Here is a 57,671-nt window from a genome sequence, read left to right on the forward strand (position 1 = left end):
CGGCGATGCTGCTGTTCGGCTGGATCATCGCCCTGTTCGCCAGGACCCGGCTTTCCCCTTGATGGCTGCGGCCTCCCACGACGGTGGCCAGCGCACTTAGAGGACGGCTCTTGCGGAGTCGCCACGTCCCTCGTCTTCGGGCACACTTGCCGTTGACACCGGGGGGAGTCTTCATGCGCAAAACAGCCGTCTTCTGCACGCTGCTGGCCATCGCCAGTGGCGCCTCAGCATCCACCACCAGCAAGCCGCCGGCACCGCCCGTCAGCACCGCCCAGAGTACCGATGCCGCGAAGGAAAACCTGCGCGTCGCCATGATCTACATCGGCAGCAACAATCTGAAAGCCGCCACGCAGGCGGTCGACCAGGTACTGCAGCAAGAGGACTTCGAGCGATTGCCGGAAAAGATTCGCTATGCCGCCCAGCTGATGGCTGGCGCCATTGCCGAGGAGCAGGGCGAGCACAAGAAGGCCTATGGGTATCTGGTGCGCGCGACCGCCCTGCCTGAAGCCGACGGCGAGGCCTGGTTCACCCGACTGAGCAGTGCCTATGCACTCAAGGACTATGCCGATAGCGCCGTCTGCGTCACGACGATTGCGCAGCGATGGCCGGACAAACTCGGTGACATCAACGAGCGCGCCGTGATCACCATCGAACGTGAGTTGATGGATGGCAACCATGCTTCGCAGCGACTCGCTTATTTGCAGGCGCTATTCGATGCGCGATGGAAAGACTCGGACGGCGAGCCCAACGAGTTATGGCAGGACCTCGCCACGCTCCAGCTGGCCAATGGCCACACCAGGCAGGCGGCAGCAGCGGCCGCACGCATCGACTCGGCCCGCACCGTGCTGTCCATGCGCGTGGACAAACGCTTCGATGCGCTGACTCGCGCCGATCAGAAGCACTACGACGTCGATCGCATGCTGGCCCGTGAAATCGACAGCGCGCGGGCACAGCTGCAGTCCACTCCACACAAGCTTCGTCCGACGGTGCGCCTGCAATCGCTGCTGCTGAGCGCTCGGAGCTACGACGAAGTGTTGGCGCTCGCCGATGCGGTGATCGCCAAGACGCAGGATGGCAACGGCAGCGCGACCTACGAGGATTTCGACAAGCAGTACATCTGGCTGCTCGACGAACGCTCGCGTGCACTGGCCCGACTCGGGCGTTGGGACGAGGCGGTGGAACAGTGGCAGCGTGCCGCCCGCCGCCCCGAAGACGGCGGCATGAACGTGAGCCAGATCATCAACCTTGGCCAGTTGTATGCCGACCTGAAGCGTCCCGGCGAAGCACTCAGCACCGTGCAGGAGCTGGGCAGCATGAGCCCCTATGGGCGCATGCAATTGGAGATCGTGCGACTGGAAGCGGCCATCGTCCAACAGGACCAGGCGGCCATCAGCATGCATTTGACCTATATGCGCGAGCACCGCAAGGACGCCATCACCACCTGGCAGGCGGCATTGTTGCTGAGCAACCATCTGGACGAGGCGGCCGACCTGCTGATCGAACGCCTCAAGAACGAGGAATGGCGAAGCCAGGCGCTCGACGATATGCAGATATATGCCGACATCCGCACCACGCCCATGGACACCGAACGTCTGCGGCGATGGCGCGATGTGATTGCGCGTCCCCAGGTGCAGAACGTGCTTGCGGGCGTCGGCCGGGTGGAAACCTTCCATCTGGATCCCACCGAAACCTGATGGCCCTGCGTCGCCGGGGCTCGACCGCCCCGGCGCCATGCACGTAGGATGACGTGCCGGCGTTGCCCACGAATGCAGACCTCATGCCCCGCTCCACAGGCCCCTGGCTTCTCTACCTGATCGAATGCCGTGACGGCACCTACTACGCCGGCATCACCAACGATCTTGAGGCGCGCTACCAGGCGCACGTGAGCGGCAAGGGCGCGCGCTATACGCGTTCGCACCCTCCGCTGCGCTTGATCGGTTCCCGCGTCTTTGAAAATCGCGCGGCAGCGTCGCGCGCGGAATGGGAAATCAAGCAGCTGCCCAGGCACAAAAAGATCGGCTATCTGGACGGCGCAGCTGTCGCTCCATCCGTGTAGGAGCGCACCCTGTGCGCGACCGCCGCCTGGAGGGCGGCCGCTTTGCCGGGTGGTCGCGCACAAGTGCGCTCCTACAGGGGGTTACGACTTCTTCAGCATCGCGGTGATTTTGTCCAGCTGTTCGCGGTAGCCATCCAAAATCTTGGCGGTGGTCTGCGCGTACTGGTTGGCCTCCTCCCAGCGACGTCCCTCGATCGCCTCGCGCACGCCAGGTACCGTTTTCACGCCATAGCCGGTGAGCATGCCCGGCGCGTAGATCATGTGGCGGAACCAGGGACGCGCCGGCAGACCGGCAGCGCTGGTGAGCGACTGCTCCATCTTCCCCATCAACGCATTGAGCTGCTGCTGTTGAGCGGCGGGCAGGTTGAAGCCGGACGCTGCGCGCTGGCTGTAGGCGGCTTCGAAGGCCTGTGCGCTCTTTCTCAGCTTGCGCGTCGCATCGTCCAGCGGTGCGAGTTTGATCTCCGGCACATCGCTATCGCGCTCAGGCGCCAGCTGCGGCCGGGTGGGATCGGATACCAGTGCATAGGCATGCTTGTCCAGCAACTGATGTTGCTGCTCGGTGTCCTTGCGCGTATCGGCGACCAGTTGATGCAACTGCTCGACATAGCGATTGAGCGTGTCGCTGAAGTCCTCAAAGCGCATCGGCAGCACGGTGGCGTCCGCGGTGCGCAGCACGATATGACCTGCGACCTTGGACAGCGCCACGCCGTACTGGAAATCGGGATCGCCGAAGCGCACGTAGTGATCGAAGGAGTCGTACGCCGAGTGATAGACGCCCTCGTTGTCTTCCTCGCCGCTGAAGCCCAGGTCCAGCGATGCAATGCCCAGGTGTTCGAGGAAGGCGCTGTAATCGGAACCCGAACCAAGCGCACTGATCGGCACGTCGCCACCGGCCGCGGCGAGCTTGGCGGCCTCCTTGGTTTCGGGCTTGGCGTCTTTGGCGGCGCCGCTGACCATCATGTGCGCACGCATGCGTTCGAGCACGCTGCCCTTGGTCTCCGGATCGGTCACGCCTGCAGCCACCTGGTTCACCAGATGCTGGTAGGAATGGCTGCCGCCGGCATCGAGAAAACCGCGGCTGTTGGTATCGGAGTTGAGATAGAGCACGGCCTTGCGCTGCAACTCGTCGGCATGGGTTTCCGCCCATTCGGTGGAACCGAGCAGGCCGGCTTCTTCACCGTCCCAGCTTGCATAGACCAGGGTGCGCTGCGGCCGCCAGCCCTGCTTGTAGAGCGCGCCGATGGCCTTGGCTTCGGCCAGCAGGGCGACATTTCCTGCCAGCGGATCCCAGGCGCCGAACACCCAACCGTCGTGATGGTTGCCGCGCACGATCCAGCGATCGGGCTCGGTGGAACCCTTGATGGTGGCGATCACGTCGTATACCGGCTTCTGGCCCCAATCGGACTGCACCGTCAAATGCACCGGCGCCGTACTCGGCCCCATGTGATAGGTGATCGGCAGCGAACCGCGCCATCCGCCCGGCGCCACCGGTCCGCTGAGTGATTTCAGCAGCGGCGTGGCATCGGCATAGGAAATCGGCAGCACCGGAATCTTGAGGATGGTCTTCGCTTCGCTCAGCGACAGACGCTTGGCATCGTCGGTGGAACCGATGCCGGGGGTGAGAGGATCGCCCGGATACTGCTGCATGTCGGCCACCGAGCCGCGCTGCACGCCATCTTCCGGACGCCAGCCGCCCTGCGGATAGGTATCGCCGGCCGCATAGCCGTCCTCATGCGGATCGGAATAGATCAGGCAGCCCACGGCGCCGTGTTCCTGCGCCAGTTTGGGCTTGAGGCCGCGCCAACCCGCACCGTAGCGCGCAATGACGATCTTCCCGCGCACGTCGATGCCACGGCGGGCGAGGTCCTTGTAGTCGTCGGGCATGCCGTAGTTCACGTAGACCAGCGGCGCGCTCACATCGCCGTCGCCGCCATAGACGTTGTACGGCGGCAGCACGCCGTCCTTGATGCTGGAGGTGGCATCGCCTGCCACTGCCGGCTCGTGCAGCTTGGCGGTGAACGGGTGCGGGCCCTTCAGTTCCAGCGCCACTTTCCTGGGCGTGGGATAGAGCACGTTGAAGGTTTCGATATGGGCGTCCCAGCCCCACTCCTTGAACTTGGCCAGCATGAATTCCGCATTGGCCTTGTCGTGCGGCGATCCCACCTGGTTGGGAGCAGAGGACATCTGCTTGAGCCACTCGCGCTGGTCGGCCGGATCGAGCAAGGCATCGAAGCGTTGCTCCAGGCTCTTCTGGGCCGCCGCGCCGTCGCTGGTGAAGCCCAACAGGCCGGCGTCCTCATGGCCAGCGCCATCGGCACCCAGGGCGCTGCCCATGCAAGCCAGCAGGCAGGCCGTCAGCAACGGCCGTAGCGTCAAACGGGTCATGCGTTTCTCTCCCCAGCGGTGGCACAGTGAATACGCGGCGCTCTCTCGCCGCGTGGACGTTCAATGTTGTCGTGGCACTTATACCTTGAGGCCGTGGACAACCGTCTAGGACAAAGGTCATGGATCGGCCGTGCGCGTCTGGCCATGGCAATCGAAAAGGATCCGCCCCAAGCCTCCGGACCACTGAAGTTTGGCGCCCAGGCGCCGATAAACACCGTGTCACCCCGGCAACGGCGTGAAACCAACCCCTTTCTGGCGGGACACCCATGCTGCAGACCGCGCCCAACATCCCGTATCTCAAAGCCGCATGGGCAGCCTTCGCCGGCATCAGCGGCGCCAACGCCAAGCAGAGCTACGAGGCGGCGGGCCTGAGCTTCACCCGCATCAATCACTCCACCCTGGTGCGCAAGAACGAGGTGCAGGTCTCCACCATGCCCGTTCACTACACGCGGCATGAGCTGCGCGTGGGTTTCCTTGGCCGCATCGAGAATGAAGTGCGCAAGGCCGTCAACGAGATGGATGCCGTGTTCTACGGCGAGCTGTGCCTGCCCGATGGCCACCACCTGGTGATCGAGCTGGAGGAATGTCTGCGCTTGCTGCGCCGCCGTGGCAACCGCTCGCTGTCCATCCTGATCGAACCCGATGGCTCGGCGCCGCTGGCCGCGTGCATGCGGGTGGAGATGCGGGTGTTCCTCGATGCGCCGCGCGCCTGCCTGTTTGCCAACGCCGCGGGTCCCACCACCCAGGGCTGGGTCGACCTGCTCGAGGAAGCCCCCAAGCGCGCCCGCGCGCCGCGCGCCAACCACTACGCCGAGCTCGCTCACCTGATCAGCGTCACGCTCAACGACGCCTTCGCCTCGTTTCCGCGAACCCAGTTGGCCGCCTAAGCGTTTATTCCACCGGGATGTACAGATCGGTCTCGGACGTCGGATCGTCCGGCGAAACGAAGCGCTCGTCGTAGCGTTCGAATTCCACGCCGGCACGCGCCTTGAGGCCCAGCTTGGGCAGCAGGCGGGTATGGATGGTCTGGAAACTTTCGCCGATCCGCGTGGCCACGCCGCGATGGGTGAACACCCCGTACTTCTGCGCCGGCACCTGGACCTTCACCATGCCTTCGGGCACCGGCGCGTCATCGGCCACCGGCAGGCCCGCCACGTAACGCAGCATGCCATCGGGCAGTGGCGCGCAGACGCCGTAAGACACACCGGGCTGCGAGCGCAGGCCGATCTCGTGTTCCCGCGGCAGGAAGCGCTCCCACAAGGGCCCGATCCCGTTGGGGCTGCGGGCGATGTGCTCCAGTCCGACGACCGTGAAAGCAGGCAACGACACAATCCGATGATCCATGGCGCAGACGTCCTGGCAGCAGCGTTGAACGAGCCCCCAGCCTACGGCACTGGGCGTATGTGACAACAGGGTGAAAGTGGCCACTTGCATCGACCGGCCGTTTTTGTCTCCGCCGCGCGGGCGATGTCGATCTGGCCCGGGCCTGTTCGTCATGAAGTAAGACGCGACCTTCGCCCCAGCCCGCGAGGATGCGTTGCGCCCATCTTCCGCTGCCTGCCCCGAGGATATCCGCCATGACTTCAGCCGCCACCCTGGTCCCCGTTGCCGAACTGGTCAAGCGCAACGGCGTGACCTTTGCCCGCGAAAGCGCGGCCTACCGTCACGCCCGTGATGCCTTGCTCGCCGAAGAAATCCAATTGCGCCGCCATATCGAGCGCGTAGCCGAACAACGCCGCGCCCTGCCGCCCGGCCCCGAAGTGCAGGGAGACTACCGGTTTGTCGGCGAGCAAGGCCCGGTCGATTTCGCCGGCCTGTTCGGCGACAAGCAGACTCTGGTGACCTACAACTACATGTTCGGCCCGCAGCGCGAGCGCCCCTGCCCCATGTGCACTTCGCTGCTGGGCGCCTGGAACGGCGAAGCGCGCGACATCCAGCAACGCGTGGCGCTGGCCGTGATCGCCCGCTCGCCGATCGAACGCCTCCTCGCGTTCAAGCAGGAACGAGGCTGGCGCGATCTGCCGCTGTACTCGGACGCCAACGGCCATTTCAGTCGCGACTACGGCGCCATCGCCGACGACGGCAGCGATATCCCCGCGTTCTGCGTATTCACCCGCCGCGACGGCCACATCCGGCTGTTCTGGGCCGGCGAGATGGGCGAAGAAACCGCCGACCCCGGCCAGGACCCGCGCGGCGCCCCTGACCTCATGCCAATCTGGACCATCCTCGACTGCGTGCCTGAAGGGCGCGGCGGCAACTGGTATCCGAAGCTCGATTACGGCACTTGAGCGTATGCAGCGGCCGGGGCGTGAACCGCCCCGACCGCTGCCGAGACAGACAGGATCAATGCGTACCGGCGGGCGCCGACGTCCCGCCTTCAGCCGCCGAAACAAGTTCGCCCGGACGGTACACGTAGTTATGCATGACGGTGCCGCGCGCGATGCCCATGCTGTAGCCATAGTTGAGCGACACCCGCACGCTGTCCTCTCGCGAGAGATCGAGATGGCTGGCGGCGACGATGTCGGCAAAGCCGCGTGCCATATCGGCCCGCTCTACCAGTGGTTCGTCCAACTGGATCGAGGCCACGATGGAATGCACCGGCGCGTGCCCGTTGAAGCTCATGGCCATCTGACTCAAGGTCGCAGCGCGCACGTGGGGCTGGGCCAGCATGGTGTTCTGCACCGGTACCATGGCTTTCAGGTCGTCGGTCAGGAATCGAAGCCCGATAAACGGAGCAACCAGCACCAGTACCGCCAGGAGCCCGACGTACACCCAATGACCTTGCCACAGGGTCGCGAAGCGCGGCTGGCGATCCTCCCTGGTGGCGCGAACCACGTAGGTAGACACCACCAGATCGTGCAGCGACTGTCGCGTGCGACGGTTGAACACGAACAGGTAGATGATCGCCAATTCGCCGAAGCCAGCGATGGCGCCGATCGCATAGGTCAGCGGATGGAATGACGTCGCCGAAAACGGTATGCAACCCAGAAAATAAGGCATACCCAGCACGGCATATCGCATCACCGAACGCGGCAGCGCAAGCAAGCCACCATGCTTGTCCACGACACGCACGCCAGCGACCATCTTGCCCAGCGTCTGGCCGCCCATCACGCGGCTGTTGCCGATGCCGAAATACAGCAGGGCCATGGCGAAGCCGGGGATCAACGCATAGCCGCCGGCCCGCGCCAGCGGGTCGAACAACAACGCCCCGACCAGCATGCCGATCAGGCCAAGAACGATCACATCGAACAAAAAGGCGCCTGCGCGCCGCCAGAATCCAGCGATCATGAGATCGCCTGCCTCATTCCCCTGACTCACATCCAGCTCCCCTCGTGGCTGCTGGATCAGCATCTTGCCCCAAGTCGCCAACAACCACAGCAACCCGATCCCCTGCGTGTACAGGGGATCGCGGTAGCCGGTGGCATCACTCCCCTGGCGTCTTCAGGCAATTGACCATCCATGCCTTGCCAAAGCGATCGGTAAGCATGCCGAAGCGATGTGCCCAGAAGGTTTCGCCCATGGGCATGCCCACCTCACCGCCTTCGGACAAAGCCTTGAATACGCGCTCGGCTTCTGCCGGGTCGTCGACGCTGACATTGACGCATCCGGTCGAGCGGGTGGTGTGCGGCGGGCCATCCGCGCCCATCAGGATGCTGTGTGGCGTCTCCAGTTGCGAATGCATCACTCGGCCGTGGGTGTCCGGTGGCATCTGCGCGGCCATCGGCGATTCGCCGTAGGTCATGCGCATGGTGATCTTGCCGTTGAACGCCTTGGCGTAAAAATCGAACGCCTCGCGCGCCTGGCCGTCGAAATCGAGATAGGGAATGAACTGCATGTGGCTACTCCTGCTGCGTGGGGACCGGGAGCCTCTCTAAGCAACCGCCAAGAATGATGGCGATCGCCTTGGGAGATCCATGGACGCGCCCGAGATTGCTCTCAGGCACGTATTCCCAAGGATGACGAACGAGCGTCCCGGGGATCGACACGGCTTGAACACGACGACGGGCGTTATGTCCCGCCGGTTCCACCGACATCGAGATCAACCCATTGCGCACGCCATGCCGGTGCATCGAAAGGATCGGCGAAGTACTGAACCTCATGCGCCACCTTACCGTCGCGAAACTCCATGATGCTCACCGTGAAGGCCCGCTTGCCCTGGTAGTTGATCTCGTATTCGCTCACCCACAGATTGCCCTCGCCCACGATGCGCCGGACCTTGAACCCCGACGGCTTGCCCGGATGATGGCCGCGCAGTGCCTGCAAGTTGCGTCGACCGCGAATGACCTCGCCCGACTGCGGGTACTCGCACACGGCGTCGTCGTGATAGATGTCGTGCTCGGCGTCGAGATCGCCCGCTGCCGAGGCGGACCAGTGCCGGTCGATGGCCGTCCGAATGCTTTGCGTATCCATCATCGGCCTCCGGCGAATCCGCGCGATGGCGACTTCAGCGCCCGATGGCGCTGTGACGCCCGGGTGAAGAGAGGCATCAACGCATGCCTTTTGAAGCAACCTGCAGCGTGCACTCGCGCGGCGTGCCGCTCAAGTGCCTCCAGCGCGCACACACCGGCGGCGGAGTAAGCTCCGTCGGATTGAAATTCCGGTAGTGACGATGAGCCAGATCGGAAAGCCTCCCTGCGACGACGGGATCATCCTCAGCGGTGCGCCGGCAGTGCCTTGTTCGACACCGTCGCGACACTGGACGCTGGTGGCAGCGATACTCGGCTCCAGCCTCGCCTTCATCGACGGCACCGTGGTCAACGTCGCGCTGCCGGCCATCCAGCGGGACCTGGGCGCCACCACGGCTGACGCGCAGTGGGTGATGGAGTCTTACGCGCTGTTTCTCGCCGCGTTGCTGCTGGTGGGCGGCGTGTTGGGCGATCGCTTTGGGCGCAAGCGCATCTTCATGCTCGGCACGGCGCTGTTTACGTTGGCCTCGGTGGCCTGCTCAATGTCGACTGCGGTGGGCCCCCTGATCGCTGCTCGCGCCGTGCAGGGCATCGGAGCTGCCCTGCTGGTGCCCGGCAGCCTGGCCTTGATCAGCGCGAGCTTTCCACAAGCCGAACGTGGCGCCGCCATCGGCACGTGGTCGGCTTTCAGTGGCATCACGGCAGCGATCGGGCCGGTGATCGGCGGCTTTCTGGTCGATCACTATTCCTGGGTATGGGCTTTCCTGGTCAATGCGCCGCTGGGTGTCGTGCTGTTGGCGATCTGTGCAGCGAAGGTACCGGAGAGCAAGGGTGGCCTCGACGTAGGCCCTATCGATGTGCGTGGCGCCAGTCTGGTGACCATTGGCCTGGCGGGCCTGGTGTTCGCCCTTATCGAGGCACCGATGCGTGGCTGGACGGCGACGCCGATCTGGATGGCGCTCGTGATCGGTGTCGTCGCGCTGCTGCTCTTCAAGCGCGTGGAGGCTGGCCTGGCATCGCCCATGCTGCCGATGACGCTTTTTCGCGAGCGTGATTTTGCGGGCGCCAACCTGCTTACGCTGTTGTTGTATGCCTCGTTGGGCGGCAGCCTGTTCTTTCTGCCGCTAAACCTGATCCAGGTGCAGGGCTATAGCGCCACGGTGGCGGGTGCGGCCTTGCTGCCGTTTATCGCCATCATGTTTTTGTTGTCGCGCTGGGCGGGCACCCTGGTGGACCGGTTCGGCTCCAAGCTTCCGCTGGTGGTCGGGCCTTGCGTGGCTGCCGTTGGATTCGCCATGTTTGCCTTGCCATCTGTCCAGAGCGACTACTGGAGGAGTTTCTTCCCGGCCGTCTGCGTACTCGGACTGGGCATGAGCGTCACGGTGGCGCCGTTGACCACAACCGTGATGAACGCCGTGGGCAAGGATCGCGCGGGCACGGCATCGGGCATCAACAACGCGGTGTCGCGTACTGCCGCCCTGCTCGCGGTAGCGCTGTTCGGTTTCGTGCTGACCGTGGTTTTCAATGCGACCCTGGATGACCAACTGGCTGGGCTGCACGCGCCGTCTGAACTGGTGGCCGCCATCCTCGCGCAACGCCAGAAGCTGGCCGGCATCGTGATGCCTGACGGCTACCCGGCAGCGACCACCGCGGCCTTGAAGCGCGCCGTGGACGTGTCGTTTGTCGCCGGCTTCCGCTGGGTGATGCTGATTTCGGCAGGGCTGGCCTTGCTGAGTGCGATCAGCGCCTGGGCGTTGATCGAGGGCAAGCCAGCCACGCCAAAAGTGGCCGATCCAACATAGGCCCCATCGCTATCGGGGCGCGACGACAACACGCTCAGTCATGCACGCGCCGCCACACCACCTCGCCATGAGCACCCTCGGCGGCGCCGCTGGATGGCTTGGCCACGGTATAGGTCAGTTCGTCTCCGCTGATGGTGTACTTCGAGTCACCGCTCTTGCCGTCCCAGTTCGGGAACGTCGCATGCACGATCGCGCTGTGCATCGCGTTGGCGTCGGCGCTCACGTGGCCGTAGTGCGCATTGCTGTCCATCGACGCGGCGCGGTACTCATCCGGCGTGCCTTTGGATTTGTCGTTCGCCGCGAACGGCATGCGCCTGGCCCGTACGATCTGCATCATGTAGTCGCCCTGCGCATTGATCAGCCACATGCCCTCCGGATGCGGCCCGTACAGTTCCACGCGGTGGCCGTCCGGATAGACGTTGTCGCAACGCACCAGGGTCCAGGCGCCGACCAGCTGCCTGGGCACGGTCATGGCGGTGGCTTGCGGTTGGGTGGCCTCCTGGGCGGCAGCCGCGAACGGCGAGGCGGTCGCCAGGGCAAGACAGGCGATCAGTAGCGGGAATTTGGCGCGGGACATGGCGACACCTTGGGTGAGGGAGCGTAAGCGGCATCGTCCCCTGCCCGTCTGATTTTGATAATGGGTCCGGATCTTGATTGACCTTCAAAGAATGTTTGAAGATGATCCGTCATGCCCCTGCAGCAGGACCGGATCGAATGAACCGCCTGAGCGACATGCAACTGCTCGTCGACGCGGCGGACCTCCATAGTCTGTCCGCCGCCGGCCGCCGCGCGGGGCTTTCTCCAGCCGCCGCCTCCGCCTGCGTGCAACGGGTCGAGGCGATGCTGGGCGCGCGGCTGTTTGAGCGCACGACGCGGCAACTGCGCCTCACCGATGAAGGGCGCATCTATATCGCCTCCTGCCGCATGGCCATCGAGACCATGCAGGAAGCCGAACGCGCGGTGCGCAGCGGCACCGATCTTGTCAGCGGGACGCTGCGCGTATCGGCGCCTTCCGATCTGGGGCGCAACCTGCTGGTGGATATCCTTGATCGCTTCATGGGCCTGCATCCGGACGTGCGCATCGTGCTGACCCTGTCCGATTCGCTGTCGCGCTTCGTACCGGACGATATCGACGTCGCCATCCGCGTCGGCGCGCTGGAAAACAGCGACATGGTGGCCCGTCACCTGGCCGACAGCTGGCGCGTGGTGTGCGCCGCGCCAGCCTGTATCGAGCGCCATGGCATGCCTGCCCACCCGGACGATCTGGCCGAGCTGCCCACGCTGGTGCTTACCACCAAGGCCGGTCCGCGCCATGAGTGGCGCCTCGGCGAGCACCTCGTGCGCGTGCGCCGATACCACGAATGCACCGATAGCGAAGTCATCCGCCGCTGGGCCGTGCTTGGGCACGGTTTTGCCTATCGGCAACTATGGGCGGTGACTGCCGATGTACGCGCGGGCAGGCTGCAGTTGGTCCATGCCCCGGCGTGGTCTGCGCCGGCGCCCATCCATGCGATCTATCATCCCAATGTGTTTCAGCCGCCGCGGGTGCGGCGCTTCGTCGAATTCCTGCATGCGGAGATCGCCGAACGCCTTCCCGCCAACGCCGAAGAGGCGATGGCGTTTGCCTCACGCCCGATCAAGCGGTAATACCGAAACTTCAACGACAAGGAGCGAAGGGTGACTTCCATCGTGACGCAACCGGTTGCTGCGCGGCTCACGCATGCCGCCATTTTTCTCGTGGTGACGCTGCAGCCGGATGCGCGCAGCGGCGAGGCTGTGCGAGCGCTGTGCGGCGATATGGCATCGCTGTTGCGCGCCATTGGCTTTCGCAATCCGGACCGGCGCCTGTCCTGCGTGATGGGTTTTGGCTCCGATGCCTGGGACCGGTTATTCGGCCAGCCGCGACCCGCCAATCTCCATCCGTTCCAGGAGATCAAGGGCGTGCACCATGCGGTCTCCACGCCGGGCGACCTGCTGTTCCATATCCGCGCCACGCATATGGACTTGTGCTTTGAACTGGCCACGCAAATCATGTGCCGCATCGGCGACGTGGCGACGGTCGTGGACGAGGTGCACGGCTTCAAGTATTTCGACGAGCGGGATTTGCTCGGCTTCGTCGACGGCACTGAAAACCCCGTCGACCAGGGCGCACTCGATGCCACCATCATCGGCGACGAAGATCCCGCGTTCACCGGCGGCAGCTATGTGATCGTGCAGAAATACCTGCACGACATGAAGGCGTGGAACGCCCTGCCGGTCGAGCGCCAGGAAACCATCATCGGCCGCAAGAAGCTCTCGGATATCGAGCTGGACGATTCCGCCAAGGCGACCTATGCACACAACGTGCTCACCAGCATCGAAGAGAACGGCGAATCGCTGGAAATCGTGCGGGACAACATGCCCTTCGGCGAGGTCGGCAAAGGCGAATTCGGCACCTATTTCATCGGCTACGCCCGCTCCCCAGCGCGAATCGAACGGATGCTGACGAATATGTTCGTGGGCCAGCCACCGGGCAACTACGATCGCCTGCTCGATTTCAGCAAAGCGGTGACGGGCTCGTTGTTCTTCGTGCCGTCGGCAACGTTTCTCGACAACGTCCCCACGCCCGGGAGCGGCGCAGGCAGCTAGCTCAGACCCTGACCAGGCCGTCGCTTTCCGTATCGGTCATGACGCGATTGCGCCCCGTGCGCTTGGCGCGATACAGCGCCGCATCCGCCTCTTTGCGCAGGCGTTGCAGCTCATAGCCGCAGCTATCGGTCGCTGCCAGGCCGATGCTGGCGGAGAAGGCGACCAGTCCGCCATCGCTGGACACCGGCGTCGCCTCGATCGCCGTGCGGATGCGGTCGGCAATCGCCATGCCCTGCTCTTGCGAGCAGTCGGGCAGCAGGATGCCGAACTCTTCGCCACCCAGGCGGCCAAACAAATCGGTCGGCCGAAGCTGGCGTTTGCACAACGCAACCGTGTGCTTGAGCACCACATCGCCGGTCGCGTGGCCGTGCGTGTCATTGATCTGCTTGAAGTGATCCAGGTCGATCGAGATCAGGCAGGCGCCGCCATGGCGCTTCTCCAGCACACGCAGCACACGTTCGGCCTCGCTCACGAAATGCTGGTGATTGAAGATGCCGGTAAGGCCGTCGTGATAGGAAAGCATCTTGAAGCGCAGCTGCGAGCGCTTGATGCGCAGCAGCCAGAACACGATGGATACCAAAACCAGCAGCAGCAAGGTGATGTAGAGGCGGCTGGTCTCGACCGCCTTGGTGTCCAGCGCCTGCTGCAGGCGAAGAATGCTGTTCTGTTTGCTCAGCCCTTCCGTCTCCAGCTTCTGCGCCAGCATGTGTTGCTGCACGGCGGCGTAAGCCAGCGTCCTGGCGCTGATACTGTCGATATAGCCCTTGTCCTGGGCCACGTAGCGTTCGTAGTAGGAAAGCGTGGTCTGCGCATTGCCACGCTTCTTCTCAATCCGGTACAGCACGCCATAGGATTCGCGCATCCACTCGCTGACTTCGTCCGGGCTGCTCATGGCAAGCACGGCGAGCGCCGCTTTGCGGGCGCTGTTGTCGTCGTTCAACTTTTCATAGGCCACCGCCAGCTGTACCTGCACGGCGCGCATATGGGAGTAGTAACGGTTGGCGTTGATGCTGGGCAGCATCTGGGTCAGCAGCTCAACCGCCTTGGTCGGCTGCCCTTCGGTCAGGTATCGCTCGCCCTTGATCAGCCTCAAGGTGTTGGCGAATACCGGCTGTCCGGCGGCCACGCAGGTATCGATGCCCTCCTGCAACTTCGGGCTGTCGGAGGTTAGTCGATTGCTCTTGTCGAGCGCACCGATCTCCATGGATAGCGGATTGCACAAGGTTTCGCCGGGAGGCAGTGTCTCCTCCATCATGGTGGCGTATTTCACGGCCAGGTCGCTCTGACCGGCAAACACCATCAGCTGGGACAGGTTGGCAAGCACCGTGAATCGGGCCAGGTTGTCCGTGATGTTGGGCAAGTCCGTCGCCAATTGATTGGCTAGCGTAAACGCCTCTTCGTAATGACTGTTGATCCCCAGGTTGTGCATCAGCAAGGCCGACGCCTTGGCTTTGAGCACCGCATCGCCCGAGTGATCGATGACATCGCGCAGCATGTCATTGGCCTTGGCCGCATCACCCTCAAACGCCGTCTGCCACGCTTCGAGATAACGCAGATACCAATGCTGCTGTGGCGCCAGCGACGATGCCTCGCCGCGAATCTGCGCCAGCATCTGTAGAAACCGCGGATGGTCGCTGGTGCGCACCCGTTCGGTCTGTTGCAGGAACGCGGCGGGATCAGCGATCTGCGCCGACGCTTGTGCCACGTCGATCAGCACGCAGAAGGCCAGGCCCGCCAAAGCGAGCCATGGCCAACTGCGGTGCCACGAACGCGGCATGCTGCTCGCCTAGCCTTTGGGCGTCGCCGTACGTTCCGGCTGGGCCGGGTCGAGCGGCTCCCCTTCGTCCTCGCGTTCCGGCTCGTCGCCTTCGGGGAACGTCTGGGAACTCTGCGTCACATGCATGACCCGCTTCCCCAGCTCCTGCGACAGCCAGCCACTGTCGCCGGACGCCACCGCCGCCATGAGCGCTTCAGATGCTTCGGCCGCTTCCAGCGTGGCGTTCAATTCATCAGCCGAGGCGTGACGCAGCGTAGCGTCCTGGCCAATGGCCTCCAGCCAATCCATCGTGTCAGTCATACGTTTCCCCCGGTTTTCTTCCGATGATGGTCTTGCAACTGCCTGTCGGATTCTGCGTCCCACAGCACGCAGCACCCGCCAGCACCCTGTCATCGCACCCCGCGCCCTTCCCGCGTGGCATGCGACTACTGTATCCCGTCAGGCCGGTAAACCGGCCTTTTCCAATTCGTCCAGCGCCGCCAGGCGTGCCTGGATGGCCAGGTTTGGCTTGAGCTTTTCCGCGGGCGGCAGCACCACGGTTTCCTCGGCCGGCAATTCGATATGAGGCAGCTCCCGCAATGGGACGCGCCGTATGCGCGGTTGCTGGATCGGCAAGGTCGCTGCGCGATAAACGATCACCTCGTGGTCCAGCGGATAGTGCTCGCTGAGCAGTTCCACCAAGACCTGCCGATAGGCCGAACCGGTCTGGAAGCGCGCCAGCGAACGATCTCCCACCAGGCCCACCTGCCACAGCACCAGGTAGCAGGTCGGGTCGATGCGGCGTTCAAACAGCAGCAACTGGCTGGCCTCGTAATGCTGGCAGCCGAACCGGCCCGGGTCGATGCCGAGATCCGCATACAAGCAGTCCTCGGCAGAAATGCCCGGCTCCATATGGGCCGCATACCCTTCGGCACGCGCCGCTTCGATGGCCTTGTGCGGCGACCACGCGAAGATGCCGGGATGCCCATAGAACACGCCGCAGACGCGCTTGCCGGCACGCACTTCGGCCATCATCAGGTCGACCCATTGCCGGTACGTGGTCAGGCGCGACTTGCCTTCCTGGTAGTAGGACTGAAGGCTGCGTACGTCCGGATGCATGCGCTGCAGCCACATCTCCACGATGCCGTCGGAGACACCGGCAAACACCACGTCCGCCTGCGCGATATGACTGCGCGCCAGAGGCGTCAGGTGCGAACCCAGGGTCATGCCCAGGCCTACACAAGCCAGGCTGCCACGATGTCCTTCCATAGGGGGCTGAGTCGCAGGATTTGTCATCGCGTGATAGTAGGGCAATTCTGTGACGCTGCGCACGCCAAGAGGCATATGACAAACAGAAAAGCCCCTCTTCTGCGTACGTCATCGAACCAGGTCCTGGCGACGCCACGGTCTTCACCATACGCTGCTGCAAAACGGCTCCCCACGGCCGTTCGTGAGAACGGGCCGACAGCTGTCCGAAAGAAAAGCTGTCGCGTCTTCGTCGTCGGCAGCGTCCTTGCTGCGGCCTTCGCCAGATGGCCGAGGTCGCGGCGGCGGCCTCGCTGATCCGGCCTTCCGTACGGTAACCGGGCGGCGTGGCAGCACCATGGAGAGCGCACTATCGCGGAGGGATTTGGGGCGTTTTTGCCGCCGCGCCCCTATACATGCGCAGTCATGAAATCGTCGCTTGCAGTCCCGCCGGGCACCCGGCAAGCTTCCTCGTTTCCCCAAACCGGAAGTGTCATGTCCTCACAAGAAAACATCCTCCAGATCATGCCCGCCACGGGTTGGGTTGCCGTGTTCGACGAAGACGGCGACGAGAGCGCCGAGGCGCTGGTGTGTTTCGCGCTGGTGGAGTCGGTGCGCAACGGCAGCACGCAGCGTGACGTGCGCCCGATGCTGGCCAACGGCAAGCAGGTGAGCTTTGCCGATGCGGCGCCCAATTTCCTGCGCGTCGAAGAACTCGAAACCTTCGAGGACGAAGGCGAGGAAGAGGAAGACGAGGAAGACGGCGAGGAGTAATCCTCTTCGGTTCATCCTGGAACGGCCGGCACTCGCCGGCCGTTTTCGTTTCAGGGCGCGACGTCGATCACCACTTTGCCGCGTGCCTCGCGCCGCTCGATCAGGGCATGGGCGTCGGCGACCGTGTCGAGGTTGAAGTGCCGCGGATCAACGAACGGCACGATCTTTCCCGTCTCGGCAAGGCGAGTGATCTCGCGCAGGATCCCGCCGTGATGCTCGCGGCCTTCGCCGCTCAGCAGCGGCAACAGCGTGAACACGCCCGAGTACGTGCCGGCCCGAAACGACAACGGCGCCAGCGCGTGCGTGCCCCAACCGAGTGCGCTCATCACATGGCCAAAGCGTTTGACGGCCTTGAACGAGGCATCCAGCCCCTCGCCGCCCACGGTGTCGTAGACCAGGTCAAAACCGCGGCCCTGGGCATGCTCGGTCACGTAGCGCTCCACCGGCGTGCCGCGTTCGATGGGCGTCGCCCCCCAGACGCGGATCTGCGCGGCCTTCGACGCCGAGTCAACGGCGGCCACTGTCGCACCGAATGCGCGCGCCAGCTGGATGACGGCATGGCCCACGCCGCCAGCGCCCTGCACGAGCACATGCTGCCCTGCTTTCAGCTGGGCGCGATCGATCAGACCTTCCCATGCGGTGATGAAGGCCAACGGCAAGGACGCCGCCTCGCGCATGGTGAAGTGGGCCGGCTTAGGCGCCAGCAGGCGCGCATCCACCGCGGCGTACTCGGCCAGCGAACCCTGCACGCCGCCCACGCCTCCCGTCATGCCATAGACCTCATCGCCTGCGCGAAACGCGCTGACGCCCGGCCCGACACTCTCCACCACGCCCGCCATGTCGATTCCAAGGATCGCCGGCAGCGGGTGCCGCGCGTGCTCGGCCTTGCCGTCGCGGATCTTCAGGTCCAGCGGATTGACCGCACTGGCCAGGATACGCACCAACACCTGCCCCTCGCCGGGATTGGGCCGCGCGATGGCCGTGCGGCGGAAGGTGGGGCCGTGCTGCTCCAGCACAGCGGCCTGCATGGACGGGTTTGCATTCATGGCCAAGGCCTCGTCGTTCGGATGCGTCCAAGCTACGCCAGTCCAAATTGCATGAAAACCAAATAAATTGCATGCTATCCATGCAACTTTGCATGGCACACTCAACGGGCGGGGAGCACGACGATGGAGTGGAGCGACCTGCGCATTTTCCTCGCGATCGCCCGCGAGGGCACGTTGGGCGCCGCGGCACGCACGCTGGGACAAACCCAGCCCACCATGGGCCGGCGCTTGCGCGCCCTGGAAGCAGCGATCGGCCAGACCCTGTTCCAGCGGACCAGCGATGGTTTTGTACTCACCGAGGAAGGCCTGCTGGTATGCCGGCACGCCGAGCGCATGGAACAGGAAGTACTCAGTTTCCAGCGCGAACTGGCCGGCCAGCAGCAGGAGCTCGATGGACTGCTGCGCATCACGTCTTCCGATTGGTTCGGCGCCCAGGTGTTGGCGCCCGTACTCGCCGAGTTCGCGCAGCAACATCCGCGCGTCACGGTGGAACTGCTCACGGACACCCGCCTGCTCAGCCTGGCGCGCCGCGAAGCGGATCTCGCCTTTCGCATCAAGCCATTCGACGAGCCCGACGTGGTCTCGCGAAAACTGTTGCGCATGCACTATGGCGTCTATCTGCACAAAGGCGCGCGCAAACCGAAAGTCGGCGACGGCAAGGGCGCATCCCTGATCACCATGGACCAGGCGTTCGGCGAGCTGCCCGACGTGAGCTGGCTGCGCGCACAGTTTCCCAACGCCAGCGTCGCCTTCCGCAGCAACGCCCGCGACGTGCACGCACGCCTGTGTGCCAGCGGCGCCGGCCTGGCGGTGTTGCCGCGGCCGCTGGGCGATGCCACGCCAGGCATCGAACGCCTGCCGATGAAAGAAGAACCACCCAAGCGCGATACCTGGATCGGCTATCACCGCGATCTGCGGCGACTGGCACGATTGCGCGCCCTGCTCGATCTGGTCATCGATCGGCTGGCCAGCGATTAAGCCGGACACGCCTCACGGCGAGTCGGCGTGAACCTCTGCAGCAGCGCCTGCGTTGCCACCAGCGGCGCCCGTTCCCGATACGGCAATGATGGCCGGTTTCGCCGGCACGATGGATGCCATCGCGGGCAGCAACGCAGGCGCGTTGTGTTCGACGCCAGCGCTTTCCTGCGACAGCGAGGCGGCCTCCGCCTGCCGATTCATCACGATGATGCTGATGCGACGGTTGATCGGGTCGCCGGGGTTCACGCGATCGAACGGCACCGAGGCGGCCAGCCCGACCACGCGTGCGATTTTTTCTTCGCTGAGGCCGCCGGAGAGCAAGGCGCGCCGCGCCGCGTTGGCGCGATCGGCGGACAACTCCCAGTTGCTGTATTGATGATCGCTACTGTACGGCGCATCGTCGGTGTGACCGGACAGACTGATGCGATTGGGCACGCGATTGATGAAGCCGGCGAGCTCCTGCAGGATCGTCGTGGTGTAGGGCCGCAGTTGCGCGCTGCCCAGGTCGAACATCGGGCGATTCTGCTTGTCCACAATTTGCACGCGCAGACCTTCAGGCGTGATGTCGAGCAGCAACTGATCCTTGAACGGCGCCAGCGCCTGGCTCTTCTCGATCGCCGCCTCCAGCTGCTGCATCAACTCTTCCAGCCGCGCGCGTTCCTGCTTGCGCGCTTCCTTTTCGATTTCCTTGGGATCGACGCTCGCCGCCGCTGCGCCCTGGCGATCCTTGCCTGGCCCATGCGGCAAATCGAGCGCACCACCGGCCTTGATCATGCTGGTGCTGGCGCCGCCCGGCCCCATCTGGCCCGGCGGGGCCATGGTGGCCGTGCCCTGCAGCATGCTTGGGTTCTTGAAGTATTCGGAGATGGCCGCGCGCTGCTCGCGCGTGCCCGCGCCGATCAGCCACATGACCAGAAAGAACGCCATCATCGCGGTGACAAAGTCGGCATAGGCGACCTTCCAGGCGCCACCATGATGGCCATGCCCGTGCCGCTTTTTGCGGCGTATGACGATCAGCGGTGGTTCGCCCTGCTCGCTCACGTGGCCGCCTTGGCGCGCGGCGACTTGAGATGTTCCTCCAGGTCCTGGAAGCGCGGCCGGGTGTTGGTCGCCAGCGACTTGCGCGCAAACTCCACCGCCACCTTGGGGTTGTAGCCGCGCAGATTCGCCAGCAGTGCAATCTTCACGCACTCGAAGGCGCGGCCATCCTCCTGCACCCGGTTTTCCATCGCTGCGCCCAACGGGCCGATGAAGCCGTAGCAGAGCAGGATGCCAAGAAAGGTGCCGACCAGCGCGCCGGCGATATGCATGCCGATGCGCGAGGTGTCGCCATCGAGCTGTCCCATGGTGGTGACGATGCCCAGCACCGCCGCCACGATGCCAAAGCCGGGCAACGCATCGGCGAGCTTGGTCACCGCCAGCGCAGGCGCCATCGCTTCGTGATGATGGGTTTCCAGCTCCACTTCCAGCAATTGTTCGAGCTCATGCGGATTCATGCTGCCGCCCACCATCAGGCGCAGGCAATCGGTGGTGAACTCGATCAAGTGATGCTCGCGCTGCAGGCGCGGATAGGCGGAAAACAGCGGGCTCGCTTGCGGATCCTCGATGTGCTCCTCCACGCCGAGCAAGCCTTCCTTGCGGATCAGGCTGAACAGCTCGTAGAGCATCGACAGCAGATCCACATAGTCCTGCTTGTTGTACTTGGGCCCTTTCAGCAGGCCGCCCACATCACGCAGTGCTGCCTTGACCACCTTGGACGAATTGGCCGAAAGAAACGCACCCAGCGCGCCGCCGCCGATGATCAGCAGCTCATACGGTTGCCATAAGGCAAGGATCTGGCCGTGCGACAGCACAAAGCCACCGAGCACGCACGCGAGCACCACTACTGCACCGACCAGTACCAACATTTTCGCTCCGGGATACGGAGCCAATCACTCCGCGCTCACGTTTTATCGGCGCAGCTCCACGGAAGTTTAGAAAACGCTTTCATCTCATCGCCGCCCATGGGCGGTCTTCACGTCGACTTCCGCCTGCGCGCCCACCATGGCGAAACCTGGGCCACCGCGGATGGCCCTTGTGAAGTCGGCGTCGAGCAGACGCAGGGGCGTTTCGAAGATGAAACATGCTCAGGCCTCGATGCCAGGCATCGACACCTTCGTCTGATGGATTTACGCATCGCGATGATTTGTGATCCTGCCGATGAACTGACGTCCGCAGACCACGCGCGTCCACGACAACCATGCGAGGAGTAGCCATGAAGCGCACAAGCAAGCTCGCCATTGCGACCACCGCCGTCATGCTGGTGGTATTGGGTGGATCGGCCCTGTATGCGCAGGACAAGGCCAAAGCCGGCGTCAGCATCAAAGACAAGTACTCGCTCGTGTCGCCCAGCGGTGTCGCCTTCGCCGACTTCAAGGGCTATGAAGACTGGTCCGTGGTCTCCTCCGCACGTACCGACGAAGTGCTCAAGGTGATCGTCGCCAACCCGATCATGATCCAGGCCTACAAATCGGGCATCCCCGGCAATGGCAAACCCTTCCCCGAGGGTTCCAAGATCGCCAAGCTGCAGTGGAAGTTCAAGAAGAGCACCGAAGCCCCGTTTGCCGTGGACGTGCCAGACGTCTTCACCCAGGCTTTCGTCATCGAGAAAGACAGCAAGCGATTCCCCAAGAGCGCCGGCTGGGGCTATGCGCTGTTCGATTTCGACGCAACCACCAGCACCTTCACAGCCGACCCCACCGGTGTCTCCGATTGCGGCCACACCTGCCACGTAAAAGTGTCCGCCAAGGATCACATCTTCCATCCGTATCAGATGCGTTGAATCGCGTCGGGATCAATAGAACCATGCAGCGCGCGTTGATGCGCGCTGCTGGGGTCACGCCATCGATTCCCCGAGCCTTCCTCAAACGGAAAGCGCCGCTTACGCTCGAAACGACCCACGCAACGATTCGCGCATATATCGGACAAACGACGTTGTCTTGCGCAGCACGGCGCCTAGTGGATCATCAGACACGTAGGCTGTCCGAAAGAACTCCAGCAACGGGTCGCGCGAGATCACCAGCGCGACGATCAACTGCATTTCCAGCAGCGCGAGAAAAACGTCGATGCCAACGGAGTCGATACAGATCGCCGTGGGTACAGCTTCGGGGTGGCATAGGAGGGCCAACACCACGGCGGTAGTCGCCACGCCAATCAGCCATTTCCCTAGATCTTTGCGCCGCCACTCGGCGGCCAGCGCTTCCGGGGTAAACCACAGCGGATCCAGCCAGGCCATATCCCTTCCCTGTTGGCAGCTAAGCGTGAGGCAAACGGCCCCCTCCCAGCGCCAGCATGGAGGCACTCGGCCGGCTACAAAAGGGGGGCCGGGTCGTTTTGTATCCCAATGTATCGACAGGCTTGTCTGGTACACGAACTTTCAATTCCCCCGCGCCTCCACACAGAGCAGACACAGGGACATGGTCTTCTATGTGGGCACACCAACCCGCAGGGAGATGTTTCATGTCGGATCAGATCAACCAGCAGCGCCGGACCTTCCTGGGAGCAACGGCCATGGGACTTGCGATCGCCCCATTCGGCCTCGCGTCGCTCGCCAGTGCGCAGACGGCCAAACCGGCTGACACCACGGTCAAGCACAGCGTCACGGGCGGCCACACATCGTTCAAGCCGCTGAAGCGCGTGAAGGCCGGCGTACTGGATGTGGCCTATGCGGAAGACGGTCCGGCCAACGGCAAGCCCGTGCTGCTCCTGCATGGCTGGCCGTATGACATCTACAGCTTTGTCGATGTGGCGCCCATCCTGGCTGCCGCTGGTTATCGCGTGATCGTTCCCTACCTGCGCGGCTACGGCGACACGCATTTTCTCTCGGCGGACACCAAGCGCAATGGCCAGCAGGCCGCACTCGCCGTCGATGCCATCGCGCTGCTGGATGCGCTCAAGATCGACCAGGCCGTCGTCGCCGGTTTTGACTGGGGCGCCCGCACGGCGGACATCCTGGCTGCGCTGTGGCCGGCGCGCTGCAAGGCGCTGGTATCGGTCAGCGGTTATCTGATCGGCAGCCAGGAACTCAACCGCGCGCCGCTGCCGCCCAAGGCCGAGCTGCAGTGGTGGTATCAGTACTACTTCGCCACCGAGCGCGGCGAGGCCGGCTACGCCAAGTACACGCACGATTTCGCCCGCCTCATCTGGCAACAGGCATCGCCGCAATGGGCGTTCGACGATGCGACTTTCGCGCGCTCGGCCACGGCGTTCGACAATCCCGACCAGGTGGCCGTGGCCATCCACAACTACCGCTGGCGTCTGGGCCTGGCCGAAGGTGAGGCGCAGTATGACGCGGTGGAAAAGAAACTCGCCGCGCTGCCCACCATCGGCGTGCCGACGATCACGCTGGAAGGCGACGCCAACGGCGCACCGCACCCTGACCCGAGCGCGTACGCCAAGAAGTTCACAGGCAAGTACGAGCACCGCCTGGTCACCGGCGGTATCGGCCACAACCTGCCACAGGAAGCACCCGAAGCATTCGCCAAGGCCGTGATCGACGCCGATCATCTGTAAGCCATCGCCAAGGAGCGAGCCATGCCTGAGATCATCGCGTCCACCTTCGTGCTGGCCGTCAACGATCTGGAGATATCGCGACGTTTCTACATCGACAAGCTGGGCTTCGAAGAAAGCCTGCGCGTCGATGGCTGGTCCTTCCTGCAACGCGGCGCCTGCCGCCTGCGCATCGGCGATTGCCCGGACGCACAACCTATCTCGCAGTGCCAGGATCACTCCTGGTTTGCCTATCTGCACGTGAGCGATGCCACCGCCCTTTATCGGGAAGTGCTGTCGAAGCACGTGCCGATCTGGCATGCGCTGGACGACAAGCCATGGGGCATGCGCGAGTTCGCTATCGTGACGCCCGATGGTCACCGCATCGTATTCGGTGAACCAGTTCGCTGAGTGCTCGCACGCTAAGCGACAGCGCGGCGGCCGGCTGGATCGCATTCATCCCATGAGGATCTCGCCGCTCTGGTTGTCAGTCGGCTTACTGCGGAAACAGCAAGGTCACTACTGCGCGATAACCCCAGCCGTGCGGACTGGCGGCGCTGCTGGCCACCCAGTAGCGCACGCCGCCGGTAAAGCTCACCGGCAGCCTGCCCATCCTGGTCAGCTTGGCCACCGTGAAGTTCAGCGGCACCGCGGCTTGATGCGCGTGCCAGTCATAGGTGGACTCGGCATTTACGCCGTAGGTCCAGGCGGTAGGCGTGGTGTAGGACAGGAACGGCTGGAAGAACAGGCTGCTCAACGGAGCGCGGTCGCGATTGTTTTTCACACTGGCAATCGACCAGATCTGGTTGGTCAAAAAGCCGTATGTGAAACCTTTGGACTGCTTGAGCAGCACCAGCGTGGGTCCAAGTCCCCACTTCTTCGCACCCAGGAGATCATCCGTGGCCGTGGGCAACAGGAAGGCGGGACCGGCGCCCCAGATGATGCCGCCGGCGCCCGGTGCTTTAGGCGAAAAAAACAGACTCTGCGTGATATCGCCAATGCCCGACTGACTGCCGGCGCCAGGCGAGATGTCGGCCTGACTGGTCACCGGAAGTATCGTGCGGGAGATCATGTTCCAGTCGTTGCTGATGGAAATCGGCACCACCGGCTGGATGTTCATGGTCAGTCGGTGACCGCGTTCATCGGGCCCGATCTTGCTGTCGTAGTTGAACTGAAACGGCGCACTGATCAGCGACGCCACGGGGTTCGACAATTTCTTGGCCAGGTCGGCCGAGTCATTGCCCGCTGCCTCGTCCGAAGCAGACTGCGCGTGTGCGGCGAAGGAAAACAGCGCAAGCGCCAACGAGAGATGTCGATATCGCAAGGCGCTCTCCGTCTTTGGTCCCTGTAGCCGGTACTTTCCTTTGCAGCCAGCAAGAAGTACATGCGGGGAAATACGGGATGAAACTAGGTGTTTCTACCTAGTGCGCGATCAGGCTGATCCACACCTTGCGTACACTCAAGCGCCGCAGCAACTGTCAAGTTCGAGGAGACTTCGCATGTCCAACACGCCACCCGATGGTCTACCGCGCTACCGCCTGCTCACCGGCAAGGATGACGCCGCGTTCTGCCAGCGGGTCTCCGAGACGCTGGCGCTGGGCTACGAACTCTACGGGTCGCCCGCGGCCACCTTCAACGGCGAACATGTGGTGGTTGCCCAGGCCATACTCTGGCCCGGGCACGACTAGCGGCATGTCGCGCCTATGCGCCACAAAAAAAAGGGGCGGTCGCTTGGACCGCCCCTTCCATCACTCATTGATTACTGCGCACGCCGAGGCAGGGTCCACTCCGCTCGCGGGAAGTGGCAGGTGTAGCCGTTGGGAATGCGCTCCAGATAATCCTGGTGCTCCGGCTCGGCCTCCCAGAACGGACCGGCCGGCGTGACTTCGGTGACCACCTTGCCGGGCCACAGACCCGAGGCGTCGACATCGGCGATGGTGTCTTCCGCGACCTTCTTTTGCTCGTCGCTGAGATAGAAGATCGCCGAGCGGTAGCTCATGCCCACGTCATTGCCCTGGCGGTTCCTGGTGCTGGGGTCGTGGATCTGGAAGAAGAATTCCAGAATCTGGCGATAGCTGATCACGCCGGGATCAAACACGATCTCCAGCGCCTCGGCGTGCGTGCCGTGATTGCGGTAAGTAGCGTTGGGCACATCGCCACCGGAATAGCCCACGCGCGTGGACAACACGCCCGGGTAACGCCGCAGCAAATCCTGCATGCCCCAGAAGCAGCCGCCAGCCAGGATCGCCGTTTCGGTTTTCGTGCTCATGTGTTGGTCCTTCCCATAGGTGACAGTGGTGCGCGGCGGGGCTGGCATGCCGTCGACAGACCCAGGTGCTTAGTGCCAGAAACTCCCCAACGCAGCTGACCTCCAATGTGGTGTTTGCCGCCGACGTTCTCAAGCGAGACGGCCGCTGACCTACTCTCGGCGATGAGGTCCAAGGCGGCGATGGGCCTGGGCGCCACTCAGCCACCATGAGCCGCCGGTAGTCCCATCCCTACGACACCCGTCCTGTGCCACATGGGGAATGGCGCATTGCGCGTGATGGGCGCACTGTGCACCCCGCTTCAGCAGATGCTCGCTCAGGCCAAAGACCCGATGGTGTCGACGGTCAAGCCGATGAGCCCGTTCTACGTTCAGCACGCCGCAAGGCGCACTGACGCCCGGCCGCGACATCGCACATGCTTATAACCCGGGGGTTGGGCATGTGCGATCGCCGCGGCGCTGCCGGGATACCGCCCCATTGAGCCGCGCTCGCAGATGGCATGAGACGCACCATCTCGGCACGCCATCGCCAGACCTGAGATAATGGTTGATTGCCCCTAAGCGCGCGGCTTCTCTATGCACATCGGCATCGACTTCGGCACCAGCTATTCGGCGGCCGCCGCCATCATCGGCGGCGAACTCACGCTCGTGCGCTTCGGCGCCGCCGAGCAGTTCCGCACGGCCGTGTATTTCCCCGAACTGGTGCCTGACCCGAACGACTTCGAGCTCACGCCCGAGCTGGAAGCGCAGATGGAAGCCCATATGCGCTCGGCCCGACTCGATCTGCGCCGACTCGCTGCGGCAGGCAACGAGGCAGCCCGCTCGGACGCCGACCTGCGCCGCGATGCCTTGCGCGTGGTCCGCCGCCAATGGATGGAAGAACAGGCGCGCGCGGCCACCGCCTCGGTCGCCAGCTTCCAGCATGCGCTGTTCGGCGAAGACGCGGTGGAAGGCTATCTGGAAAGCGGCGGCGGCAACCTCATCGAATCGCCCAAGTCGATGTTCGGCTATCGACTGGACCCGCAGGTGCGCAAGGTGATCGTGCACATTGCCACGCATATCCTCGAACACATTCGTCTCACCGCCAGCCGCCAGTTCGGTGAAGCCGTGCGCGGCGCGGTGATTGGACGCCCGGTGGAATTTCGCAGCTCGATGGGCGCGGCAGGTTCCGAACAGGCCATGGAGATTCTGCGCGAAGCGGCGGCGGCGGCGGGTTTTGACGAGGTGAGTTTCCTGGAAGAACCCGCCGCGGCGGCCATGCATTACCACAAGAGCCTCAGCGACCGGCAGCACGCGCTGATCGTGGACATCGGCGGCGGCACCACCGACGTGACGCATGCGGAGCTGGGTGGCGACGCATCGCCGTTCATCGCGCGCAATTGGGGCCTGCCCAAGGGCGGCACCGATCTGGACGTGGGCGTGAGTCTGCACAGCTTCATGCCGCTGATGGGCAAGGACATCGTGCGCATTCCGCAGCACCAGTTCGTGGAAGCGGCCAGCGTGCACAACCTGCCCAAGCAGCGCGAGTTCCGCAAACAGAACTATCGCCTGGTCGCCGCGCCCTATGGCCCACGCCTGCGCGCCCTGCAGGAACTGGGCGCCACCACGCGGCTCAATCAGACGGCCGAACGCACCAAGATCATGCTGAGCAGCGACAGCACCCATCGTGCGCCGCTGGATTTCATCGAACACGGCCTCGCCGTGGACACCACGCGCAGCGATCTGGACACGGCCATCGAGCCCTTCCTCATCCAGCTGGAGCGCACACTCACCACCGTGCGCGACGACCTGGCCGCCCTGCCCGCCAGCGTCTTCCTTACCGGCGGCACCTCGCGCTCGCCCCAGGTCAAGGCACGCGTGCAGTCGTGTTTCCCCGAGGTTCCGCTGGTGCACGGCGATCCGTCGCTGGGCGTGGTGTCGGGACTGGCAGTGGCGGCGAGCGAAGTCACCGCCTGACCCGCTTCAGGGGACGCACTGTCGTTCGTCCCCATCCTTGACGACGTCGCAAGGTCTTGCCGGCCTTGCCAGCGTCATGCCGCTGTCACCCCGCATTGCTTGAATCCGCGGCGACCTTGTCCGGCGCGGGTGGTCCGCGCCTGGTTCACGCATCCGGGGGGATGACCCAATGAAGAAGGCCTTGTTGGCACTGGCTACGGCCGGCCTGCTGTTCGCTTCGGCTGCCCAGGCAGCCACGTCGCGTACCAGCTGGGTGGTATCGCAGATCTACAACACCAATCATCCGCTGGCCGCCACGGACAGCGCCGACCTCGCCACCAAGATGTCGACCATGGCGGCGAGCGCGTTCAACTTCTATCGCGGCACCGATCACATCTTCTACCAGGACATGACCACGCTCCCGGCGTCGGCGTATACAACGTCACAGACAGGTTTCACCTGGATCGGCGGCGATGCGCACATCGGCAATTTCGGTGCGTGGCAGGACAGCAGCGGCAACAACGTGTTCTCTGTCGACGATTTCGACGAGGGCTATCTCGGCCAGTACGTGTGGGACCTGCGCCGCCTCGCCACCAGCATGGTGCTGGCCGGCCGCGCCAACGGCATTGCCGACAGCGACATCACCACCGCGATCAATACGATGGTGTCGGCGTACATGAGCGAGATGAACGACTTCAAGGGCAGCAGCGACGAGCTGAGCTTCCAGCTGAAGAACGGCAATACCTCCGGCGCCGTGCAAGACACCATCAGCGATTCCAAGGGCGACTCGCGCGCCAGCCTGCTGAGCAAGTACACCCAGGTGAGCGGCAGCACCCGCACTTTCCAGACCATCGCCGGCACCCTTGCCGCGGTCAACAGCAGCACGTACAACGCCATCGTGGCGGCGATGAACAGCTATATCAGCAGCATTTCATCGTCCAAGCGCTACGCGGCCAGCTATTACCAGGTGAAGGATATCCGCCAGAAACTCGGCTCCGGCGTGGGCAGCCTGGGCAAGCTGCGCTACTACGTGCTGATCGAAGGCCCATCGACGTCGACCTCGGACGATGTGATCCTCGAGCTCAAGCAGGAACTGGGCAGTGTGGTGGCAGAGGCCGACAACGGCCAGCTGCCTGCCGCCGATTACAGCAACAACGAGGCCAATCGCGTCGCGATGACCGCCAAGGCGCAGACCCTCAACGCGGACGTCTTGATCGGCTACGCCACCATCAATGGCATGGCCTTTTACTTCCACGAGAAGTCGCCGTTCGAGGAAGATTTTGATTACACCCAGCTCAGCAGCGCAGGCAAGCTCAACACGGCGGCCACGTATCTGGGACAGGCGCTCGCCTCGGCGCACGCGATCTCCGACCAGGACTACAACAGCGCCATCGTGTCGTACAGCATCGACAAACAGATTACCGCTGCGGTCAGCAGCACAAGCGGACTTCAGTCGGAATTGTCGACATTCGCTTTCAACTACGCGGCCCAAGTTTCGCTGGACTGGCAGTCGTTCGTGAGTGCCTATAACGCAGGCACGCCGCTCTATTGAGTGCTGCGAGGCCGGAGCAACGGCAGCGTTGCTCCGGCCTGCTTACTCATCATTCGTTACGCAGCGCTCGCCTTGCGCAACGGCGTGACATTGGAGGCGGCGCGATCGCCCTCGACGGCAGCCCCCGCCGCGATGAAGCTGGGCCGTGCCTGTATCACCCGCATGGCTCGCTGCACGTTGCGATATTTCGCCAACAGGCCTGGGCCTTCCGGCGTCTGCGCCAGCGAATAGAGCAGCGGTGCGGCGAGATAGTCGGCGATGCACGGTGCGTTGCCGATCAGGAAATCGCGCTGGCCGTAGCCTGCATCCAACGTGGCCAAAAGGCGGTCGATATCGGGCAACGCAGCGTCGATGATGGCGCGGTCCGGCTCGGGGCCCGATGGAAACATGTACTGCAGGATCAAGCGCGTGACGATGGCGTCGTAGCCGTAATCGTCCAACACGCTGTACCACTGCTCCGCCCTGGCGCGCGAGGTGACGCCACTGGTGGGCAGCAGATCCGGTCCATCGAAGGCTTCGTCGATGTAGCGCAGGATGGCGCGCGTTTCATAGAACTGCAGCGGGCCGTCGTACATGGCCGGGATGCGGCCGAACGGATGGATCGCATCGGCCTCGGCCGAATGCGGGGCCACCGACTTGAGCGCGTACGCCACGCCCTTCTCCGCCATCGCCATGCGTACGGCACGCACGTACGGGCTGATCGGACTGCCCACCAACACCACAGAACCGGCTGAGCCATCCGGATCGAGATAGTCCGCCAGCCGGTTGAAGACAGACGTCCAACCCTGGTTGTGGTCGTCGCGGATGGCCGCATCGGGGAAGCCGGTGTGGCGCATGTGCAGCTGCGTACCGCCGTCTTTCTCGGTCAGCGTCACCTCGATCAGCGTGGTGCGCGCAGCGAGGTCGCCTTCGCCATCCCAGGCCCAGGTGTAGGCGAGGAACTTGGGCCGCTCGATCACCTGGTAGGTGCCGCTGGAGCCGTGCACGGTGCCGTCCTTCTTCACCATCGTGACGCGGTAGCGCCCACCCACTCGCACATCGGTCGCCACCTCGCCCACATGCAGGCCGCGTGGGCAGTGCCATGCGGCAAGCGCGGATTCGTCAGTGAAAGCATCGAACACTTTCTCCCGCGGCGCGCGGATGAAGCGGGTCATTTCCAGCTCGAACGTTGCAGCTTGGGTGCTCATGGCTTTTTCCTCGGTACACGTGGGGCGCCTTTGCCACGCTTCTTTGCATCGGCGCGATGGGTCTGTTCGACAAACTCAACCAGTCGATCCAGGCTGTCTTCCCAATGACGGCGATAGGCCTCCAGCCAATCGTGCGCGTCATGCATGGGCTCCGCCCGAAGACGGCAGATACGCCAGCGGGCGTCCACTTCCCGTGCGATCAGGCCGGCGCCTTCCAGCACGCGCAGGTGCTTGGATATGGCCGGTGCCGACATGTCGAAGGGTTCGCCCAGCTCACCGACGGTGGCGTCGCTCCTGGCCAGGCGGGTCAGGATGGCGCGTCGCGTGGGGTCGGCCAACGCGCTGAAGGTGAGCGACAAGCTGTCTTGGGTAGTGGCCATGGTCGTCAATTAACCACTTGGTTAATCGAGAGTCAAGCGCTTTTTTGTCGCGACGGCGTGAACGCGCGATCGATGCAAGCCGTGGGGTGGCGCTGGCGGCCACGCGCCGCCAGCGCGGGTCGATCAGAACTTGTACGAGATCATCACGCGGTTATAGGTGAACGACTCATTGCCCGGATTGAGGTTGGCGATGCCGCCCACCGAGCGCTCCCAGCGATCGCGCAACTGCAGGCCTTTGAGCACGCTGTCCATGTTGTAGATGATGTCGAAGTACAAGTCGTGGCTGGTGCCGCGTTCGACCGAGTCGTACTTCGCGTAGGCCGCCACCAACTGCAGCTTCTTGTCGAAGAAGTTGTATTGCGCGCGACCCTTCCACGCATGGCCCGGGCCGATCTCCACCAGGCCGCGGATCATCGATGTGGTGAACAGCGGATCGGTACCGTAGTTCACCGTGTACGGTGAAATGAGCGCGCCGTTGCCGACCGCGCCGGATTCGCTTTCGAGCTTGTTATAGGCAAAGTCGATGCGGCCGTCGTAGATCGATGTACCGATATCCGCGCCCCACGCCTCGGCCTTCACCCGATCGCCCGCCACGCCCACCAGTTTGGTTTGGGTCTGCACGAAGATGTTGTCGCTGCTACTGCTGTTCTCTTCGAGCGCCTGCACCGCAATGAAGGGATTGAACGGCGTGCCGGTGGTGAAGGTATAGCTGCCGTTGACATAGCCCATTCGCGCGAAGCGGAGGAAGTTGTAGTACCAGGCCTCGCCCTTGAAACCGCCGGCGGTGTAGTTGGTGCCAGCGGCCCAGGTGCCGTTGGCTTCGGGCGCCGTCAGCGGCAGCGCGCCGTTGTTGCCGTACATCGAATCGCCGCTGTATTTCGACGGGTAGTACAGGTTGTCGTCGTACATGCCGTTCGAGGTACGACTCTTCCAGCTGAAGGTGCGGATGGCGAAGATGTTCCAGTCTTTCAGCGGCATGAATTGCGCCAGCGCCGCGTTGTACGACGAAGGAATCACGCGCGAATCATTGCCGCCCATCCACGGCGTGTTGAGGTACTGGTAGCCGCCACGGAACAGAAACCAGTCGCGCTTGAATTGCAGATAGGCCTGGCTCCAGGCGCCCAGCGAGCTATTGGGGCCCATCAGCGAGGTGTCGACCTTGGCGGGATTGTCGTCCTTGGTGCCCAGCATGTTGGCCGTCACGAACGAACCGCCGACACTGAAGCCGCCCCAGAACGCACCCGTCTGCGCATTGATCAGCGCAGCCAGCGAGAGCGCATGCGCATCCGGCGTGGTGGGTGTCTCGTAGAGGCGATCGAAGTCGTAGAGACGCAACTCGCCATCGACGTGGGCGTTGGTGAAGATGTCATTGAAGCTATTGTTATTGCTATTGCCATCGGCATGCGCGCCGGTCGCGCATACGGCGAAGGCCAGGGCAACTGCCAGCTTGCTGCGCATGTGTTTCTCCCCACGTAAGCGCTCGGAAAAAACGGACGCGCGCGGCCAACCCGCCGGCGCTATCACCTCAGAGTGTAGACGCTTTATGACAGTGAGATGACAGCGCAGCAAGCTCTCTTTATGAGCATTTGCCATGACCACATGGACGTAAGTTCTTGAGCCTGCTCAAGTGGCGATGTGATGTAGATGCGGCACCGGTGCGCCACCAAATCGCAGCAGCCATTCGAAATCTCGTGCGACTGCCACATTGCTGAAACACTCCATCACATGGACGCGCGCGGCGACGCCCATGCGGCGAGATAGCTCGGGGTCGCACATGGTCACGATCGCATCCCGCCAAGCGGCGATATCGCCTGGCTCGATCAGCAACCCGGTGACGCCATCTTCCATGGTTTCCGGAATGCCGCCGATGCGACTGCCTAGCACCGGTACCCCGCACGACTCTGCTTCGATGGCCACACGGCCAAACGTCTCCGGCTCCACCGAGGGAAAGGCGAGGAAGGAGAATGCCGGGCAATAGCGCGCCGTGTCGTCCACCCAACCGGTGAAGTGATGCCGCGTCGCCGCACCGCCCTGCTCGGCCATGCCATGCAGCACGTGTTCTTCCGGACCATTACCTACCCACAGCACGTGCAGGCGCGGTTCTCTGGCCATGGCGGCATTGGCAGCCTGCATGAGTTGCGCAACACCCTTGCCGCCGTGCATGCGTCCGGCGTAACCCATCACCACTGCGTCTTCGGGTATGCCAAATTCGCGACGCACCTGCGCCTGCCGCTGCGGATCGGGACGATAGAGGTTGGTGTCGACCGGGTTATATGAGATGTGCACGAGATCCGGCGGCACGCCTCGCGCGAGATAAGCATCTCTGGCGTAGTCAGATACAGCGATGAAGCGCTGCGCCAATCGCGGCACGCCATACTCGGACAACTTGCTCATGCGCGGATTGCGATGGCGGAACAAAGCCACCGGCGTACCGGTCAGGCGACCGCAGACGATCAAGGGCCAGTATTCCTTGCCGAAGTTGCCCACCAGCCAGTCGGGCGCGAACTGCGCGACGCGATGAAGCACGGTGGCATAGCCGCGCAAATCGAACGCATTGCGGAATGTGCTGGGAAAGGTGGCAATACCGGCCGATTCCATCCCTGCGCCGATCAGGCCATGGCGGGACACGATGCTTTCCACCTGATGCCCGGCCTGCGACAACGCACGCGCCAAGGCCACGAAATGCGTGGCAGCTCCCGTGTTCTCGGGATTGGTTCCAACGAAGAGCAGCTTCATGCGCGTCGATCCTCATAACCGGTGAGGACCTTGGCTGCCACCTGCGGCAACACGTGATGGCGCGCCACCTGGATGCGCGGCAGGCGCCACAGATCGATCGTCGCGCTGGCACTCGCGCGCCCGCGATCCGTCGTCGTCGCGGCGACATAACCTGCGTCGCGCGTGGCATCCACCGCTCGATCGTCGTAATCGCCGTACGGGTAGCAGAACTGTGTCACGCCGACGCCGAGGCGATCTTCCAGCTCGGCCTTGCTGCCATGGATCTCGTCGCGCTGCTGTTGATCCGTGCACTGGCTCAGGCGCACATGCGTGCGCGAGTGCGCGCCCACCTCCATGCCGCCGTCATGCCACGCGCGCAGTTGCTCGACGGACATCAGCGGCTTGCGGATACCGAGCTTCTCGCCGTCCCAGGCGTTGTACTGCCCGAGGTAACCGCTCACCGCATAGCATGTCGCGGTGAAACCATGGCGACGCAGCGTGTCCAGCGCGGATTCGAGGTTGTCGACGTAGCCATCGTCGAGGGTCAGCACGGCCACCTTGCCTGTGCGCTCACCGCGCAGGTAAGGCATCGCATCGGACATCGACAGGCCGCGATAGCCCAGCGCTCGCAGCATGGCCATCTGTCGCGAGAACTTGGCGGGCGATACATAGAGACTGCGGTAGACATCGATGCCGTCGGGCACCGACGCAATATTGTGATACATCAAGATGGGGAGTTTCACGACGCGCCTTCGGATGAAGTAACAGGGAAAGTCTGTGTCCCTGTTACTCCGCGAGAGCTGCAGCCACCTTTCGCTTGCTTGCACCGACTTGTCGCTTCACACAGCGTTTTAACTGCGTACGTCTGTAACTTACAAAGGACTTTCGCGAGCATGAAGCGCGGCTGTCTAGCGCGTGCTCGGCGCGTCGAACTATGGACGTCCATCTCGCATGAGACGGAGCGCTGCAAGCAAAGCGATGGTTCGTTGTTTCGAAAGATCCAACGAACGGCGCGTCGCAATCTTTACGCGATTTATATGCCGCACGCGGCTGGGCGATATCGATTCTTTACGAATCGCCTGACGACAATATCGACATGGCGATCCACACAAACCGCTCCCGCGCTATCGGATGGCGAACTGCCGGCATGGTGCTGTCGGGCCTGCTGTTCGTGCTCTCCATCGTTCAACTGATCTTGCGACCTGGCGATGACGCAGCTGTATGGCGCGGCCTCGCCCTGTCGTCGCTTTATCTGTTGATATGCCTCAGTCAGCGCCGCCTGTTCGCCCCTGCGCGAACGCGACACAACCGGCGACTGCCTTAGCAGGAACTCACGCTGTAAGCGGATTCGTCCCATCGGCGTTCTCGATACGGCCAGTGGTCGCATCGGCGTGCCGGCATGTCGATGAGATCAGGAAGGCTTGCAGCCGGGCGGCCGCAGGTCGGGTGAGCGGGCAGCAACCATGCACCTGCGGCACCGGTTGCAAACCTTCCTGATTTCGTCGCGTCGAAAGCGGCGATGACGTGGCGCAAAAAATGCGCTCTTGCGGGCAATGCCGTGCGCTTGGACAGGGTCCATCACCAACCCACCCAAACGCAGACCCCCGGCCAGCCCCCGCAAGAGCGCACTCTTTGAACCACGCCATCAGCCCAGCGTGTAGGGACCGCCACGCTCCAGCGCACGTCGATACGCCGGACGCTGCTGCACGCGCTTCACAAATGCGGCGATGTGCGGAAGCTTGCTCCGCAGTCCGCTGCGCGCCATGGCTACCTCCATCGGAAAGCTCATCTGTATGTCCGCCGCGCTGAATTCACTGCCGACGAACCAGCCGGTCTGCGCCAGTTCGTTGTTGACGTAATTCAGATGCAAGGCCAGCTGCGGATCGACAAAGGTCGACTGCAGCCTGTTGGCGATCTGCCGCGCGATAGGCCTGGCGAAGAACGGCATCGGCGCCGAGGCAATACGCGACGCCACCAGCTTCAGCAGCAGCGGCGGCATGGCCGAGCCTTCGGCGTAATGCAGCCAATACGTAAAGCGGAGGCGCTCAGGCATATCGGGCAGCGGAGCCAGTCGACCGGTGTCGTAACGGTCGACCAGGTATTCGATGATGGCGCCCGACTCCGCCAGGATCTGCCCGTCGTCCTCGACCACCGGCGATTTTCCCAAGGGATGGATGGCGCGCAATGCCGGCGGCGCCAGCATGGTCTTGGGATCACGCTCGTACTTGCGCAGCTCATACGGCACATCCAGCTCTTCCAGCAGCCAGAGCACACGCTGGGAACGGGAGTTGTTGAGATGGTGGACGATGAGCATGGGTGTCGCCAGCGAGGTGAAAATCGGAGGCTAGCATGGCGGTGGATGGCCGGGTGTGCGGGAGAGCGCGGTGGGCGCTGCACCCGGTAAATGTTGCGGGCAGCCCGTTCGGAAACTGTGCCTGTGGCAGCGACTAGCGCCTGTCTGTGGGAGCGCACCCTGTGCGCGACCGTCCCGCCTGGGTGTATCGCTCCGTAGGCTTGTCGCGCACAGGGTGCGCTCCCACAAAGGACCGATCAGCGGCTTTGATGCGACAGCCGCGACGTACCCCTTGTAGGAGCGCACTTGTGCGCGACCGCGGCGCTGGGATGTATCGCTCCGTCGGCTGGTCGCGCACAAGTGCGCTCCTACAAGGGAGCCGCTTGGCCCAGCAACGTCGCGCGTTGTTCGGCTCTTGATCCCCGGGGTCCCCGTATGACGCGGCGGGCAGGTGGAGGAAAGCCCGAAGGGTGGCCGCATGGATGCGGCCGGCCTCCGGCAGGAGGACGGAAGCCCGCGGCAGGCGAGCCAGATCGCGGTATCGCGACAACCGAACACCGAGGCTCTGGATGACCAGCCATCCGGCTGTTGAAGAGCGCCTCCGGCCTGCGCCGGGATGACAAAAAAAAAGCCGCCCCGATTGGAGCGRCTCTCTCAGAACCTAACCTTATCCCACCCCTTCACCAACAGAAGAGAAAAAAGGCCAATCACATATTCCGCCGATACTCCCCACCCACGTCATACAACGCATGACTGATCTGCCCCAGCGAGTTGTACTTCACCGCCTCGATCAACTGCTCAAACACATTGCGACGATCACGCGCCGTCTCCTGCAACACCTTCAGGCTCTCCGGCGCCAGCGCATTGCGCGCCTTGCCAAAGGCCAGCACGTTGTCGATCTGCTGGCCCTTCTCGCCTTCGGTGGAGCGGATCAGTTCGATCTCGGTGGCGATCTCGCCGCCATGGTCCTTGGGCAGGAAGGTGTTCACGCCGATCAGCGGCAGGCTGCCGTCGTGCTTCTTCTGCTCGTAGTACATCGACTCTTCCTGGATCTTGCCGCGCTGGTACATGGTGTCCATCGCGCCGAGCACGCCGCCGCGCTCGCTGATCGCCTCGAACTCCTTGTACACCGCCTCTTCGACGATGTCGGTCAGCGCATCCACGATGTGGCTGCCCTGCCAGGGGTTCTCGTTGAAGTTGAGGCCCAGTTCCTTGTTGATGATCATCTGGATCGCCACCGCGCGACGCACGCTTTCTTCGGTCGGGGTGGTGATCGCCTCGTCGTACGCGTTGGTGTGCAGGCTGTTGCAGTTGTCGAACAACGCGTACAGCGCCTGCAGCGTGGTGCGGATGTCGTTGAACTGGATTTCCTGCGCGTGCAGCGAACGGCCCGAGGTCTGGATGTGGTACTTCATCATCTGGCTGCGCGCGCTGGCGCCGTAGCGCTCGCGCATCGCGCGGGCCCAGATGCGGCGCGCCACGCGCCCGATCACGGTGTACTCCGGGTCCATGCCGTTGGAGAAGAAGAACGACAGGTTCGGCGCGAAGTCGTCGATGCTCATGCCACGCGCGAGATAGTACTCGACGATGGTGAAGCCGTTGCTCAGCGTGAAGGCCAACTGGCTGATCGGGTTCGCGCCGGCTTCGGCAATGTGATAGCCGGAGATCGACACCGAATAGAAGTTGCGCACCTTGTGGTCGACAAAATACTGCTGGATGTCGCCCATCATGCGCAGCGCGAATTCGGTGGAGAAGATGCAGGTGTTCTGCGCCTGGTCCTCTTTGAGGATGTCCGCCTGCACCGTGCCGCGCACGTTCTGCAGAGTTTCTTCCTTGATGCGCGCGTAGGCGTCCGCATCCACCAGCTGGTCGCCGGTGATGCCGAGCAGGCCAAGGCCCAGGCCTTCGTTGCCCTTGGGCAGCTCGCCCGAATACTGCGGACGGCCGTTCGGGAACATCGAGGCGATCTTCTTCTCCGCCGCTGCCCAGCGCGCCGGATCTTCCTTCAGATACTTCTCGACGTTCTGGTCGATCGCGGTGTTCATGAACATCGCGAGGATGATCGGCGCCGGCCCGTTGATGGTCATCGACACGGAGCTGCTCGGCGCACTGAGATCGAAGCCCGAATACAGCTTCTTCATGTCATCGAGCGTGGCGATGTTGACGCCGGAGTTGCCGATCTTGCCGTAGATGTCCGGGCGCGGCGCCGGGTCTTCGCCGTACAGCGTCACCGAGTCGAACGCGGTGGACAGGCGCGTGGCCGCACCGCCCTGGCTCAGGTAATGGAAGCGGCGATTGGTGCGCTCGGGCGTGCCCTCGCCCGCGAACATGCGGGTGGGATCTTCACCGGTGCGGCGATACGGATAGACACCGCCGGTATACGGGTAATAGCCGGGCAGGTTCTCGCGCATCAGGAAGCGCAGCAGGTCGCCCCAGTCCTTGGTCTTGGGCGGCGAGACCTTCGGGATCTTCTGGTGGCTCAGCGACACGCGGTAGTTCTCCACGCGGATCACCTTGTCGCGCACCTTGTATTCGTTGACCTCGTCGGTCACCGACTTGTAGCGCTTGGGCCAGTCGTGCAGCAGGTGGATCGCTTCGTGGCTGAGCTCCTTGATCGCCGCGTTGTAGCGCTGGCGCAGGGTCAGCAACGTACGATCGGCGCCCTCTTCGTGCAGCGCCTCGGATTCATAGCGGGCCAGTTCGCGCGGCAGGTGCGTATCGCCCAGTTCCTTCAGCGATTCGTAGTAGTGCTGGGCTTTGCTGGCGAACTCCGCCTCGTGCTCGATCTCTTTGTTGATGCCGCGACCCTGCTCGGCGATCTCTGCAAGGTAGCGCACGCGGCTACCCGGAATGAGCACGGTGGCGCGCGGTTCCTTCAGCGTGGTGTCGAGCTTGGGCGTCCACTTCTCCGCCGGCAGGCTGAGCTTCTCGCGCATCAGGCGGCACAGGTTGCTGAACATCCAGGTCACGCCCGGATCATTGAACTGGCTGGCGATCGACGGATACACCGGCACCTGTTCGTCGGTGAGGGTGAACGCGGTGCGGTTGCGCTTCCACTGCTTGCGCACGTCGCGCAGCGCATCTTCCGCGCCGCGCTTGTCGAATTTGTTGAGCACGATGAGCTCGGCGAAATCGAGCATGTCGATTTTCTCGAGCTGGCTCGCCGCGCCGTAATCGCTGGTCATCACGTAGGTGGGGAAATCCACCAGGTCGACGATCTCCGAATCGCTCTGGCCGATGCCGGCGGTTTCGACGATCACCAGGTCGTACGGCTGCGCCTTGAGGAAATCGATGCAGTCGCGCAGCACGGCGCTGGTCGCGGCGTGCTGGCGGCGCGTAGCCATCGAGCGCATATACACGCGATGGCTGCGCAGGGAATTCATGCGGATGCGATCGCCCAGCAGCGCGCCACCGCTGCGGCGGCGCGTCGGATCGACCGCGAGCACGGCGATGCGCATCTCGGGGAACGCGTGCAGGAAGCGCAGCAGCAGTTCGTCCACCACCGAGGACTTGCCCGCGCCACCGGTACCGGTGACGCCGAGCACCGGCGTCTGCTTGCCGGCCATCTTCCACTGCTTGCGCAGGTGTTCCAGTTCGGCCTCGGCCAGCTCGCCTTCTTCAATGGCCGACAACACGTGACCCACGGCGATCTCATTGCTGATGTCGACCATCGGCGTGACGACGCTGGCTTCTTCTTCCTTCGCACGCTTCACGGCAGCGGCGCGCGTGCGCAGCATCACGTCTTCGATCATCTCGGTGAGGCCGAGCTTCATGCCGTCGTTCGGGTGATAGATGCGCTCGACGCCGTATGCCTGCAACTCGCGGATCTCTTCCGGCGTGATGGTGCCGCCGCCGCCGCCGAACACACGGATGTGCGAGGCATGCTGTTCCTTCAGCATGTCGACCATGTACTTGAAGTATTCGACATGGCCGCCCTGGTAGGACGACAGCGCGATCGCATCGGCGTCTTCCTGCAGTGCGGCGCGTACCACGTCTTCCACCGAGCGGTTATGACCGAGATGGATGACCTCGGCGCCCTGCGCCTGGATGATGCGACGCATGATGTTGATCGCCGCGTCGTGGCCGTCGAACAGGCTGGCGGCGGTGACGAAGCGCAACGGGCGGCTTTCCGCATGGGCGGCGCTGGCGGAAACGTGCTGGGCGGGGGAACTCATGGGGACTCCGGGACTGCGGGTGCGTCGGACCCACCATTTTAATGGATGGTTGCGTTTGGAACATGTTGCGGCGCGGAGGGGCGCTGATTGGCAACGGTTTTCGGGGTTCCGGCGACGACCGTGCGCAGAGGTATCGTGAGAGGTCTGTCGCGCACAGGGTGCGCTCCCACAACAGCCGGCCGCCTCCTGTGGGAGCGCACCCTGTGCGCGACTGGCGCCTCAATCGACTCCAAACGGCAAGTTTGGCGAAGACACAACGCGCTCCCCGATGCTCTCGCCTCGCAGAAATGCCAGCGACGCCTCGATCACCTCGGGCGCATCAAGCACCTTGTGATGCCCCAGGCCCTGGGTGGTGAACAGACGGGCGCCGCGCCAGTGGCGTGCATAGCGCTCGCCTTCCGCCCATGGCACGTCATGATCGTCCAGGTCATGCACGATCAGGCCGGGCTGACCCAGTGATGGCAAATGACGATGCACCTGCAGATCGTGGATATTGATGCCGGTCATGGCCTCCAACCCGTCATGCAGGCGACCGCTCAGATGCTGCCCCAGGCGCACGAATTGGGTGAAGCGCTGCGTGGCCGCCACCGGATCGGCGGCGGGAGCGATCAGGATCAGCTTCTTCGAGTGCCATGCCTCACCCTGGGCCATCGTCGCGGCCGCACCGCCCAGTGAATGGGCGATGGTGAGCGCCGCGTTGCCGAAGTGGCGGCCCACTTCGCGCACGGTCTCGATGAAATCGGGCAAGGTGCAGTGGCGGCCCTCGCTCAGGCCATGCCCTGGCTGATCGAACGCCACCAGCGCATAACCCATCTCGCGCAGGGGTTCGCTCCAGGGCAGATAGCGCAGGCCGAAGCTTGACCAGCCATGCACCAGCAACACATAGGGCTGGCGCGACGGATCACCCCATACATAGGTGGCGATGCGCTTGCCATGCACGTCCAGCTCGCCGCGCTGCATGTCCTGATCCGGCCTGGCAGCCTGCGCGCGAACGCGACTGCTGGCGAAGGGCGTCACGAAGAAGCGCACCGCGCCTTTGACCGCGCGCTTCGGCGCGATGCGGCTGCCCAGCGCAAAACCGGCGCGCACGACGCCCAGTTTGAAGGCGCCGGGTCCGCGGCGGTGAGGCTTGGCCGAAGGGGTTTGGCGGTTCATGGCGTGACGCTCCGCGCAGCGCGAGGGCTGTAGCTGTTGATGAGACGCTCGAAGCCCGCCAGCGTGTGCCGGCGCGCTTCATCGAAACCAAACAGGCCGGCGTCGTGATGCAGGCCCAGCATGAGTGCGTAGATCTCAAAGGCCAGCTGAGGAGCGTCGGTGTCGTCGCTCAGCTCGCCGTTCACCACGGCGTGTTCGATGGCGCGGCACATCTCCTGCCGCCAGCCCGATTGCTGCTTGATCACCACATCGCGCAAGGCGCCCTCGCGGCCGTCATATTCACTCGCCGCGGTGAGCAGCACGCAGCCGCTCTGGTATTCCTGCGCCCACGCCACCCAGTTGGTGACGATCGCGCGGACGCGGGCAAGGCCGCGCGGCAGTTTCAGCGCAGGCCATTTCACGTTCTGCAGGAACCGCAGCTGCCCGGTTTCCAGGACGGCCAGCTGGAGCTCCTCGCGCGACCCAAAGTGCGCAAACAAACCGCTCTTGGACATGCCCACGTCTGCCGCCAGCGATCCGATGGACAGCCCTTCCAGGCCGTCGCGGCGCGCCATGTCGTAGGCGTGATCGAGGATGAGTTCGCGCGTGGCGGCGCGTTTGCCGAGGGTCGTAGCGTTCATGGCCAATAAAATAGCACGACCGTTCGTTCTTTTCGCGTCAAAAATCTGAATGGATCGCAGCGATTTGCCCGCGCGAACCTGAACGAGCCCGGCGGCGGCGGTCAACAAGGCAAGGAAATACGCCGTTCCCCGTCGTGAGGCCGCGGGGTGCGGCCGTCAACCAAGGAGACTTCATCATGCTGAGCATTACCCGCAAACTCGCCCTGCTCGCCGCTCTTGGCGTCGCCAGCGCGGGCGCCATGAGCTATGCCCCAACCGCCACGGCTGGCGTGGATGTCTCCGTCGGCATTGGTGTCGCACCGCCGCCGCCGCGTTATGAGGTCGTGCCGCCGCCGCGCGCGGGTTATGTGTGGGCGCCGGGTTACTGGCGCTGGGATGGCGGTCGCCACGTCTGGATGGGCGGCGCCTGGGTCCGCGCCCGCCCTGGTTACGTCTATCACCAGCCGCACTGGGAACACGCCCGCGATGGTTGGCGCATGCATAACGGTTACTGGGGCCGTTGATCTCCTGACTCACGGCGGGTGGCGCAACGCCGCCCGCTCTCCCCACTGGACCACCCGTTCAAGCTGAGCGCGCAGGCTGCCGTTAGTCGTTCGCAAGTACTTGCCGCAAAAGAGAAAAACCTGCGTCCGCATGAAAGCTGATGCACAGCCTTGCGCGTCATGGTTCCGCGCCGCAGCTCCCTTCATTCAAACAGAGAGGCCATTCATCCATGTCGATGTCTACGACGATTCGTTTCGCCGCACTCGCCACCGTCATCATGCTGGCCAGCGGCTGCGTGGTTGAACAACCCGCGCCGCGCCGCCGCCCCGTCATTGTCGAACAACCCGCGCCGGCCCCTGGCTACGTCGAAGTGATTGCCCCGCAGGCGCCGCCGGCCGTAGTGATCGAAGAAGAACCCGCCCCGCGGCCTGGCTATATCTGGGCTCGCGGATACTGGCACTGGAATGGTCGCAAGTACGTCGCCATGCACGGCCATTGGGAGCCGGCGCGCCCGGGCTACCACTATGTGCATCCGCACTACGTGCAGCGCGGCGACGGCTGGCACCTCAGCGTCGGTGTGTGGGCGCAGGGCTAAGCGGCAACTGCCGTGGCGACGCCGTTTCGCAGGCGTCTGCGCTGGGCTCGCAAGCCCGTACGGCCGCGCTTTGATGCGCCGCGGCACCAGTGTTCCCCCGCCGCGTATTAGAATTGGGAACTCGATTCATCGCCCCAGCCCTGCTGGGGCGTTTGAGTTTCAGGCGTTTTCAGCCTTGGCGGGTCCGCGCTGCACCGTACCCGCCGCCATTCCGGCGTGCCGTCCCCGGGCACACAACTTGGAGTTTCCGTTCCAATGATTTTCGAAACCATCGCCAAAACGGGTCACGAAGAAGTCGTCTTCTGCCATAACAAGGACGCTGGCCTGAAGGCCATCATCGCGATCCACAACACGGTGCTGGGCCCTGCGCTCGGCGGTCTGCGCATGTGGCCGTACAAGACCGAGCAGGACGCGGTGAATGACGTGCTGCGCCTGTCGCGCGGCATGACCTACAAGAACGCCGTGGCCGGCCTGAACCTGGGCGGTGGCAAGGCGGTGATCATCGGCGATCCGAGTAAGGACAAGTCCGAGGCGCTGTTCCGCGCGTTCGGCCTGTTCGTCAACTCGCTCAACGGTCGCTACATCACCGCCGAAGACGTCGGCATCGACGTCAACGACATGGAATACGTGTTCCGTGAAACCGAATACGTGACCGGCGTGCACCAGGTGCACGGCGGCTCGGGCGACCCGTCGCCGTTCACCGCGTTCGGCACGCTGCAGGGCCTGATGGCCGCGCTGCAGGTCAAGCACGGCAACGAAGACGTGGGCAAGTACAGCTACGCCGTGCAGGGCTGCGGCCACGTGGGCAGCGAGTTCATCAAGCTGCTGCGCGAACAGGGCGCCAAGGTGTTCGTCACCGACATCAACAAGGATGCCGTGCAGCGCTGCGTGGATGAGCTGGGCTGCGAAGCCGTGGGCCTGGACGAGATCTACGACGTCGACGCCGACGTTTACTCGCCGTGCGCCCTGGGCGGCACGCTCAACGACCAGACCATCGACCGCATCAAGGCCAAGATCATCTGCGGCGCGGCCAACAACCAGCTGGCCACCGACGCCATCGGCGACGAGCTGCAGCGTCGYGGCGTGCTGTACGCGCCCGACTATGCCGTCAACGCCGGCGGCGTGATGAACGTGTCGCTGGAAATCGACGGCTACAACCGCGAGCGTGCGATGCGCATGATGCGCACCATCTACTACAACCTGGGCCGCATCTTCGAAATCTCCAAGACCGAAGGCGTGCCGACCTACAAGGCGGCCGACCGTCTGGCCGAAGAGCGCATCGAAGCGATCGGCAAGATCAAGCTGCCGACCATGGGCCACCATGGTCCGCGCTTCGCTGGTCGCATGCGCGGTCAGTAAGTACTCGCGGCAGGTTTGAAGAAAACGCCGGCCTCGTGCCGGCGTTTTTTTGCCCGCGACCACCACCTGTGGGAGCGCACCCTGTGCGCGACTGCATGTCCGACAGGTTGTCGCACGCCCCGTCGCGCACAGGGTGCGCTCCCACAGGAAAGAGGCGGCATCGTATGCTGGCGTCATGCTCTCCTCCCTCGCCTACCGCTGGCGCCGCGTGCGCGGATCTGACCGTTACGCCGAATGCCTGCGCGTCCTCCTCGCCTTAAGCGGCGCGGTCGCATGGTGCTTCGGGACCGGACACATCGAAGCGGTGGTGTCGGTCCTGCTGGGCATCATCGCCTGTGCACTGGCCGAGACCGAGGACCACTGGCGCAGCCGCCTCACCACCTTGCTGCTGACGCTGGCCTGCTTCGCGTTCTCGGCGATGGCCGTGCAATGGTTGTTTCCCTACCCCGCGCTGTTTGCCATCGGCTTGCCGCTGTCCACCTTCGCCCTGGTGATGCTGGGCGCCGCGAGCGAGCGCTACGCCACGGTGGCTGGCGCGACGCTGCTGCTGGCGGTGTACACCATGATTGGCGCCGACCAGGCGGTCAGTGGCCCCTGGTGGTATCAGCCCGCCCTGCTCCTGGCGGGCGCGTCCTGGTATGGCGTGCTGTCGTTGCTGTGGAGTGTGCTGGCGCCGCAGCAGGCGCTACGCCTGTCGCTGGCGCGGTTGTTCGATGCGCTGGCCGATTGCATGGAAGGCAAGGCGGCACTCTTTACACCCGTCCACGGCGTCGATCGCGAAGCGATGCAATGGGCGCTGGCGATGCAGAACGAACGGGTGGTGGAAGCGCTCAACGACACGCGACTGATGCTGGTCGATCGCATCGGTGCACGCCGCCCCCGCGGCGCCATGGCCGCGCGACTGCAGATGTACTTCCTCGCGCAGGACATCCACGAGCGCATCAGTTCCGCCCATTACCCCTACGATGCGTTGGCCGAGGCCCTATTTCATAGCGACGTCTTGTTCCGCTGCGAACACCTGCTGCGGCTGGAAGCACAAACCTGCCGTCAGCGAGCCGAGGCGCTGCGTTTTCACACCAAGCCCACCGCCACGAACCGTGCCGACAGTGTCGCCACGGTGAGCGATCTGCACAGCGCGCTCGACGCGTTGCGCGAGCAAGCCAAACCACCACCGGCACATCTGCTGCGCGCGGTGGATGCACTGGTGCGCAATCTCGCTTCGATCCAGCAACTGCTGGCCAGTCATGCGCCGCATGGACTCAGCGGCAGTCGTTCGGAACGACTGCTGCAACACCCGGGTCCGCAGTCGATCACCGATGCGTGGGAACGCATCCGCATCCAGTTGACGCCGCGGTCGTTTCGCTTTCGCCATGGCGTGCGCCTAGCGCTGGCGCTGCTGGTGGGTTATGCGGTGCTGCTTGCGATGCATCCGCGGCATGGCTATTGGATCCTGTTGACCACCCTGCTGGTGTGCCAGCCCAGCTATGGCGCCACCCAGTTGCGGCTCGTGCAGCGCGTGCTGGGTACCGTCGTCGGCCTCGTGCTCGGCTGGGCCACGTTGAAGCTGCTGCCGTTCGGCCCATGGCAGATGCCGCTGGTGGTGCTGTCGGGCGTGATTTTTTTCGCGGCACGACTGCGCCGCTACACCACCGCGACAGCCGCCATCACGCTGTTCGTGGTGCTGTGCTTCAACCAGGTAGGCAGCGGTTACGACGTGATGTGGCCGCGCCTGCTGGACACCTTGATCGGCACGGCCATCGCCGCGCTGGCCATGCGTCTGGTACTGCCCGACTGGCAGGGACGCCGCTTCGACGAGGTGCTGTCCGATACCGTGCGTGGCGATGCGCGCTATCTCGAACAGATCATCGCGCAGTACGCCAGCGGTCGTCGTGACGATCTGAACTATCGCATTGCCCGTCGCGACGCGCACAACGCCAACGCCACGCTTAGCGCCGTCCTCGCCAACATGCTGCGCGAACCAGGGCGCCACAGCCGCGGCACGGAAAGCCTGCTGCGATTTCAGTCGGCGGCGCATACCTTGCTGGGGCAGCTGTCTGCGCTCGGCGCCAATCGCCAAATCATTGCATCGACGGCAGCGCGCGACGCCGTGGTTCGCGCCGGTGACGCTGCGGTCAAGGCGCTGGCGCAACTGGGTGATGCGCTGGCCAACGGTCTCACGGCGCAGGTCACCACCGACGATGCCGCATGGCTGGAGCCCTTCGCCGCGAGCGCCGACGACGATGCAGCCCGCCTCGCGCTAGGCCAGCTTGCGCAGGTACTGGTCCAGCGCGACCGGCTTGCCGAGCTGGCGAATACACTCAATACCTCCGATGCCTGACCCCCGAGGGCTTGTGCGTCGCGCAACGGCTTGTTAAGGCCGCCGCGGTACCATGGAGATCTTCCGCAATTCCGGAGTTTGAAGGCATGCGTCCGTTTCCACTGGGTGAAGAGATCGATCTGTTGCGTGACAGCGTGCACGCGTTCGCCGAGAAGGAGATCGCTCCCCGCGCTGACCACATCGATCGCGAGAACCTGTTTCCCGCCGACCTGTGGCGCAAGTTCGGCGACATGGGCCTGCTCGGCATCACCATTCCGGAAGAATACGGCGGCACCGGCATGGGCTTCCTCGCGCACATGGTGGCGATGGAGGAAATCTCGCGCGCGTCCGGCTCGGTCGGTCTTTCCTATGGCGCGCACTCCAATCTGTGCGTGCAGAACATTTTCCACAACGGCAACGAAGCACAGCGTCGCAAGTACATCCCCAAGCTTTGTTCGGGCGAGTACGTTGGCGCGCTGGCGATGAGCGAACCGGGCGCCGGTTCCGATGTCGTCGGCTCGATGAGCTGCAAGGCGGAGAAGAAGGGCGACGTGTGGGTCGCCAACGGCTCCAAGATGTGGATCACCAACGGCCCCGATGCCGACGTGCTGCTGGTCTACATGCGCACCGCTCCGCGTCCGGCAGGCAGCCGCTGCATGACGGCCTTCATCGTCGAAAAAGGCATGAAGGGCTTCAGCACCGCGCAAAAGCTCGACAAGCTCGGCATGCGTGGCTCCAACACCTGCGAGCTGGTGTTCGAGGATTGCGAGATTCCGGAAGAGAACATCGTTGGTGAAGTGAACGAGGGCGTACGCGTGCTGATGAGCGGCCTCGACACCGAGCGCCTGGTGCTGTCGGGCGGCCCCATCGGACTGATGCAGGCGGCGCTCGACATCTCCCTGCCCTACGTGCGCGAGCGCAAGCAGTTCAATGCCCCCATCGGCACGTTCGGCGTGATGCAGGCCAAGATTGCCGACATGTACACCGCTCTGCAGAGTTCCCGCGGTTTCGCATACATGGTCGCCCAGCAGTTCGACCACAACGTGAAGTCACGCATCGACCCCGCCGCTTGCCTGCTCAATGCATCGGAGAACGCGGTGAAGGTGGCGCTGGAAGCGATCCAGACGCTCGGCGGCAACGGCTACATCAACGAGTTCCCGGCAGGCCGCTTGTTGCGCGATGCAAAGCTCTATGAAATCGGCGCAGGTACCAACGAGATCCGCCGCATGCTGATCGGACGCGAGTTGTTTCACGGCAAGGCGTGACAGCTGGCGTTTGCGAAAAGGCAGTCCCACTTCCCGACGGGAAGTGGGTGAAGTGAAGTGCATGGAGTTACCGGGGCTGTTGTAGGAGCGCACCTTGTGCGCGACCAGCCTACGGAGCGATACACCCCAGCGCGGCGGTCGCGCACAAGTGCGCTCCTACAAGGGAGCACCCGCGCCGTGGCTCACGGTTTCAACCATGCGAGCCGCTTGTCTGTGGGAGCGCACCCTGTGCGCGACAAACCTACGGAGCGGTACACCACAGCGTGGCTGTCGCGCACAGGGTGCGCTCCCACAGACAAGCGCCAGGCGCGGGATCAAGTGCCATGTGCGGCCAAAGCCGATGCGCAGCGAGGCCCGCTTTAAGTCCTCAGCGATTCGGGCGCGTTGCGCAGCGCTTTGAAGTATCCCCTGTGTACCCTCGGAGGTTGTCCCGCAGCGACGCGCCTCGAGCGTTCGGGCTTATCCCAACACAATGCTGCCGGCGTTATCCGGCCATTTTCTTTGGGTTACTTTCGACGCGAAGCTAGTCCCGTGGGATCTTTTGGGCCAGCAAAAGAAAAGTGACTCGAGCGGCGGCAGCCGTTCGAAACGCCCGCCGCGTCCCACAGGGACTAGCTTCGCGTCGTAGGCGGCACGCTGGCGGTAGCGCGACGATCGCGGCCCACCGCCACTGGATCCCGGCGTGCGCCGGGATGACGAACGATTCTTGCCAGCGCACCACGGAATAGAACCGTTCCCGCGAGCACCCGCCCCTCACCCCAACCCTCTCCCCGACGGGGAGAGGGAGAGAGAGCTACGTCAGAAATTCAGCCGATAATTGAGCATCCCCATCATCCCCTGGCTGTTCTGCCCAAAATACTGATCCATCCCAAACTGCAGACTAGAACGCGCCGACATCGTCCAGTCGAGCGACAAGCCCACCTGACCTTCATAGCGCGACAACCCCACGCCACCGACAGGCGCCCACTGGTCAACACCAGTGAAGCTCGCGTCGAACACGTCACCATGCATGGCAAAGGCCTGCTGCCATTGCGCGCGCGCCTGAAGGCCGAGGCTGCCGCCACCGGCGAGCGACCAGGTATGGCCCGCACGCACGCCGAAGCCGGCCTGCCAACGCTCCACATCCTGCTCGCCGCTCTTCAGGCCGAAGCCGTAGCCGCCCAGTTCATTGAAGCCATCGCGCTGGATGTGCGCGTACTGCATGTTGGCGTACGGCGTGACCTGGATGCCGCCGAACGAGGTACGCAGGCCGCTTTCGCCATAAGCCACGGTGTAGCGGCCGTTGGTATCGCTGGCCACGCCTGACACATCGCTGCCGAGCTCAAGGTGACGGCGCATATTCTCCCGGTACGTGCCGTAACCGAGTCGACCCATGCTGTACCAGTTGTCCTGCATGACGCCACCGTAAAGCATGCCTTCGACGGCATTGCTCTGGCCCTGGTCCGCGAATTCAGCGAGACGGCCCAGGCCCTGGCTCTGGCTCACGGCAAAACCCAGCACGCCGTTGCTGCCGAGCTTGCGGTCCTGGCCGGCCATCCATCCGCTGAGGTCGTAGCCCACATCGCCGTAGCCGCTGCGGCTCATGCTGCCGTGGTAACCGAGCGTCTGCGCCCAGCCGCCGGTCGTTCGCGTGTCGACCAGCCCGTCGAAATGATCCGACAGCGCACGCGTACCGGCATCGATCGCTTCGAAGGTCATCGCCGCACTGGCGGCGTGCAGCTGGCCCGAAAGGCTTTCCAGCGACTGCTGCAAGGCCGCGGTGGTCTGCGTCTGCTGCAGGCTGGCCGCGCCATGCATGAAGTCCGTGCCTACCGGCGTGCCGCCGATCGGTGGCGTGCCCTGCCCCAGCTGGGAGTTGATTGCGCCAAAGGCATTGTCGACGCGCTGTGCAGCACCATACGAAGCGGTGGTGTAGGTCATGCCATTGACGGCACTGGCCTGCACCTGGGTCACGTTAAGCCATGCGCTATTGCTGTCGTAGTTGAGCGTGGCCGCGAGCAGCACGCCGGAGGCCACATCCAGCCCGGTGAACTGGCCCGTGAGTCCACCCTTGGCGGTGAGCACGTTGGTGTGCGAGTTGGCCACATAGCCTTGCATGGCGCCAATCACATAAAGATTGCCGCCAACGAGCACGGCCTGGCCATCGATATTGAGCGAACGCCCCAACTCCAGCGCGAGTCGACCGGTTTGGCCGTCCGTGGCAGTGAAGCCCTGGTAGTAGCTGCCGCTGATATGTACGTCGCCGCCGGCCACCACCAGCGTGCCCAGGTTCTGGACGTCCGCACCGAAGCTGTGCGCGCCGCTCATGATCGCATCGACATGGTCGATGTAGAGGTTGCCGGCAATCGACGGTGCAACCAGCGCACCGTGCTCGATGAACGTGTCGCCGGTATAGCTCGGGTCCTGAGTCAGCGTCAGCGTGCCGGTGCCGTCTTTGGTCAGACCGCCGCTACCACTGATCGCATTGCCCCAGGTGGAGTTGATGTTGAGCGTGACGTCGAAGTTGCCCCAGTCGAACTTGGCCGGACCCAGGATGGCCTTGCCCACGTCGAGCTCGCCATAACCGAAGGTGGAGTCCACGCCTGGCGCACCCAGATCGTCCGCCGTGCCCAGCAGAGTCTGGCGCACCTGGTCATTCGTGAAGTACGGAAACGCCTGCCACACCACCGCTGCCGCACCGGATACGGCAGGCGCAGACAGCGAAGTGCCTTCGACGATCCAGTAAGTCTGGTTGCTGGTGGTGTCGTCCTTGCCGCTGACAACCACGTTGCCCGGCGCGGCCAGGCAGTAGTTCATGGCCACGCCGCACTTGTTCGAATAACTCGCCAGCTGCGTGGGGTTGCTGCTGTCCAGGGCGACGACGGCCAGCCAGCCTTTCTGCAGATCCTCCGCGCCCGACATGCTGGGCAGCGCGGCGATGGTGCTGGGATTGGGCAGTGAATCATTGCCTGCCGCAAACACCACCAGGCCGCCGCCGTTGACGAACGGCGCGTACGCATCGTGGAAGCCCTTGGTCGTGGCGGTGTCGCTCGCGTCCCAGGTAATGCCACCCCAGGAGTTGTTCATCACCTTCACGCCGGCATTGATCAAATCCTGATTGATGTAACCGAACGGCACGGCATCCTGCCCCGATACCGTGGACGGCGGCGTCGATCCGTCATCGTCGGGCGCCTTGTCGGAGATGATGCGTGCCGACACGAGGCTGGCGCCCGGTGCAATGCCGCCCGCGAATTTGCCGAAGGCGCTGCCGGCGGCAATTTCCGAAACCCAGGTACCGTGGCCGACGACATCGTCCACCGACAGGTTGTTGGTCGCCGGGTTGATATAGGTCAATTCCTGGGTGACCTTGCCCGCCAGCGCCGGGTGGTTGCGCATGATGCCGCTGTCGACCACGCCGATGGTCACGCCTGTGCCAGTGAAGCCGGCACTGCGGGCGGCATAGGTATTGGTCAACGACAGCTGCGCATCGAGCGGCGGCTGCGTGAGCGGCGGCGTGGTGGGCGGTGTTGTTGGCGGTGGCGTGCTGCCACCGGACCCTGGACCCGTGGGCGGAGAATAACCCGATCCAGGCGGCGAATAGCCCGGCCCCGGTGGTGTATAGGCAGGGGCCGGCTTCACATTGCCGTTGCCGCCGCCACCGCAGGCACTGAGGCCCAGCGCCATCCATACCAATACGGAAACCTGGCGGAAACGCATTCCGCCCAGACCACTCTCCATTGTTCCCCCTGCGCCCCCTTAGGGCATCCCTTGCATCCATGGCGCGGCGGCCTGTTACCTGGACTCCGCCAGCACCTCCCTGACTAATCTTCGCACAACATGGTGCGAAAAATTCCTAGAGGTTCACAGGATGAAAAAGCCCGCATCGCAGAGATGCGGGCCGGTAGAACCGCGCCTCATTCGGGGTCAGAACGACAGGCGATAGGCCAGCGTGTCCATCCTGCCGTGCTCATGCTCGGCGACGTACTGATCCATTCCCAGCGACAGGCGGGAGCGATGCGAGATCGCCCAGTCCACACTGAGTCCGGCCTCGCCGCCATAGCGGGACAGGCCGATGCCACCGACCGGCGCCCATTGATTGAGCACTGCAAAACTCGCATCAAGCACATCGCCGCGCATGCTGAAGGCGCGCTGCCAAAGCATGTGCGCCTGCACGCTCAAGCTGCCGCCGCCCGGCAACGACCAGTCGCGGCCCGCGCGCAGGCCGGCGCCTGCCTGCCAGCGCTCGATCGTCTGCGACGCGGCTTTCAATCCGAAGCCGGCACCGCCGAGTTCGTCGAAACCATCGGTGCGGATATTGGCGTATTGCAGATTGGCATACGGCGTTATGCGCACACTGCCCCACTGCATCCGGTAGCCGCTTTCGCCATAGGCAATGTCGTAGGTACCGTTGGTATCGCTGGCGACGCTTTCCACATCGCTGCCCAGCTCGAGATGGCGCCGCATGTCCTCGCGATACGAGCCCATGCCCAGCCGTCCCATCGCATACCACTGGTTCTGTACGAAACCACCGTAAAGCATGCCTTCCACCGCGCGGCTGCGGCCCTGGTCGGCGAATTCGTCGAGGCGTCCCAGATCCTGGCTTTGGCTCACCGCAAAACCCATGACCCCATTGCTGCCCACGCGGCGATCCTGGCCGGCCATCCAGCCGTTAAGGTCATAGCCCACGCTGTTGTAGCCACTGCGATTCATGCTGCCGTAGCTACCCAGCGTCTGCGTCCAGCCGCCGGCGGTATAGACCTCGCCCAGTTGGTCGAAGCGTTGCGATAGCGCACGCGTCCCTGCATCCATCGCATCGAAAGTCATCGCTGCGCTCGCCGCGTGCAGCTGGCCCGACAGTGAATTCAACGACTGCTGCAAGGCAGCGGTCGTTGCGGTTTGCTGCAGGCTTGCTGCGCCATTGATGAACGAGGTCGGCAGCGGATGGCCGGTGACGGTGGTGCCCGAGCTCACCTGCGTGTTGATCTGATTGAACGCGCCATCGATGCGCTGCGCGGCGCCAAACGAGGCCGGCGTATACGTCATGCCCGTCACCGCCGAGGCTTGCACCTGGGCCACGTTCAACCACGCGTCCGTGCTGTTGTAGTTGAGCGTGGCGCTGAGCAATACGCCGGTGGCCACGTCCAATGCGGAGAACGTGCCGGAGATGCCGGCCTTGGCCGTCAACACGTCCGTATGCGCATTGGCCTGATAGCCCGAATTGATGCCCGTGACGTAAAGATCGCCACCGCTCAGCGTGGCCGCGCCACCGACCCGCAACGCCGAGCCCAGCGATACCGCCAGCCGACTGCCCGCCTGTTGCGCATAGTTGCCGGCCACGTTGACATCGGTACCGGCCACCGCCAGCACGCCGGCATTGGTGACTGATCCGGCTATGGATGGTGTACCGCTCAACACGCCTTGGGCGCCAATGCTCACGCTCGATGCCAACGATGCAGCCACCAGCATGCCGCCCTGCACCTGGGTCAACCCGGTATAACTGGACGGCTGGGTCAGCGTCAGCGTGCCCGTGCCCTGCTTGATCAGGCCGCCGGCGCCGGAGATGGGATTGTTCCAGCTTGAGCTGCCGCTGAAGCTGACAGTGACGTCGCCCCAGTTGAATTGTTCCGGCCCATTGACCGCCTTGCCCACGTCGAGCTCGCCGTAGCCAAAGGTGGCGTTCGGCTGCGAGCCGCCCAAGGGATCGGCGGTACCGAGCAAGGTCTGGCGCACCAGATCGTTGTTGAAATAGGGGTAGGCCTGCCACACCAGGGCAGCCGCGCCGGAGACTTGCGGCGCCGCCAGCGAGGTGCCTTCGACAATCCAGTAGGTCTCATTGGCCGTGCTGGTATCGCTCTTGCCGCTCACGATCACATCGCCGGGCGCGGCCAGGCAGTAGTTCATCGCGATGCCGCATCGGTTCGAATAGCTGTCCAATTGAGTGGGGCTGTTGCTGTTGATTGCCACCACGGTGAGCCAGCCCTTCGCCAGATCCGGCGCCAGGCTTGGCAGCGCCGCGATGCTGCTGGGATTGGCCTGCGAATCATTGCCCGCCGCAAACACCACCAGGCCGCCCCAGCTATTGATGAAGGTGTTGTACGCGTCGTGGAAACCCTGGGTGGTGGCGGTGTCGCTGGCGCTCCAGCTGATGCCGCCCCAGGAGTTGTTCATCACCCTGACGCCGTTGGCGATCAGATCGGCATTGACCTGGCTCAGCGGTATCGCATCGGACGAATTCACCGGCGCCGGTGGCGTGGAGCCATTATCGTCGGGCGCGCTGTCGTCGATGATGCGTGCCGACACGATGTTCGCGCCCGGGGCGATGCCGCCGACGAACTGGCCAAACGGTTTGCCCGCGGCAATCTCGGCTACGTAGGTGCCGTGGCCGTTGACGTCATCCACCTTGAGGTTGTTGGTGGCGGGATTGACGTAGGTGAGTTCCTTGATCACGCGCCCCGCCAAAGCCGGGTGGGTGGAGGTCACGCCGGTATCGACCACGCCGATGGTGACGCCCGCCCCGGTGTAGCCGGCGGCGTGCGCAGCATTGGTGTTGGTGAGCGTCAATTGCGCATCGACCGGCGGTGGCGGCGCGGTGGAGGCCGGTGGCGGCGCCGGAGCCGGCGCGGGTGCCGGCGGCGAGGGTCTGGTGTTGCCACCACCGCCGCCTCCGCAGGCGCTCAGCCCCAGAGCCAGGCAGACCCATACCGCGCCACGACGGTACCGAAACCCCTGCATCACCGTATTCATAAGGCCCCCGCCCCACTGAATCACGTTCAAGATGACTGCCCTGCGCGCGTCTCCCTGGTATTGGCCACGCGCGCCTCCATATTTGCACAACGAAATCGCAACTAAATGCCTGCAAGATCCCGCTGGTATCGCAAAGAGGGCCGGTTTGCCCCGGTTACTGGCGGGCTGCGATAATTCTCGGATTAAACCGGGGCCTCGCCCCATCAAGTACTTGCGGAGATCCCCATGTCGGACGTCAGCGTTGTCATCGTCGGTGCCAAGCGCACTGCCATTGGCTCCTTCCTCGGCCAGTTCACCGGCGTACCCACCCCCACCCTGGGTGCCACCGCCATCCGTGCCGCGATCGAGCAGTCCGGACTGGCCCCCGCCGATGTCAGCGAAGTCATCATGGGTTGCGTGCTGCCGGCCAACCTCGGCCAGGCCCCTGCCCGCCAGGCCTCCCTGGGCGCCGGCCTGCCGGTGGCCGTCGGTTGCACCACCATCAACAAGGTCTGCGGCTCGGGCATGAAGGCCCTGATGCTGGGCCATGACCTGATCAAGGCCGGTTCGGCCTCGGTGGTGGTCGCTGGCGGCATGGAGTCGATGACCAATGCACCGCATATGGTCAATGCGCGCACCGGCATCCGCTACGGCGATGGCACCCTGGTCGACCACATGGCGTGGGATGGCCTCACCAACCCGTACGACGGCAAGGCCATGGGTGTGTTCGGCGAGCTGTGCGCCGACAAGTACCACTTTACCCGCGAGGAGCAGGACACCTATTCGAAGGAGTCGGTGGACCGCGCCAAGGCCGCCCAGGCGAACGGCGCATTCGCCGGCGAAATCGTTCCGGTCACCGTCTCCAGCCGCAAGGGCGACATCACCGTCGACACCGATGAGCAGCCGGGCCGTTCGGACACCAGCAAGATCTCGTCGCTGAAGCCGGCGTTCCGCAAGGAGAATGGCACCATCACGGCTGCCAGCTCTTCGAGCATCTCCGATGGCGCCGCCGCACTGGTGCTGTTGTCAGCCGATGACGCAAAGACGCGTGGGCTCAAGCCCCTCGCTCGCATCGTCTCCCACGCGACCCATTCGCAGGAACCGGAGTGGTTCACCACCGCGCCGGTCGGTGCACTGCATAAGGTGTTGGAGAAGGCCGGCTGGAAGGCCAGCGACGTCGACTTGTTCGAAGTCAACGAAGCCTTCGCCGTGGTGGCCATGGCTGCGATGCGTGAGCTGGACATCGCGCGCGACAAGATCAACGTCAACGGCGGCGCCTGTGCATTGGGCCATCCGATCGGCGCCAGCGGTGCCCGCCTGGTGGTCACCCTGCTCAATGCTTTGAAGACCCGCGGCCTCAAGCGCGGCGTGGCGTCGCTGTGCATTGGTGGTGGCGAAGCCACGGCCGTTGCGGTGGAACTGCTCGACTAAGCCCTTGATTGGCGGTCCCACCGGTGGCCGCCGATGAAAGCGGGGTTAACCATTTTTGCCCGTTCACACAAAGATGTGGCGGATTTTCCGCGAAAGCGCTATTAATACGCCCGCCAAACGGCATTCCACGGCAAAGGAGATTCAACATGAAGTTCACGCGTACCCTTCTCGCCTCTGCGCTCGTCGCGCTGCTGGCGGCTTGCAGCAACGGCGCGCAGGATTCCGCGCAGGACGCTCAGAAGTCGGCTGACCAGGCTCAGCAGGCTGCTGACCAGGCTCAGAAGGCTGCTGCTGCTCCGGCAGAGGCTCCGGCCGCAGCTCCCGCTTCGACCGCTGCTGCTCCGGCCGAACAGCCTGCGCCGACCCCGGCTTCGACCGCTGCTGCTCCGGCTGCTGCTTCGACCGCTGGTCACTAAGTACACTCGTGTACTTCTAAAACCGGCCGCCTTGTGCGGCCGGTTTTTTTTTGCCCCATGCAAAAGCAGCGGCCAGTCTTTGTGCGTAAGTGAAAGTACGTGCCCCTTCTATGCTGCGACGCCGATTTAGCCCTCGGCCATGGGCCGCTATGATCGACGCTCCCCACCAAGGCAGCCTGAGCCCATGAGTGTCATTGCGTCGCAGATCGACCCCCGCGCCCCGGATTTCCAGGCGAGCAGCGCGCAGCTGAAGGGACTGGTGGACGACCTGCACCGTGAGCTGGCTCGCAGTGCGGAAGGCGGCGGCGAGAAGGCCCGCGCCAAGCACACGGCCCGCGGCAAGCTGCTGCCGCGCGAACGCATCCGCGCCCTGCTCGATCCGGGCTCGCCCTTCCTCGAGCTCTCGCCACTGGCCGCCCATGGCATGTACGACGATGCCGCGCCGGCAGCCGGCATCATCACCGGCATCGGCCGGGTCAATGGCCTGGAAGTGGTCGTGGTCGCCAACGACGCCACGGTCAAGGGCGGCACCTATTTCCCGATCACGGTGAAGAAACATCTGCGGGCGCAGGAAGTCGCGCTGGAAAACCGCCTGCCCTGCATCTACCTGGTCGACTCCGGCGGCGCCTTCCTGCCGCTGCAGGACGAGGTGTTTCCGGACAAGGAGCACTTCGGCCGCATTTTCTACAACCAGGCACGCATGTCGGGCCTGGGCATTCCGCAGATCGCCGTGGTGATGGGTTCCTGCACTGCCGGTGGCGCCTATGTGCCGGCGATGAGTGACGAGACCATCATCGTGCGCGAGCAGGGCACGATCTTCCTGGGTGGCCCGCCGCTGGTGAAGGCCGCCACCGGCGAAGTGGTCGATGCCGAGGCGCTGGGCGGCGCGGATGTCCATACGTCTATTTCGGGTGTCGCCGATCACTATGCCGAGAACGACGCGCACGCGCTCTCCATCGCGCGGGACATCGTCGCCAGCCTCAACCGCAAGAAAGACATGCCGCTGGCCCTGCGCGCGCCCTGCGAGCCGCTGCACGCCGCCGAGGAACTGTACGGAGTGATCCCGCAGGATAGCCGACGCCCGTTCGATATCCGCGAGGTCATCGCACGCATCGTGGACGGCTCGGAGTTCCACGAGTTCAAGGCCCGCTACGGCAAGACCCTGGTATGCGGCTTTGCGCATATCCACGGCTATCCGGTGGGCGTCATCGCCAACAAC

At 64.0% G+C, this 57,671-nt stretch carries 49 protein-coding genes and 1 pseudogene (2 of these 50 cut by a window edge); 24 read left to right on the top strand and 26 right to left on the bottom strand.

The window, feature by feature from the left end; all coding sequences use genetic code 11:
- The 3 genes from AC1DE1_RS11065 to AC1DE1_RS11075 all read left to right on the top strand — a co-directional run.
- On the top strand, positions 1–62 hold the end of the coding sequence (locus AC1DE1_RS11065) for a hypothetical protein (RefSeq protein ID WP_477176099.1). The gene continues 394 nt to the left of window position 1, outside the view; only the last 62 of its 456 coding nucleotides appear in the window; the start codon falls outside the window, past its left edge; its stop codon occupies positions 60–62.
- A 111-nt stretch (positions 63–173) separates the two neighbouring features.
- Complete coding sequence (locus AC1DE1_RS11070) at positions 174–1,694, top strand: tetratricopeptide repeat protein (RefSeq protein ID WP_477176098.1); 1,521 nt, start codon at positions 174–176, stop codon at positions 1,692–1,694.
- A gap of 83 nt (positions 1,695–1,777) precedes the next feature.
- Positions 1,778–2,056: a GIY-YIG nuclease family protein gene (locus AC1DE1_RS11075; RefSeq protein WP_477176097.1), complete on the top strand. Its 279-nt coding sequence runs from the start codon at positions 1,778–1,780 to the stop codon at positions 2,054–2,056.
- Between the two features lie 81 nt (positions 2,057–2,137).
- Here the strand turns inward: AC1DE1_RS11075 and AC1DE1_RS11080 are convergent, their stop codons facing one another.
- Positions 2,138–4,444 (bottom strand): transferrin receptor-like dimerization domain-containing protein, encoded by a 2,307-nt coding sequence (locus tag AC1DE1_RS11080; RefSeq protein ID WP_477176096.1) that lies wholly within the window; start codon positions 4,442–4,444, stop codon positions 2,138–2,140.
- A gap of 266 nt (positions 4,445–4,710) precedes the next feature.
- Between AC1DE1_RS11080 and AC1DE1_RS11085 the strand changes: the two genes are divergently transcribed.
- Positions 4,711–5,331: a hypothetical protein gene (locus AC1DE1_RS11085; RefSeq protein WP_477176095.1), complete on the top strand. Its 621-nt coding sequence runs from the start codon at positions 4,711–4,713 to the stop codon at positions 5,329–5,331.
- Between the two features lie 4 nt (positions 5,332–5,335).
- On the opposite strand, the gene AC1DE1_RS11090 is transcribed toward AC1DE1_RS11085, so the two are convergent.
- Positions 5,336–5,788, bottom strand: coding sequence for a GyrI-like domain-containing protein (locus AC1DE1_RS11090; protein ID WP_477176094.1), 453 nt, complete (start codon positions 5,786–5,788; stop codon positions 5,336–5,338).
- A 233-nt stretch (positions 5,789–6,021) separates the two neighbouring features.
- Here AC1DE1_RS11090 and AC1DE1_RS11095 point away from each other — a divergent pair, with 233 nt between their 5' ends.
- The gene (locus AC1DE1_RS11095) at positions 6,022–6,732 is read left to right on the top strand and encodes a DUF899 family protein (protein WP_477176093.1); all 711 of its coding nucleotides are present in this window, start codon (positions 6,022–6,024) and stop codon (positions 6,730–6,732) included.
- A 55-nt stretch (positions 6,733–6,787) separates the two neighbouring features.
- Here AC1DE1_RS11095 and AC1DE1_RS11100 read toward each other — a convergent pair whose 3' ends face one another.
- The 3 genes from AC1DE1_RS11100 to AC1DE1_RS11110 all read right to left on the bottom strand — a co-directional run bounded on the left by AC1DE1_RS11100 (position 6,788) and on the right by AC1DE1_RS11110 (position 8,857).
- Entirely contained in the window at positions 6,788–7,762 is a 975-nt protein-coding gene (locus AC1DE1_RS11100; protein WP_477176092.1) for an RDD family protein, read from the bottom strand.
- A 106-nt stretch (positions 7,763–7,868) separates the two neighbouring features.
- Complete coding sequence (locus tag AC1DE1_RS11105) at positions 7,869–8,279, bottom strand: VOC family protein (protein WP_477176091.1); 411 nt, start codon at positions 8,277–8,279, stop codon at positions 7,869–7,871.
- A 173-nt stretch (positions 8,280–8,452) separates the two neighbouring features.
- Positions 8,453–8,857 (bottom strand): nuclear transport factor 2 family protein, encoded by a 405-nt coding sequence (locus AC1DE1_RS11110; RefSeq protein ID WP_477179083.1) that lies wholly within the window; start codon positions 8,855–8,857, stop codon positions 8,453–8,455.
- A gap of 196 nt (positions 8,858–9,053) precedes the next feature.
- Here AC1DE1_RS11110 and AC1DE1_RS11115 point away from each other — a divergent pair, with 196 nt between their 5' ends.
- Positions 9,054–10,652 (top strand): MFS transporter, encoded by a 1,599-nt coding sequence (locus tag AC1DE1_RS11115; RefSeq protein WP_477176089.1) that lies wholly within the window; start codon positions 9,054–9,056, stop codon positions 10,650–10,652.
- A 34-nt stretch (positions 10,653–10,686) separates the two neighbouring features.
- Here AC1DE1_RS11115 and AC1DE1_RS11120 read toward each other — a convergent pair whose 3' ends face one another.
- The gene (locus AC1DE1_RS11120) at positions 10,687–11,229 is read right to left on the bottom strand and encodes a lipocalin-like domain-containing protein (protein ID WP_441611093.1); all 543 of its coding nucleotides are present in this window, start codon (positions 11,227–11,229) and stop codon (positions 10,687–10,689) included.
- Positions 11,230–11,366: 137 nt separating this feature from the next.
- Between AC1DE1_RS11120 and AC1DE1_RS11125 the strand changes: the two genes are divergently transcribed.
- Together AC1DE1_RS11125 and AC1DE1_RS11130 are read left to right on the top strand one after the other, a co-directional pair.
- Entirely contained in the window at positions 11,367–12,299 is a 933-nt protein-coding gene (locus AC1DE1_RS11125; protein ID WP_441604230.1) for a LysR family transcriptional regulator, read from the top strand.
- Positions 12,300–12,329: 30 nt separating this feature from the next.
- Positions 12,330–13,280, top strand: a complete 951-nt coding sequence (locus tag AC1DE1_RS11130) for a Dyp-type peroxidase (protein ID WP_477176088.1) — start codon at positions 12,330–12,332, stop codon at positions 13,278–13,280.
- Between the two features lies 1 nt (position 13,281).
- Here the strand turns inward: AC1DE1_RS11130 and AC1DE1_RS11135 are convergent, their stop codons facing one another.
- From AC1DE1_RS11135 to AC1DE1_RS11145, 3 genes are all read right to left on the bottom strand, one after another.
- The gene (locus AC1DE1_RS11135; RefSeq protein WP_441604232.1) at positions 13,282–15,057 is read right to left on the bottom strand and encodes a tetratricopeptide repeat-containing diguanylate cyclase; all 1,776 of its coding nucleotides are present in this window, start codon (positions 15,055–15,057) and stop codon (positions 13,282–13,284) included.
- A 9-nt stretch (positions 15,058–15,066) separates the two neighbouring features.
- The gene (locus AC1DE1_RS11140; RefSeq protein WP_441604233.1) at positions 15,067–15,357 is read right to left on the bottom strand and encodes a hypothetical protein; all 291 of its coding nucleotides are present in this window, start codon (positions 15,355–15,357) and stop codon (positions 15,067–15,069) included.
- A 138-nt stretch (positions 15,358–15,495) separates the two neighbouring features.
- Entirely contained in the window at positions 15,496–16,305 is an 810-nt protein-coding gene (locus AC1DE1_RS11145; RefSeq protein ID WP_441604234.1) for an SAM-dependent methyltransferase, read from the bottom strand.
- Between the two features lie 471 nt (positions 16,306–16,776).
- Between AC1DE1_RS11145 and AC1DE1_RS11150 the strand changes: the two genes are divergently transcribed.
- On the top strand, positions 16,777–17,055 hold the full coding sequence (locus AC1DE1_RS11150; protein ID WP_121878735.1) for a hypothetical protein: 279 nt from the start codon (positions 16,777–16,779) through the stop codon (positions 17,053–17,055).
- Positions 17,056–17,105: 50 nt separating this feature from the next.
- On the opposite strand, the gene AC1DE1_RS11155 is transcribed toward AC1DE1_RS11150, so the two are convergent.
- Positions 17,106–18,101, bottom strand: coding sequence for a zinc-dependent alcohol dehydrogenase family protein (locus tag AC1DE1_RS11155; protein ID WP_477176086.1), 996 nt, complete (start codon positions 18,099–18,101; stop codon positions 17,106–17,108).
- A 123-nt stretch (positions 18,102–18,224) separates the two neighbouring features.
- Here AC1DE1_RS11155 and AC1DE1_RS11160 point away from each other — a divergent pair, with 123 nt between their 5' ends.
- Entirely contained in the window at positions 18,225–19,079 is an 855-nt protein-coding gene (locus tag AC1DE1_RS11160; RefSeq protein WP_477176085.1) for a LysR family transcriptional regulator, read from the top strand.
- Between the two features lie 12 nt (positions 19,080–19,091).
- On the opposite strand, the gene motB is transcribed toward AC1DE1_RS11160, so the two are convergent.
- Both motB and motA read right to left on the bottom strand, forming a co-directional pair.
- Positions 19,092–20,120, bottom strand: coding sequence for a flagellar motor protein MotB (gene motB, locus AC1DE1_RS11165; protein ID WP_477176084.1), 1,029 nt, complete (start codon positions 20,118–20,120; stop codon positions 19,092–19,094).
- Complete coding sequence (gene motA, locus AC1DE1_RS11170) at positions 20,117–20,986, bottom strand: flagellar motor stator protein MotA (RefSeq protein ID WP_477176083.1); 870 nt, start codon at positions 20,984–20,986, stop codon at positions 20,117–20,119. The genes motB and motA overlap by 4 nt, the downstream gene beginning before the upstream one ends.
- 347 nt (positions 20,987–21,333) lie before the next feature.
- Here motA and AC1DE1_RS11175 point away from each other — a divergent pair, with 347 nt between their 5' ends.
- Positions 21,334–21,900 (top strand): cytochrome P460 family protein, encoded by a 567-nt coding sequence (locus AC1DE1_RS11175; RefSeq protein WP_441604238.1) that lies wholly within the window; start codon positions 21,334–21,336, stop codon positions 21,898–21,900.
- Positions 21,901–21,999: 99 nt separating this feature from the next.
- Here AC1DE1_RS11175 and AC1DE1_RS11180 read toward each other — a convergent pair whose 3' ends face one another.
- The gene (locus tag AC1DE1_RS11180) at positions 22,000–22,353 is read right to left on the bottom strand and encodes a hypothetical protein (RefSeq protein WP_477176082.1); all 354 of its coding nucleotides are present in this window, start codon (positions 22,351–22,353) and stop codon (positions 22,000–22,002) included.
- 224 nt (positions 22,354–22,577) lie between these two features.
- On the opposite strand from AC1DE1_RS11180, the gene AC1DE1_RS11185 reads away from it, so the two are divergent.
- Complete coding sequence (locus tag AC1DE1_RS11185) at positions 22,578–23,630, top strand: alpha/beta fold hydrolase (protein WP_441604240.1); 1,053 nt, start codon at positions 22,578–22,580, stop codon at positions 23,628–23,630.
- Positions 23,631–23,651: 21 nt separating this feature from the next.
- Positions 23,652–24,017 carry a bleomycin resistance protein gene (locus tag AC1DE1_RS11190; protein WP_441604241.1) on the top strand — a complete coding sequence of 122 codons (366 nt, stop codon included), beginning with the start codon at positions 23,652–23,654 and terminating at the stop codon, positions 24,015–24,017.
- 85 nt (positions 24,018–24,102) lie between these two features.
- Here the strand turns inward: AC1DE1_RS11190 and AC1DE1_RS11195 are convergent, their stop codons facing one another.
- Positions 24,103–24,930 carry a transporter gene (locus AC1DE1_RS11195; RefSeq protein ID WP_477176081.1) on the bottom strand — a complete coding sequence of 276 codons (828 nt, stop codon included), beginning with the start codon at positions 24,928–24,930 and terminating at the stop codon, positions 24,103–24,105.
- A 175-nt stretch (positions 24,931–25,105) separates the two neighbouring features.
- On the opposite strand from AC1DE1_RS11195, the gene AC1DE1_RS11200 reads away from it, so the two are divergent.
- Positions 25,106–25,294, top strand: a complete 189-nt coding sequence (locus AC1DE1_RS11200) for a DUF1737 domain-containing protein (protein ID WP_477176080.1) — start codon at positions 25,106–25,108, stop codon at positions 25,292–25,294.
- A gap of 71 nt (positions 25,295–25,365) precedes the next feature.
- Here AC1DE1_RS11200 and msrA read toward each other — a convergent pair whose 3' ends face one another.
- Positions 25,366–25,875: a peptide-methionine (S)-S-oxide reductase MsrA gene (gene msrA, locus AC1DE1_RS11205; protein ID WP_477176079.1), complete on the bottom strand. Its 510-nt coding sequence runs from the start codon at positions 25,873–25,875 to the stop codon at positions 25,366–25,368.
- A 573-nt stretch (positions 25,876–26,448) separates the two neighbouring features.
- On the opposite strand from msrA, the gene AC1DE1_RS11210 reads away from it, so the two are divergent.
- Positions 26,449–27,828 carry an Hsp70 family protein gene (locus AC1DE1_RS11210; protein WP_477179084.1) on the top strand — a complete coding sequence of 460 codons (1,380 nt, stop codon included), beginning with the start codon at positions 26,449–26,451 and terminating at the stop codon, positions 27,826–27,828.
- Between the two features lie 169 nt (positions 27,829–27,997).
- Positions 27,998–29,359, top strand: coding sequence for a DUF2252 domain-containing protein (locus AC1DE1_RS11215; RefSeq protein ID WP_477176077.1), 1,362 nt, complete (start codon positions 27,998–28,000; stop codon positions 29,357–29,359).
- A gap of 56 nt (positions 29,360–29,415) precedes the next feature.
- Here the strand turns inward: AC1DE1_RS11215 and AC1DE1_RS11220 are convergent, their stop codons facing one another.
- From AC1DE1_RS11220 to AC1DE1_RS11260, 9 genes are all read right to left on the bottom strand, one after another.
- Complete coding sequence (locus AC1DE1_RS11220) at positions 29,416–30,546, bottom strand: SRPBCC domain-containing protein (protein ID WP_477176076.1); 1,131 nt, start codon at positions 30,544–30,546, stop codon at positions 29,416–29,418.
- Positions 30,543–30,926 (bottom strand): ArsR/SmtB family transcription factor, encoded by a 384-nt coding sequence (locus AC1DE1_RS11225; RefSeq protein WP_441604248.1) that lies wholly within the window; start codon positions 30,924–30,926, stop codon positions 30,543–30,545. Before AC1DE1_RS11225 ends, AC1DE1_RS11220 begins: the two co-directional genes overlap by 4 nt.
- Positions 30,927–31,049: 123 nt before the next feature.
- Positions 31,050–32,384, bottom strand: a complete 1,335-nt coding sequence (locus AC1DE1_RS11230) for a hypothetical protein (RefSeq protein ID WP_477176075.1) — start codon at positions 32,382–32,384, stop codon at positions 31,050–31,052.
- A 165-nt stretch (positions 32,385–32,549) separates the two neighbouring features.
- A complete protein-coding gene (locus AC1DE1_RS11235) occupies positions 32,550–33,662 on the bottom strand; it encodes a glycosyltransferase family 4 protein (protein ID WP_477176074.1) in 1,113 nt (370 codons plus the stop codon).
- Positions 33,659–34,366: a polysaccharide deacetylase family protein gene (locus tag AC1DE1_RS11240; RefSeq protein WP_477176192.1), complete on the bottom strand. Its 708-nt coding sequence runs from the start codon at positions 34,364–34,366 to the stop codon at positions 33,659–33,661. The genes AC1DE1_RS11235 and AC1DE1_RS11240 overlap by 4 nt, the downstream gene beginning before the upstream one ends.
- 920 nt (positions 34,367–35,286) lie before the next feature.
- The gene (locus AC1DE1_RS11245) at positions 35,287–35,955 is read right to left on the bottom strand and encodes a glutathione S-transferase family protein (protein ID WP_477176073.1); all 669 of its coding nucleotides are present in this window, start codon (positions 35,953–35,955) and stop codon (positions 35,287–35,289) included.
- Between the two features lie 686 nt (positions 35,956–36,641).
- A complete protein-coding gene (locus tag AC1DE1_RS11250; protein WP_477176072.1) occupies positions 36,642–40,109 on the bottom strand; it encodes a methylmalonyl-CoA mutase family protein in 3,468 nt (1,155 codons plus the stop codon).
- A gap of 219 nt (positions 40,110–40,328) precedes the next feature.
- Positions 40,329–41,264 carry an alpha/beta hydrolase gene (locus AC1DE1_RS11255; protein ID WP_477179085.1) on the bottom strand — a complete coding sequence of 312 codons (936 nt, stop codon included), beginning with the start codon at positions 41,262–41,264 and terminating at the stop codon, positions 40,329–40,331.
- Positions 41,261–41,992 (bottom strand): TetR/AcrR family transcriptional regulator, encoded by a 732-nt coding sequence (locus tag AC1DE1_RS11260; RefSeq protein ID WP_477179086.1) that lies wholly within the window; start codon positions 41,990–41,992, stop codon positions 41,261–41,263. Before AC1DE1_RS11260 ends, AC1DE1_RS11255 begins: the two co-directional genes overlap by 4 nt.
- Before the next feature lie 68 nt (positions 41,993–42,060).
- Here AC1DE1_RS11260 and AC1DE1_RS11265 point away from each other — a divergent pair, with 68 nt between their 5' ends.
- From AC1DE1_RS11265 to AC1DE1_RS11285, 5 genes are all read left to right on the top strand, one after another.
- A complete protein-coding gene (locus AC1DE1_RS11265; protein ID WP_441611094.1) occupies positions 42,061–42,387 on the top strand; it encodes a YXWGXW repeat-containing protein in 327 nt (108 codons plus the stop codon).
- Between the two features lie 209 nt (positions 42,388–42,596).
- Positions 42,597–42,962 (top strand): YXWGXW repeat-containing protein, encoded by a 366-nt coding sequence (locus tag AC1DE1_RS11270; protein ID WP_441604256.1) that lies wholly within the window; start codon positions 42,597–42,599, stop codon positions 42,960–42,962.
- Between the two features lie 255 nt (positions 42,963–43,217).
- Positions 43,218–44,321, top strand: a complete 1,104-nt coding sequence (locus AC1DE1_RS11275; RefSeq protein WP_441604257.1) for a Glu/Leu/Phe/Val dehydrogenase dimerization domain-containing protein — start codon at positions 43,218–43,220, stop codon at positions 44,319–44,321.
- Positions 44,322–44,496: 175 nt separating this feature from the next.
- Positions 44,497–46,659 carry a YccS family putative transporter gene (gene yccS / locus AC1DE1_RS11280; protein WP_477179087.1) on the top strand — a complete coding sequence of 721 codons (2,163 nt, stop codon included), beginning with the start codon at positions 44,497–44,499 and terminating at the stop codon, positions 46,657–46,659.
- A gap of 86 nt (positions 46,660–46,745) precedes the next feature.
- On the top strand, positions 46,746–47,903 hold the full coding sequence (locus AC1DE1_RS11285; protein ID WP_477163581.1) for an isovaleryl-CoA dehydrogenase: 1,158 nt from the start codon (positions 46,746–46,748) through the stop codon (positions 47,901–47,903).
- A gap of 798 nt (positions 47,904–48,701) precedes the next feature.
- On the opposite strand, the gene AC1DE1_RS11290 is transcribed toward AC1DE1_RS11285, so the two are convergent.
- Entirely contained in the window at positions 48,702–51,599 is a 2,898-nt protein-coding gene (locus AC1DE1_RS11290) for a S8 family serine peptidase (RefSeq protein ID WP_477176067.1), read from the bottom strand.
- A gap of 207 nt (positions 51,600–51,806) precedes the next feature.
- The gene (locus AC1DE1_RS11295) at positions 51,807–54,626 is read right to left on the bottom strand and encodes a S8 family serine peptidase (protein WP_477176066.1); all 2,820 of its coding nucleotides are present in this window, start codon (positions 54,624–54,626) and stop codon (positions 51,807–51,809) included.
- Positions 54,627–54,851: 225 nt separating this feature from the next.
- Here AC1DE1_RS11295 and AC1DE1_RS11300 point away from each other — a divergent pair, with 225 nt between their 5' ends.
- The 3 genes and pseudogenes from AC1DE1_RS11300 to AC1DE1_RS11310 form a co-directional block, all read left to right on the top strand.
- Positions 54,852–56,036, top strand: coding sequence for an acetyl-CoA C-acyltransferase (locus AC1DE1_RS11300; RefSeq protein ID WP_477176065.1), 1,185 nt, complete (start codon positions 54,852–54,854; stop codon positions 56,034–56,036).
- A 146-nt stretch (positions 56,037–56,182) separates the two neighbouring features.
- Positions 56,183–56,443 (top strand): annotated as a pseudogene (locus AC1DE1_RS11305) (hypothetical protein); the annotation flags it as partial.
- Between the two features lie 193 nt (positions 56,444–56,636).
- On the top strand, positions 56,637–57,671 hold the 5' portion of the coding sequence (locus tag AC1DE1_RS11310) for a carboxyl transferase domain-containing protein (protein WP_477176064.1). 573 nt of this gene lie beyond the right edge of the window; the window shows 1,035 of its 1,608 coding nt (coding positions 1–1,035); its start codon is at positions 56,637–56,639; its stop codon lies off the right edge, out of view.

The organism is Dyella sp. 05T440 (assembly GCF_056395965.1).

Bases quoted from the DNA above. Each gene is read 5' to 3' on its own strand.
- AC1DE1_RS11090 (WP_477176094.1), bottom strand. From the start codon at position 5,788: ATGGATCATCGGATTGTGTCGTTGCCTGCTTTCACGGTCGTCGGACTG.
- AC1DE1_RS11190 (WP_441604241.1), top strand. From the start codon at position 23,652: ATGCCTGAGATCATCGCGTCCACCTTCGTGCTGGCCGTCAACGATCTG.
- AC1DE1_RS11270 (WP_441604256.1), top strand. From the start codon at position 42,597: ATGTCGATGTCTACGACGATTCGTTTCGCCGCACTCGCCACCGTCATC.
- AC1DE1_RS11070 (WP_477176098.1), top strand. From the start codon at position 174: ATGCGCAAAACAGCCGTCTTCTGCACGCTGCTGGCCATCGCCAGTGGC.
- AC1DE1_RS11295 (WP_477176066.1), bottom strand. From the start codon at position 54,626: ATGAATACGGTGATGCAGGGGTTTCGGTACCGTCGTGGCGCGGTATGG.
- AC1DE1_RS11160 (WP_477176085.1), top strand. From the start codon at position 18,225: ATGGAGTGGAGCGACCTGCGCATTTTCCTCGCGATCGCCCGCGAGGGC.
- AC1DE1_RS11220 (WP_477176076.1), bottom strand. From the start codon at position 30,546: ATGAGCACCCAAGCTGCAACGTTCGAGCTGGAAATGACCCGCTTCATC.
- AC1DE1_RS11200 (WP_477176080.1), top strand. From the start codon at position 25,106: ATGTCCAACACGCCACCCGATGGTCTACCGCGCTACCGCCTGCTCACC.
- motA (WP_477176083.1), bottom strand. From the start codon at position 20,986: ATGTTGGTACTGGTCGGTGCAGTAGTGGTGCTCGCGTGCGTGCTCGGT.
- AC1DE1_RS11120 (WP_441611093.1), bottom strand. From the start codon at position 11,229: ATGTCCCGCGCCAAATTCCCGCTACTGATCGCCTGTCTTGCCCTGGCG.
- AC1DE1_RS11285 (WP_477163581.1), top strand. From the start codon at position 46,746: ATGCGTCCGTTTCCACTGGGTGAAGAGATCGATCTGTTGCGTGACAGC.
- AC1DE1_RS11110 (WP_477179083.1), bottom strand. From the start codon at position 8,857: ATGATGGATACGCAAAGCATTCGGACGGCCATCGACCGGCACTGGTCC.
- AC1DE1_RS11250 (WP_477176072.1), bottom strand. From the start codon at position 40,109: ATGAGTTCCCCCGCCCAGCACGTTTCCGCCAGCGCCGCCCATGCGGAA.
- AC1DE1_RS11145 (WP_441604234.1), bottom strand. From the start codon at position 16,305: ATGGAAGGACATCGTGGCAGCCTGGCTTGTGTAGGCCTGGGCATGACC.
- AC1DE1_RS11300 (WP_477176065.1), top strand. From the start codon at position 54,852: ATGTCGGACGTCAGCGTTGTCATCGTCGGTGCCAAGCGCACTGCCATT.
- AC1DE1_RS11245 (WP_477176073.1), bottom strand. From the start codon at position 35,955: ATGCTCATCGTCCACCATCTCAACAACTCCCGTTCCCAGCGTGTGCTC.
- AC1DE1_RS11210 (WP_477179084.1), top strand. From the start codon at position 26,449: ATGCACATCGGCATCGACTTCGGCACCAGCTATTCGGCGGCCGCCGCC.
- AC1DE1_RS11175 (WP_441604238.1), top strand. From the start codon at position 21,334: ATGAAGCGCACAAGCAAGCTCGCCATTGCGACCACCGCCGTCATGCTG.
- AC1DE1_RS11180 (WP_477176082.1), bottom strand. From the start codon at position 22,353: ATGGCCTGGCTGGATCCGCTGTGGTTTACCCCGGAAGCGCTGGCCGCC.
- AC1DE1_RS11115 (WP_477176089.1), top strand. From the start codon at position 9,054: ATGAGCCAGATCGGAAAGCCTCCCTGCGACGACGGGATCATCCTCAGC.
- AC1DE1_RS11235 (WP_477176074.1), bottom strand. From the start codon at position 33,662: ATGAAGCTGCTCTTCGTTGGAACCAATCCCGAGAACACGGGAGCTGCC.
- AC1DE1_RS11075 (WP_477176097.1), top strand. From the start codon at position 1,778: ATGCCCCGCTCCACAGGCCCCTGGCTTCTCTACCTGATCGAATGCCGT.
- AC1DE1_RS11150 (WP_121878735.1), top strand. From the start codon at position 16,777: ATGTCCTCACAAGAAAACATCCTCCAGATCATGCCCGCCACGGGTTGG.
- msrA (WP_477176079.1), bottom strand. From the start codon at position 25,875: ATGAGCACGAAAACCGAAACGGCGATCCTGGCTGGCGGCTGCTTCTGG.
- AC1DE1_RS11225 (WP_441604248.1), bottom strand. From the start codon at position 30,926: ATGGCCACTACCCAAGACAGCTTGTCGCTCACCTTCAGCGCGTTGGCC.
- AC1DE1_RS11095 (WP_477176093.1), top strand. From the start codon at position 6,022: ATGACTTCAGCCGCCACCCTGGTCCCCGTTGCCGAACTGGTCAAGCGC.
- AC1DE1_RS11080 (WP_477176096.1), bottom strand. From the start codon at position 4,444: ATGACCCGTTTGACGCTACGGCCGTTGCTGACGGCCTGCCTGCTGGCT.
- AC1DE1_RS11290 (WP_477176067.1), bottom strand. From the start codon at position 51,599: ATGCGTTTCCGCCAGGTTTCCGTATTGGTATGGATGGCGCTGGGCCTC.
- AC1DE1_RS11265 (WP_441611094.1), top strand. From the start codon at position 42,061: ATGCTGAGCATTACCCGCAAACTCGCCCTGCTCGCCGCTCTTGGCGTC.
- AC1DE1_RS11105 (WP_477176091.1), bottom strand. From the start codon at position 8,279: ATGCAGTTCATTCCCTATCTCGATTTCGACGGCCAGGCGCGCGAGGCG.
- AC1DE1_RS11135 (WP_441604232.1), bottom strand. From the start codon at position 15,057: ATGCCGCGTTCGTGGCACCGCAGTTGGCCATGGCTCGCTTTGGCGGGC.
- AC1DE1_RS11155 (WP_477176086.1), bottom strand. From the start codon at position 18,101: ATGAATGCAAACCCGTCCATGCAGGCCGCTGTGCTGGAGCAGCACGGC.
- AC1DE1_RS11185 (WP_441604240.1), top strand. From the start codon at position 22,578: ATGTCGGATCAGATCAACCAGCAGCGCCGGACCTTCCTGGGAGCAACG.
- AC1DE1_RS11215 (WP_477176077.1), top strand. From the start codon at position 27,998: ATGAAGAAGGCCTTGTTGGCACTGGCTACGGCCGGCCTGCTGTTCGCT.
- AC1DE1_RS11140 (WP_441604233.1), bottom strand. From the start codon at position 15,357: ATGACTGACACGATGGATTGGCTGGAGGCCATTGGCCAGGACGCTACG.
- AC1DE1_RS11230 (WP_477176075.1), bottom strand. From the start codon at position 32,384: ATGCGCAGCAAGCTGGCAGTTGCCCTGGCCTTCGCCGTATGCGCGACC.
- AC1DE1_RS11255 (WP_477179085.1), bottom strand. From the start codon at position 41,264: ATGAACCGCCAAACCCCTTCGGCCAAGCCTCACCGCCGCGGACCCGGC.
- AC1DE1_RS11085 (WP_477176095.1), top strand. From the start codon at position 4,711: ATGCTGCAGACCGCGCCCAACATCCCGTATCTCAAAGCCGCATGGGCA.
- yccS (WP_477179087.1), top strand. From the start codon at position 44,497: ATGCTCTCCTCCCTCGCCTACCGCTGGCGCCGCGTGCGCGGATCTGAC.
- AC1DE1_RS11240 (WP_477176192.1), bottom strand. From the start codon at position 34,366: ATGTATCACAATATTGCGTCGGTGCCCGACGGCATCGATGTCTACCGC.
- AC1DE1_RS11125 (WP_441604230.1), top strand. From the start codon at position 11,367: ATGAACCGCCTGAGCGACATGCAACTGCTCGTCGACGCGGCGGACCTC.